At 36.3% G+C, this 57088-nt stretch carries 63 protein-coding genes; 28 read left to right on the top strand and 35 right to left on the bottom strand.

Annotation, left to right across the window (positions count from 1 at the left end; translation table 11 throughout):
* Positions 1 to 64: 64 nt before the first annotated feature.
* Both pcm and MNY28_RS07915 read left to right on the top strand, forming a co-directional pair.
* On the top strand, positions 65 to 694 hold the full coding sequence (gene pcm / locus MNY28_RS07920) for a protein-L-isoaspartate O-methyltransferase (protein ID WP_346389460.1): 630 nt from the start codon (positions 65 to 67) through the stop codon (positions 692 to 694).
* A gap of 51 nt (positions 695 to 745) precedes the next feature.
* The gene (locus MNY28_RS07915; RefSeq protein ID WP_346389459.1) at positions 746 to 2455 is read left to right on the top strand and encodes a DNA polymerase III subunit gamma/tau; all 1710 of its coding nucleotides are present in this window, start codon (positions 746 to 748) and stop codon (positions 2453 to 2455) included.
* Positions 2456 to 2479: 24 nt separating this feature from the next.
* Here MNY28_RS07915 and MNY28_RS07910 read toward each other — a convergent pair whose 3' ends face one another.
* From MNY28_RS07910 to MNY28_RS07865, 10 genes are all read right to left on the bottom strand, one after another.
* Positions 2480 to 3682: a restriction endonuclease subunit S gene (locus MNY28_RS07910; RefSeq protein ID WP_346389458.1), complete on the bottom strand. Its 1203-nt coding sequence runs from the start codon at positions 3680 to 3682 to the stop codon at positions 2480 to 2482.
* A complete protein-coding gene (locus MNY28_RS07905) occupies positions 3675 to 4262 on the bottom strand; it encodes an Abi family protein (RefSeq protein WP_346389457.1) in 588 nt (195 codons plus the stop codon). Before MNY28_RS07905 ends, MNY28_RS07910 begins: the two co-directional genes overlap by 8 nt.
* 87 nt (positions 4263 to 4349) lie before the next feature.
* Positions 4350 to 5834, bottom strand: a complete 1485-nt coding sequence (locus MNY28_RS07900) for a class I SAM-dependent DNA methyltransferase (RefSeq protein ID WP_346389456.1) — start codon at positions 5832 to 5834, stop codon at positions 4350 to 4352.
* A 142-nt stretch (positions 5835 to 5976) separates the two neighbouring features.
* Entirely contained in the window at positions 5977 to 7035 is a 1059-nt protein-coding gene (locus MNY28_RS07895) for a Fic family protein (protein WP_346389455.1), read from the bottom strand.
* The gene (locus MNY28_RS07890; protein WP_346389454.1) at positions 7025 to 8851 is read right to left on the bottom strand and encodes an AAA family ATPase; all 1827 of its coding nucleotides are present in this window, start codon (positions 8849 to 8851) and stop codon (positions 7025 to 7027) included. Before MNY28_RS07890 ends, MNY28_RS07895 begins: the two co-directional genes overlap by 11 nt.
* Complete coding sequence (locus tag MNY28_RS07885) at positions 8844 to 9329, bottom strand: ABC-three component system middle component 2 (RefSeq protein WP_346389453.1); 486 nt, start codon at positions 9327 to 9329, stop codon at positions 8844 to 8846. Before MNY28_RS07885 ends, MNY28_RS07890 begins: the two co-directional genes overlap by 8 nt.
* A complete protein-coding gene (locus MNY28_RS07880; RefSeq protein ID WP_346389452.1) occupies positions 9322 to 10371 on the bottom strand; it encodes an ABC-three component system protein in 1050 nt (349 codons plus the stop codon). The genes MNY28_RS07885 and MNY28_RS07880 overlap by 8 nt, the downstream gene beginning before the upstream one ends.
* The gene (locus MNY28_RS07875; RefSeq protein WP_346389451.1) at positions 10368 to 12701 is read right to left on the bottom strand and encodes a DEAD/DEAH box helicase family protein; all 2334 of its coding nucleotides are present in this window, start codon (positions 12699 to 12701) and stop codon (positions 10368 to 10370) included. Before MNY28_RS07875 ends, MNY28_RS07880 begins: the two co-directional genes overlap by 4 nt.
* A 100-nt stretch (positions 12702 to 12801) precedes the next feature.
* Positions 12802 to 13038, bottom strand: a complete 237-nt coding sequence (locus MNY28_RS07870; protein ID WP_346389450.1) for a hypothetical protein — start codon at positions 13036 to 13038, stop codon at positions 12802 to 12804.
* Positions 13039 to 13102: 64 nt separating this feature from the next.
* Complete coding sequence (locus tag MNY28_RS07865; protein WP_346389449.1) at positions 13103 to 13777, bottom strand: response regulator transcription factor; 675 nt, start codon at positions 13775 to 13777, stop codon at positions 13103 to 13105.
* An 86-nt stretch (positions 13778 to 13863) separates the two neighbouring features.
* Between MNY28_RS07865 and MNY28_RS07860 the strand changes: the two genes are divergently transcribed.
* A complete protein-coding gene (locus MNY28_RS07860) occupies positions 13864 to 14313 on the top strand; it encodes a hypothetical protein (RefSeq protein WP_151900897.1) in 450 nt (149 codons plus the stop codon).
* Here MNY28_RS07860 and MNY28_RS07855 read toward each other — a convergent pair.
* Positions 14310 to 15116 carry a TIGR00282 family metallophosphoesterase gene (locus tag MNY28_RS07855; RefSeq protein WP_346389448.1) on the bottom strand — a complete coding sequence of 269 codons (807 nt, stop codon included), beginning with the start codon at positions 15114 to 15116 and terminating at the stop codon, positions 14310 to 14312. The two genes, MNY28_RS07860 and MNY28_RS07855, sit on opposite strands and share 4 nt — an antisense overlap.
* A gap of 82 nt (positions 15117 to 15198) precedes the next feature.
* Between MNY28_RS07855 and MNY28_RS07850 the strand changes: the two genes are divergently transcribed.
* Entirely contained in the window at positions 15199 to 16209 is a 1011-nt protein-coding gene (locus MNY28_RS07850; RefSeq protein ID WP_346389447.1) for an amidoligase family protein, read from the top strand.
* A complete protein-coding gene (locus MNY28_RS07845) occupies positions 16188 to 16862 on the top strand; it encodes a gamma-glutamyl-gamma-aminobutyrate hydrolase family protein (RefSeq protein ID WP_346389446.1) in 675 nt (224 codons plus the stop codon). Before MNY28_RS07850 ends, MNY28_RS07845 begins: the two co-directional genes overlap by 22 nt.
* On the opposite strand, the gene MNY28_RS07840 is transcribed toward MNY28_RS07845, so the two are convergent.
* The 12 genes from MNY28_RS07840 to yajC form a co-directional block, all read right to left on the bottom strand.
* Positions 16855 to 17265 (bottom strand): YqaA family protein, encoded by a 411-nt coding sequence (locus tag MNY28_RS07840; RefSeq protein ID WP_346389445.1) that lies wholly within the window; start codon positions 17263 to 17265, stop codon positions 16855 to 16857. The two genes, MNY28_RS07845 and MNY28_RS07840, sit on opposite strands and share 8 nt — an antisense overlap.
* A complete protein-coding gene (locus MNY28_RS07835) occupies positions 17266 to 20259 on the bottom strand; it encodes a DEAD/DEAH box helicase (protein ID WP_346389444.1) in 2994 nt (997 codons plus the stop codon).
* On the bottom strand, positions 20259 to 20630 hold the full coding sequence (locus tag MNY28_RS07830) for a polymer-forming cytoskeletal protein (RefSeq protein WP_346389443.1): 372 nt from the start codon (positions 20628 to 20630) through the stop codon (positions 20259 to 20261). The genes MNY28_RS07835 and MNY28_RS07830 overlap by 1 nt, the downstream gene beginning before the upstream one ends.
* Complete coding sequence (locus MNY28_RS07825; protein WP_230973255.1) at positions 20531 to 21490, bottom strand: peptidoglycan DD-metalloendopeptidase family protein; 960 nt, start codon at positions 21488 to 21490, stop codon at positions 20531 to 20533. Before MNY28_RS07825 ends, MNY28_RS07830 begins: the two co-directional genes overlap by 100 nt.
* A complete protein-coding gene (locus MNY28_RS07820) occupies positions 21480 to 22565 on the bottom strand; it encodes a bifunctional folylpolyglutamate synthase/dihydrofolate synthase (protein WP_346389442.1) in 1086 nt (361 codons plus the stop codon). The genes MNY28_RS07825 and MNY28_RS07820 overlap by 11 nt, the downstream gene beginning before the upstream one ends.
* A 62-nt stretch (positions 22566 to 22627) precedes the next feature.
* A complete protein-coding gene (locus tag MNY28_RS07815; protein ID WP_346389441.1) occupies positions 22628 to 24175 on the bottom strand; it encodes a diguanylate cyclase in 1548 nt (515 codons plus the stop codon).
* A gap of 16 nt (positions 24176 to 24191) precedes the next feature.
* Positions 24192 to 24710: an LPS assembly lipoprotein LptE gene (gene lptE / locus MNY28_RS07810; protein WP_188109978.1), complete on the bottom strand. Its 519-nt coding sequence runs from the start codon at positions 24708 to 24710 to the stop codon at positions 24192 to 24194.
* Positions 24711 to 24712: 2 nt separating this feature from the next.
* A complete protein-coding gene (gene leuS / locus MNY28_RS07805; protein WP_346389440.1) occupies positions 24713 to 27184 on the bottom strand; it encodes a leucine--tRNA ligase in 2472 nt (823 codons plus the stop codon).
* Between the two features lie 14 nt (positions 27185 to 27198).
* Entirely contained in the window at positions 27199 to 27537 is a 339-nt protein-coding gene (locus MNY28_RS07800; RefSeq protein WP_151900907.1) for a DUF6394 family protein, read from the bottom strand.
* Positions 27537 to 28508: a protein translocase subunit SecF gene (gene secF / locus MNY28_RS07795; protein ID WP_151900908.1), complete on the bottom strand. Its 972-nt coding sequence runs from the start codon at positions 28506 to 28508 to the stop codon at positions 27537 to 27539. The genes MNY28_RS07800 and secF overlap by 1 nt, the downstream gene beginning before the upstream one ends.
* Before the next feature lie 2 nt (positions 28509 to 28510).
* Positions 28511 to 30076 (bottom strand): protein translocase subunit SecD, encoded by a 1566-nt coding sequence (gene secD / locus MNY28_RS07790; protein WP_151900909.1) that lies wholly within the window; start codon positions 30074 to 30076, stop codon positions 28511 to 28513.
* Positions 30066 to 30332, bottom strand: a complete 267-nt coding sequence (yajC, locus tag MNY28_RS07785) for a preprotein translocase subunit YajC (RefSeq protein ID WP_151900910.1) — start codon at positions 30330 to 30332, stop codon at positions 30066 to 30068. The genes secD and yajC overlap by 11 nt, the downstream gene beginning before the upstream one ends.
* Before the next feature lie 107 nt (positions 30333 to 30439).
* Here yajC and MNY28_RS07780 point away from each other — a divergent pair, with 107 nt between their 5' ends.
* The 3 genes from MNY28_RS07780 to MNY28_RS07770 are packed head-to-tail and all read left to right on the top strand — an operon-like array spanning position 30440 to position 34344.
* Positions 30440 to 31648, top strand: a complete 1209-nt coding sequence (locus MNY28_RS07780; protein WP_346389439.1) for an apolipoprotein N-acyltransferase — start codon at positions 30440 to 30442, stop codon at positions 31646 to 31648.
* A gap of 19 nt (positions 31649 to 31667) precedes the next feature.
* On the top strand, positions 31668 to 33803 hold the full coding sequence (locus tag MNY28_RS07775) for an RNA degradosome polyphosphate kinase (RefSeq protein ID WP_346389575.1): 2136 nt from the start codon (positions 31668 to 31670) through the stop codon (positions 33801 to 33803).
* Between the two features lie 13 nt (positions 33804 to 33816).
* Positions 33817 to 34344, top strand: a complete 528-nt coding sequence (locus MNY28_RS07770) for a gamma carbonic anhydrase family protein (RefSeq protein ID WP_346389438.1) — start codon at positions 33817 to 33819, stop codon at positions 34342 to 34344.
* Here MNY28_RS07770 and argJ read toward each other — a convergent pair.
* Genes argJ through rpmB form a run of 3 tightly spaced genes read right to left on the bottom strand, consistent with a single transcriptional unit; the run spans position 34332 to position 36838 of the window.
* The gene (gene argJ / locus MNY28_RS07765) at positions 34332 to 35510 is read right to left on the bottom strand and encodes a bifunctional glutamate N-acetyltransferase/amino-acid acetyltransferase ArgJ (protein ID WP_346389437.1); all 1179 of its coding nucleotides are present in this window, start codon (positions 35508 to 35510) and stop codon (positions 34332 to 34334) included. The two genes, MNY28_RS07770 and argJ, sit on opposite strands and share 13 nt — an antisense overlap.
* Positions 35503 to 36633 carry a potassium channel protein gene (locus MNY28_RS07760; protein ID WP_188109979.1) on the bottom strand — a complete coding sequence of 377 codons (1131 nt, stop codon included), beginning with the start codon at positions 36631 to 36633 and terminating at the stop codon, positions 35503 to 35505. The genes argJ and MNY28_RS07760 overlap by 8 nt, the downstream gene beginning before the upstream one ends.
* 16 nt (positions 36634 to 36649) lie before the next feature.
* Positions 36650 to 36838, bottom strand: coding sequence for a 50S ribosomal protein L28 (gene rpmB, locus MNY28_RS07755; protein WP_013326380.1), 189 nt, complete (start codon positions 36836 to 36838; stop codon positions 36650 to 36652).
* A 166-nt stretch (positions 36839 to 37004) separates the two neighbouring features.
* On the opposite strand from rpmB, the gene MNY28_RS07750 reads away from it, so the two are divergent.
* From MNY28_RS07750 to MNY28_RS07730, 5 genes are read left to right on the top strand one after another with little or no spacing between them, the layout of a single operon-like run.
* Positions 37005 to 37802 carry an HDOD domain-containing protein gene (locus tag MNY28_RS07750; protein WP_346389436.1) on the top strand — a complete coding sequence of 266 codons (798 nt, stop codon included), beginning with the start codon at positions 37005 to 37007 and terminating at the stop codon, positions 37800 to 37802.
* Positions 37799 to 39193 (top strand): chemotaxis protein CheX, encoded by a 1395-nt coding sequence (locus tag MNY28_RS07745; protein ID WP_346389435.1) that lies wholly within the window; start codon positions 37799 to 37801, stop codon positions 39191 to 39193. The genes MNY28_RS07750 and MNY28_RS07745 overlap by 4 nt, the downstream gene beginning before the upstream one ends.
* A gap of 45 nt (positions 39194 to 39238) precedes the next feature.
* Positions 39239 to 39880 carry a ribulose-phosphate 3-epimerase gene (gene rpe, locus MNY28_RS07740; protein WP_346389434.1) on the top strand — a complete coding sequence of 214 codons (642 nt, stop codon included), beginning with the start codon at positions 39239 to 39241 and terminating at the stop codon, positions 39878 to 39880.
* Positions 39880 to 40464, top strand: a complete 585-nt coding sequence (locus MNY28_RS07735; protein WP_346389433.1) for a phosphoribosylanthranilate isomerase — start codon at positions 39880 to 39882, stop codon at positions 40462 to 40464. Before rpe ends, MNY28_RS07735 begins: the two co-directional genes overlap by 1 nt.
* Entirely contained in the window at positions 40454 to 41263 is an 810-nt protein-coding gene (locus MNY28_RS07730) for a 3'-5' exonuclease (protein WP_346389432.1), read from the top strand. The genes MNY28_RS07735 and MNY28_RS07730 overlap by 11 nt, the downstream gene beginning before the upstream one ends.
* A gap of 2 nt (positions 41264 to 41265) precedes the next feature.
* On the opposite strand, the gene accA is transcribed toward MNY28_RS07730, so the two are convergent.
* The 5 genes from accA to gpmI form a co-directional block, all read right to left on the bottom strand.
* Positions 41266 to 42201 carry an acetyl-CoA carboxylase carboxyl transferase subunit alpha gene (gene accA, locus MNY28_RS07725; RefSeq protein ID WP_346389431.1) on the bottom strand — a complete coding sequence of 312 codons (936 nt, stop codon included), beginning with the start codon at positions 42199 to 42201 and terminating at the stop codon, positions 41266 to 41268.
* A gap of 16 nt (positions 42202 to 42217) precedes the next feature.
* On the bottom strand, positions 42218 to 43435 hold the full coding sequence (locus tag MNY28_RS07720; RefSeq protein ID WP_346389430.1) for a beta-ketoacyl-ACP synthase II: 1218 nt from the start codon (positions 43433 to 43435) through the stop codon (positions 42218 to 42220).
* A 114-nt stretch (positions 43436 to 43549) separates the two neighbouring features.
* The gene (gene acpP / locus MNY28_RS07715; RefSeq protein ID WP_013326372.1) at positions 43550 to 43777 is read right to left on the bottom strand and encodes an acyl carrier protein; all 228 of its coding nucleotides are present in this window, start codon (positions 43775 to 43777) and stop codon (positions 43550 to 43552) included.
* Positions 43778 to 43840: 63 nt separating this feature from the next.
* Entirely contained in the window at positions 43841 to 44587 is a 747-nt protein-coding gene (gene fabG, locus MNY28_RS07710) for a 3-oxoacyl-ACP reductase FabG (RefSeq protein ID WP_346389429.1), read from the bottom strand.
* Between the two features lie 142 nt (positions 44588 to 44729).
* Positions 44730 to 46211, bottom strand: coding sequence for a 2,3-bisphosphoglycerate-independent phosphoglycerate mutase (gene gpmI / locus MNY28_RS07705; RefSeq protein ID WP_346389428.1), 1482 nt, complete (start codon positions 46209 to 46211; stop codon positions 44730 to 44732).
* Between the two features lie 299 nt (positions 46212 to 46510).
* Here gpmI and MNY28_RS07700 point away from each other — a divergent pair, with 299 nt between their 5' ends.
* From MNY28_RS07700 to MNY28_RS07640, 13 genes are all read left to right on the top strand, one after another.
* The gene (locus MNY28_RS07700) at positions 46511 to 47482 is read left to right on the top strand and encodes a transposase (RefSeq protein WP_346389427.1); all 972 of its coding nucleotides are present in this window, start codon (positions 46511 to 46513) and stop codon (positions 47480 to 47482) included.
* A complete protein-coding gene (locus tag MNY28_RS07695) occupies positions 47479 to 47649 on the top strand; it encodes a hypothetical protein (RefSeq protein ID WP_346389426.1) in 171 nt (56 codons plus the stop codon). Before MNY28_RS07700 ends, MNY28_RS07695 begins: the two co-directional genes overlap by 4 nt.
* A 46-nt stretch (positions 47650 to 47695) precedes the next feature.
* The gene (locus MNY28_RS07690) at positions 47696 to 48124 is read left to right on the top strand and encodes a hypothetical protein (protein ID WP_346389425.1); all 429 of its coding nucleotides are present in this window, start codon (positions 47696 to 47698) and stop codon (positions 48122 to 48124) included.
* Between the two features lie 106 nt (positions 48125 to 48230).
* On the top strand, positions 48231 to 49598 hold the full coding sequence (locus tag MNY28_RS07685; RefSeq protein ID WP_346389424.1) for a hypothetical protein: 1368 nt from the start codon (positions 48231 to 48233) through the stop codon (positions 49596 to 49598).
* The gene (locus MNY28_RS07680; RefSeq protein ID WP_346389423.1) at positions 49598 to 49978 is read left to right on the top strand and encodes a D-Ala-D-Ala carboxypeptidase family metallohydrolase; all 381 of its coding nucleotides are present in this window, start codon (positions 49598 to 49600) and stop codon (positions 49976 to 49978) included. The genes MNY28_RS07685 and MNY28_RS07680 overlap by 1 nt, the downstream gene beginning before the upstream one ends.
* A gap of 58 nt (positions 49979 to 50036) precedes the next feature.
* The gene (locus MNY28_RS07675) at positions 50037 to 50231 is read left to right on the top strand and encodes a hypothetical protein (RefSeq protein WP_346389422.1); all 195 of its coding nucleotides are present in this window, start codon (positions 50037 to 50039) and stop codon (positions 50229 to 50231) included.
* Complete coding sequence (locus MNY28_RS07670) at positions 50228 to 50596, top strand: hypothetical protein (RefSeq protein ID WP_346389421.1); 369 nt, start codon at positions 50228 to 50230, stop codon at positions 50594 to 50596. Before MNY28_RS07675 ends, MNY28_RS07670 begins: the two co-directional genes overlap by 4 nt.
* Before the next feature lie 2 nt (positions 50597 to 50598).
* Positions 50599 to 51405, top strand: a complete 807-nt coding sequence (locus tag MNY28_RS07665; RefSeq protein ID WP_346389420.1) for a hypothetical protein — start codon at positions 50599 to 50601, stop codon at positions 51403 to 51405.
* A gap of 1 nt (position 51406) precedes the next feature.
* Entirely contained in the window at positions 51407 to 52648 is a 1242-nt protein-coding gene (locus MNY28_RS07660; protein WP_346389419.1) for a hypothetical protein, read from the top strand.
* A gap of 264 nt (positions 52649 to 52912) precedes the next feature.
* Positions 52913 to 53443, top strand: a complete 531-nt coding sequence (locus MNY28_RS07655; RefSeq protein WP_346389418.1) for a hypothetical protein — start codon at positions 52913 to 52915, stop codon at positions 53441 to 53443.
* A 3-nt stretch (positions 53444 to 53446) separates the two neighbouring features.
* Positions 53447 to 53659 (top strand): hypothetical protein, encoded by a 213-nt coding sequence (locus MNY28_RS07650; RefSeq protein WP_346389417.1) that lies wholly within the window; start codon positions 53447 to 53449, stop codon positions 53657 to 53659.
* A complete protein-coding gene (locus tag MNY28_RS07645; protein ID WP_346389416.1) occupies positions 53646 to 54236 on the top strand; it encodes a hypothetical protein in 591 nt (196 codons plus the stop codon). Before MNY28_RS07650 ends, MNY28_RS07645 begins: the two co-directional genes overlap by 14 nt.
* A 155-nt stretch (positions 54237 to 54391) precedes the next feature.
* Positions 54392 to 54748 carry a hypothetical protein gene (locus tag MNY28_RS07640; RefSeq protein WP_346389415.1) on the top strand — a complete coding sequence of 119 codons (357 nt, stop codon included), beginning with the start codon at positions 54392 to 54394 and terminating at the stop codon, positions 54746 to 54748.
* Between the two features lie 19 nt (positions 54749 to 54767).
* On the opposite strand, the gene MNY28_RS07635 is transcribed toward MNY28_RS07640, so the two are convergent.
* From MNY28_RS07635 to MNY28_RS07625, 3 genes are read right to left on the bottom strand one after another with little or no spacing between them, the layout of a single operon-like run.
* Complete coding sequence (locus MNY28_RS07635) at positions 54768 to 54977, bottom strand: hypothetical protein (protein WP_346389414.1); 210 nt, start codon at positions 54975 to 54977, stop codon at positions 54768 to 54770.
* A gap of 27 nt (positions 54978 to 55004) precedes the next feature.
* Entirely contained in the window at positions 55005 to 55157 is a 153-nt protein-coding gene (locus tag MNY28_RS07630) for a hypothetical protein (protein WP_346389413.1), read from the bottom strand.
* Positions 55158 to 55174: 17 nt separating this feature from the next.
* Complete coding sequence (locus MNY28_RS07625; protein ID WP_346389412.1) at positions 55175 to 55438, bottom strand: hypothetical protein; 264 nt, start codon at positions 55436 to 55438, stop codon at positions 55175 to 55177.
* A 218-nt stretch (positions 55439 to 55656) separates the two neighbouring features.
* Between MNY28_RS07625 and MNY28_RS07620 the strand changes: the two genes are divergently transcribed.
* Positions 55657 to 55866 carry a helix-turn-helix domain-containing protein gene (locus tag MNY28_RS07620; protein WP_346389411.1) on the top strand — a complete coding sequence of 70 codons (210 nt, stop codon included), beginning with the start codon at positions 55657 to 55659 and terminating at the stop codon, positions 55864 to 55866.
* A 392-nt stretch (positions 55867 to 56258) separates the two neighbouring features.
* On the opposite strand, the gene MNY28_RS07615 is transcribed toward MNY28_RS07620, so the two are convergent.
* Complete coding sequence (locus tag MNY28_RS07615) at positions 56259 to 56522, bottom strand: hypothetical protein (protein WP_346389410.1); 264 nt, start codon at positions 56520 to 56522, stop codon at positions 56259 to 56261.
* A gap of 218 nt (positions 56523 to 56740) precedes the next feature.
* Between MNY28_RS07615 and MNY28_RS07610 the strand changes: the two genes are divergently transcribed.
* The gene (locus tag MNY28_RS07610; protein WP_346389409.1) at positions 56741 to 57088 is read left to right on the top strand and encodes a hypothetical protein; all 348 of its coding nucleotides are present in this window, start codon (positions 56741 to 56743) and stop codon (positions 57086 to 57088) included.

The raw sequence follows: 57088 nt of genomic DNA, 5'->3' as shown, positions 1-57088 counted from the left end.
GCTTTACATTATGATATGGAAAGAATACTTTATTGCAGATAAATTTCAGACAAAAGGAGCAAATATGAGTACAAACCGTGAACTCATTCAAAGCATGCAAAATTCTGGCGTTTTAAAAACACCACAAATCATAAAAGCTTTTGAAAAGATTGACAGAAAATATTTTGTGCCCGAAGGTTTTGAAGAAGCAATTTACAGAGATGCCCCCCTGCCCATCGGCGAAGGACAGACAATCTCTCAGCCTTCAACAGTTGCTTTTATGCTTGAACTGCTTCAACCGCGCCAAGGAGACTCTGTTTTGGATATAGGGTCAGGTTCCGCCTGGACTACATCACTCCTGTGCGCCATTGTAGGCCAAACCGGTCATGTTACGGGCATGGAACGTGTTGAGAGACTTGTCAGTATTGGACAAAAAAACCTTTCGCAGTTTGGTTTTGGGCAGTGTCATATCGAAAAAGCAGGCAAAGAGTTAGGAAAACCGGGAGAACAGTTTGACAAGATACTGGTCTCTGCCAGTGCACCGGAAATTCCTTTTTCACTTTTTGAACAACTCAAACCCAACGGTGTACTTGTCATACCGGTAGGCAATTCCATCTTTAAGTTTAAAAAACTTCAAGATGGCAGAATACAGCAAGAGGAATATGCAGGTTTTGTATTTGTACCTTTGATTTACCAGGAAAAACAGTTTCATTAAATCATCTTTTAATCCACTCTCTGCTAAAATCTATTTACCTGAATTTGGAGTATGAATTTGAAAGAAGCGCATGAAGTTTTAGCCAGAAAATATCGTCCGTCAAACTTTGATGAACTTATCGGTCAAGAGACGATAGCACAGACTCTCTCACTTGCACTTGATTCAAACAGACTCTCTCATGCCTATCTGTTTTCAGGGCTGCGCGGAAGCGGAAAAACTTCAACTGCCCGTATCTTTGCCAAAGCACTCATTTGCGAAGAAGGAATGAGCCATAAACCTTGTGACAAATGTTCCAACTGTGTAATGGCAAAAGAGAATCGTCATATGGACATCATAGAGATGGACGGGGCAAGCAGCCGTAAAATCGACGATATTCGTGACCTTATAGAACAGACAAAATACAAACCGGCCGTTGCCAGATATAAAATCTTCATTATTGATGAAGTACATATGCTCACAAAAGAGGCTTTTAATGCCCTGCTTAAAACACTTGAAGAACCGCCCCAATATGTCAAGTTCGTCCTTGCAACCACTGACCCGCTCAAACTTCCTGCAACAATTTTAAGCAGAACACAGCATTTTCGATTTAAAAGTATTGCCACAAACAAGGTCGTTGATCATCTTGCCCATATTTTGCAACTTGAGGGGATAGAGTATGAAACAGAGGCGCTTGAAATTCTCGCAAGAAGCGGGAGCGGAAGTCTTCGTGATACGCTGACATTGCTTGATCAGGCAATAATCTACTCAAAAAACCATGTTGATGTTCGTACCGTTACAGATATGCTCGGACTGGTTGACCCAAAATTTATCAGTAAACTTTTCGATACTGTTTTTGCAAAAGACTATGCACGGCTGGTAGAGTATACAAAAGAACTGGAAGATTACGAAAGTGAAATGGTTGTAGACGAACTCATCGCTTATCTCAAAGATAAAATGTATAATCAGGATGCTCTTTTTTCTACACTGGTACTTGACAGATTTTTTAGAATACTGAGTGAATCAAAATATCTTTTCAGCATTAATGCCGATGGTTCCTTTGTGCTTTCGATGATATTTTTTAAGATGATAGAAGCGCTTAAAATACGGGAAATTGATCAGATGATAGAATCTTTTGAAAAAGATGTGAAACGTCCTGAAATTATTGTATCACAGGAAGAGAAAAAGGAGGTGCAAAGCTCCTCTCCTGTAAAAATAAAAATGCAGGAAACTACCCCTGAGATGAACGGCAAAGTCGCAAAAGAAACCTCTGTAGAGAATACGCAGGAAATACCGACAAATGAGCATCTTCTCACTTTTCAAACGCTCATAGAAAGAATCACAGACAGAAACTATGCACTTGGTGAGTGTTTTACAAAAAACATTCGCTTTGTTTCCTATGAAAAAAACATACTTACGTGGGAGAGTTGTGCGGACGAAGAGTGTAAAAAAGTGCTCAAACACGGATATGCGGTCATTAAACAGCTTGTTCGTGAAACCTTTAATTTTGAGACAAAAATAAAAGGAGTTGCCTGCACGAAGATAGAAACAGAAGAGGAACCACAGACACAGGCATCACAACCCGTCGAACAACAGCCCGAAATGCAAAGCGGCTCTACCGTCGAGGACATTGAAGCAGGCGGTGCTGCAAGCTGTGTGACAAACTGTGACGAGCCTTCTGTGCAAGATGAAACAAACGGCACAGACATCACAAAAGAGCCGATGATCCAAAAGGCGATAGAGATGTTTGAGGCAAAAAAGGTCACTGTTCAGTCAAAAATCTAATCAAAAAACAGCATAATTTTGATTTTACAATTCCCCTCTAAATGCCTGGTCTAAGATGGAAGCCTTTAATGCCACCAGACTTTGCATTTTTTCTTTTTGCACTGCTTTTAGTTTTTCTATTTTTTGTGAGATTTTGTCTAGGTAGGCTACTGTTTTTTGTTGGATGTTTAAAGAAGGCACAGGAATATATGCTTCATTTGATTTGATAAACTTAGTGGTTAATCTAGGCATTCGTGCACCACTACAATTACTCATAACTTTTGCTAAATACTTTGGAGATAAAAAATAATGTTTTACATATTTCATGCTCAAGTTATTATCAATTGGCAAAAATGGTAAAATTTCTGTTGTAGCTATTCCATCAAAATCAGCAATCCATACTTTGTTTAAATATGGTCTTAATTTACCATAAAGAACCATTCCCTTTTTAAAATTAACTTTACTACTTTTTATATCTTTTCCAATAGAAGGTGCATAATTTACGAGTTTTCCACTATTGGACTCAATATTTTCTAAACCTATATAATTATACATTTTATCATCATCTGGAATCAGTGTCTGATTATTTATTTTCATTACAGATAAGATTTGTGTTTTACCATACTTCTCTTCCATCCCTCCAAAAACCTCATTCAAAACACTTCCCATTAAAACATCAGCTTCATCCATATTTTTTTGATGCAGGGCTATTGCTTTATCTATCTTTTCAAAAAGAGTATCTAGTTTTGCAACTATTCTTTTTTGTTCTTGGAGTGGAGGGAGAGGAATTTGAAACTTTTTTAAACTTGTTTTACTAACTTCTTTGAATGTTGTAGAATTTGATAATGAAGTAATTTCAGGTGTAAATCTACTTAAAATATATGCTAAATATCGATTATTTAAATTTTCATTGCATATAAAATTTGTAAAGCCTTGATTTGTAGATACTTCAATTGTGTTAATTGCTATTTTCCCAATAGTCGCTCTGCTACTGTAAAGGACAGTTCCGACTGGTAAAAGTTTTGCTGAACTTTTATCTAATCCTTGTTGAGTAATTTTATCTTTGGAATCAGAAATATAAATTATATCTCCTATTTTTCCCAAATCTGTTGGAGATAACCATACAATATTCCCATTATCCCAATATTCATTCATATTTCTTTTCGGTGTTCCACCACCAATTAATTTAGATATATCATCTAACTGTTTCCACTCCCAGCCCTCAGGAAGCTCATATAACTCACTCATTATTCACCCTCTTTGCAAATGCACACACTTCATCATCAAAATAGCTTAGTATCTCATATATCTCACTCTCTATGTTTACAAACTCATCTTTTATAATATTTTCATGATGAAAAACCCTATTTCTAAACTTTCTGATGTGGTTTAACTTTGCAGATATTTTTTTTCTATCTATTAACTCTCTGTTTTTTGGTGGTAAGTTTGGAAATATCTGTTTAAGATAGGCTGTTCTCATCTTATCGTTATAAGCAGATTGAAAAAGTGCAGTCCAAAAACCAAATGAAAGTTCAGATATTAATTTATCCTGAGTAATTTCTTCATGATTCTTTCTTATTTTATCTTTTGCAGATTCTATTTTTTCTATCTCTTTGTGTTTTAAGAATTGTGCTTCATTTACAATCCATCCAGCACCATAAAACCTTTCAAATAAGCTATTTATGCTATTTCGTAAACTAACCTCTAAAACAGAAAGGGGAATATATGATTGTTTTGCCTTTTTTAGATTACTATCATAAAGTTCTAAAGTATCATAAATGGCAAATCGTTTTGATGTAATATATTTATTTATTAGAATATCATTCATTTGACTTTAGACTCCATTTTTTGTATAATACAAACGAAATTCCCTCGTAAGCCTATATACTTAGAGATATAGCCGAGGGTATTGAACTTATTCAATATCTTTTCCCATTAAAATCGTTTCAATTTCATTCATTAAAGTGTTTATCTCTTCATTATTACTTTTTATATTTTCAACCAACTCTATCGGTGATTTATGCTCTATTACTTCAATGTTGTTAGGATTTTTAGCACTGATGTCAAACTCTTTAATGTCATTTATATTAACTATCCAAGAGTTATCTGTAAGAGTTCTGTCTTCCCACACCTCTAAAAATTCTTTGAAGTGTTCATACTGAATAGGTTTGTTTTTTGTAAGTTTATACGGCGGGTTAACTTCGTAGTAAAATATATCTGAGGTACTTCCGTTTCTGTCAAAGAAGAGTACATTTGTTTTCACACCACTGTAAGGCAAAAATATTCCTGCTGGAAGACTAAGGATAGTATGCACATTAAATCGTTCTAAAAGTTCTTTTTTGACTGCACCAAATGCCTTGTTTGTTTGAAACAGCACACCTTCAGGAATAACCACACCACACTTTCCACCAAGTTTTAAGTAGTTCATCATATGTTGTAAAAACAGCAACTCAGTAGCATTAGACTTTATAGGAAAATTTTGCTGGATGGAATCATTCTCTTTTCCGCCAAAAGGAGGATTTGCCAAAATACAGTCAAACCTGTCTTTTTCTTCCAGCCCTCTGATGTCTTTTGTAAGCGTGTTCGTTTTTGCAATGTTTGGAGATTCTATGCCGTGCAAAATCATATTCATCACACCCATTACATAAGAGAGTGGAGTTTTTTCATTTCCAAAAAATGTATCTTCATTTAAAAACTTTAACTGTTCGGTGGAGAGTTCTCTTTGTTCGTTTTTTGCAACATCGGTGTATCTCATGTGATTATATGCTTCTATGAGAAACCCGCATGAACCGACTGCCGGATCATACACAGTTTGCCCGACTTGTGGGTTAACAACATCAGCAATAACTTTAATAAGCGGACGAGGAGTATAAAACTCCCCACTGTTACCGCCATCACTTCCCATATCTTTAAGCAGTTTTTCATAAATAAGTGAGAGTTGAAACAAATCAGCCTGATTGTGAAAGTCCATAGCATCAATGATGTCTAAAACCTCACGAAGTGTATGCCCATTAGCGATGCGATTATCTAAAAATTCAAAGATAGCACCGATTTTGTATTTTATAGATTTTGGGTCTTGGGTAATAGATTTAAACCCTTTAAGGTAGACAAAAAGTTCCTTATTTACAAATTCTAAAAGGTCTTCCCCGCTTTTGGCATTGATAAGGTCAATCTTGCCATCTTTTTTAGGACAAGCCCAAGAACTCCACTTGTATTTATCATCAAGTATATAAGTATAATCCTGCCCGTTTAAAAGTGCTTCATCAGCCTTAGAATCTTCTAAATCATTTAAAAATTTTAAAAAAAGTATCCACGATATCTGTTCTGTGTACATCATAGCACCGCTGATTCCATCATCCCTGCGGAGTATGTCTGTTATTCTGTTTATTTTGTTTTCCAAATTTTACCTTTCTTTTAGCGCAAAGCTATGTTGTGATTTCTTAGTTTTTTCAACATAGTTTTAAAGCTATGTTAACTTTTTTTGATTTTTTTAACATAGGTCTTAAGCTATGTTAATATTTTTCACTTCTTTTAACATAGTGTTATATTCCTTTTTTCAACCTGTTAAACAGCTTATTGTTAATATAAAATTTACTATTTTGAATTTGTATATTTGTTACTATGCCTATCTCTTCTAAACGGATTAAATACTTAGATGCTGTTTGTCTTGTGATACCCAGACCATCTACCAAAAACTCTATTTTCGTGTAAGGATGCATAAATAAAATCTCAACCAAATCTTTAGAGTAGATTTTTGGCAACTCCTCACGGATTTTAATTTTACTCTCATTTATGAGTTTATCTATATCTTCTATGAGAATGATTGTGGCTTGTGAAGTCTTTTCTACTCCGTCCAACATGTAAAGTATCCATTCTTCCATCTTCTCCTCAGTTCTCACCTCTTGCAGTAGTCTATAGTAGTCTGCTTTATTTTGAATGATATAAGAACTCAAATACAAAATAGGCACATCAAGCAAGCCTTTGAGCATAAGATACAAGATATTTATAATCCTGCCAGTACGACCATTGCCATCATAAAAGGGATGGATACTCTCAAACTGATAATGAATAATCGCCATATTTACAAGTGGGTCAATCTCATTTTCTTCATTGATATACTTCTCAAGATTGTCTAAAAGTTTTTGTATAGTCTCATACTCTTGAGGTGGTTCAAACACCACCTCTCCGGTAGATTGGTTTTTCAGTACTGTTCCACTCTGTTTTCTAACCCCTGCATCATTTTGTTCTAAAATTCCTTGAATTTGCACTATATCACGTTTGAGCAGCAAACCACTCTCTTTTACAATCGCATACCCCTTTAAAAGTGCCTCTCTATAGTGTTGCACCTCTTTTGTAGCATGTGTAACCGACTCTACATCAAGCCCGGCACGAAACAACTCATCATGCGAGGTAATGATGTTTTCTATCTCCGAACTATCCTTAGCCTCTTGTAAAACCAAAGCATTTATAAGAATGTTTTGATTTGGAATGATTTTAGCCGTACCGTTTAGCTTTGCCAAAGCACGGTTAGCCGAAATGGCTTTTTTTAGGACTGTTTGGGTTTCTGGGTTGGTTTTTAGGGGTAGGTTTTTAATCATCATTTATACTTACCTTAGGTAAAAAACCATTCTCTTTAGTAAAGATTTTATAATTTACTTTATCTCTTATATCATTAGGTATTTGTGTGTTTTCTATAAGAATAACTTGCTCTTCAATAATATTATCAGCTAAATATCTGTAAAACTCCTCAGCTAAATTTATTGATACTTGTCCATTATCATCTTTATCATCTGGCTTATAAGGGTTTAATGGAGAATCAATAACGGTTAATCCAATTTGATAATCTTTAGTCCTTAAAAACTCTAATATAGAGATTATAAAAACAGCATATAATATAGCTTTATATCCTTTTCCATAATCTTTACGGTTTTTTTGACCTATAAAAATATCTAAATTTTCTTCTGAAAATCCAATATTAGCACTTTCAATATTTTCAAAATTAATACTTGTAAGAATAGTTTTAATATTTGTAATAATTGGGTCGAGTAAGGTTATAGTTAGTTTTTCATAATTTGTTTCTTTTTTAGTTTTTTTATTTGTATCAATCACAAGTTGAATTTTATCTCGTTCAAATACATAACTATCAAGATTATTTTTCAATAGTTTAATTTTAGAAAGTTCTTCCCTTTTATCTGTATATAGTTCTATTTTAGAGAGTATATCTTTTATTTCATTATTTACTTTTTCTTCCATAGTGAGAATAATTGCTTTTAGTTTAAACTCCGTATCTTTAATTTTACTCTCAATACTACTTTTATCTTTAATAAAAATAGATTCACTTTTTTCTACTTCTATTAAAAGTTTAGATGTTTTAGTGATTTCACTTTCAGTTGCCAATATCAATTTCTCAATATCAATATTTTCTGAAATGGAACTATCGCATACAGGACAAGAAGTCTTTTTTTCAGGAAATATAGTCCCTAATTCTATATTTGCCTTTAATCTAGCAATATCACTAGCATATTGCTTTTTCAAAATAGAACTACGCTTTAATATTTCATCAAAATTTATCCAAGACTTTTTATCTTCATCTATTTTCTTTGTAAGATTATTTTTTTCACTATTTAGCTGATTTAATTCCTCTGATAAATAAATTTCTTCCTTTTTAAAATTAGATATAGTCATATTTAATTTTTCTATTTGTTCATCAACTTTTTTATAATCTATATCTTTTAGTTGTGCATCAATTTGACTAATTAATTCATTATATACTTCTAATTTTCCAGTTTTATTTTGAACATCTTTTGGCTTTAAAGCAACAATAATATCACTATCATCTTGACCCGTCAATAAAAATTTAAACACATTTTCTTCAAACGTTTTTAAGCCATTGAAACCTCTTTCTGGTTTATCCGCTATTATAGATCTTTCTGTAATAATTTTCTCTTCATCTATTAGAAAATATTTAAGTAAATCTTGGAAATAAATAATCTGCTTTTTACCTTCTTTATTTTTGAGAACTTCCTTCTCATTAATATTGGACAATTTAAGTAAAAATTTTGAAATTGTTTCATCTGGACTCTGCTTATCATTTTTAGATTTCAAAATGATTTTATTATTTGTCTCATTCTCCAATAACTCAAAATCTCCTCCATTAAGTGCTCTTTCTAATCTATACGACTTATTTAAATACGTTTTTATATATATTCTTGCTTTCTTAAAATTTGAAGCCTCAGGGATTTTTTTGGGTTTTTTACTTGCTCCTAACATATAGGAGATACATTGAAATATAAAAGTCTTACCTGTATCTGAAGGACCATAAATAACATTCAAGCCTTTTTTAAACTCAATAGAAACTGTTTCTACACTATCCCCTAAAAGCTCTAACTTTTCTATAATAAAACCATATTTATTCATCTATTAATCCTATCGTACAATATGGGTTTTCTGTACCCCATTTATTCTTGTTGTCCATTACAAATTTATTTAAATCATCAAAGCTATATATCTTAAATTTATTATGTACCCAAGCTGCATTTTCTTTAAGTTTTTCAGTATATTCTTCTTCAAGGTTTACTAAAAAAGGGGAAGTTGTTTCACTGGCTTTATATTCTATTCCTCTCTGGGAATATTCAACATCAATCAGCCCTCTTGATAAAAGTAACTTTGTGGTATTTCTTATTAATTCTCTTTTTACTGATAGCTCACCATATCTATTTGGTACATCAGCATGTAGACTCTCATCTCCACCTATATCTTTTGTATGCAATATAAAATAATCATAATAATTTATCATTTCGATATCATAACTTTTTGGATAAACTATTTCTAAAATCACCAATATCCTAAGTCCCATTTCTAACTCATTGTTAAAAACTTTTATTACTTTACTCATCTTCTACCCATGTTAATTTTTCATCATTCACCAAATGATGACATAAACCTTTTTTATCAATAGTCTGACAAGCATCTTTTAGGGGATTTGATTCAATTGGTATTTTACCTGCTTCACTTTCAATAGCAAGTACTTTTTTATACCCATCATCAAATTCTTCTCTTGATTTACTTGAAACACCATCATAAATATTTTCTTTTAAATTTTCAAAGATACCATCAGGTAAACTATCCCTATTTAGCATTCTTAACTCTTCTGCTTTATAGAAGCTTTTTCGTGCATCTTCAAAATGCCCTTGATGTGATGCTGACGATATATCACCTACATTTAAAATTTCATCAGTTGAATTGGTATTGTAAGATTTTACAAGTTGGTCTATATATCTTAAATCTTCTATTTTGCTTGGAATATCTACAATAGGTCTTGGTGGCAAAGAACCTCCAAATCTAACTAAATATTTTTCATGATTTTTATATTCTGAAATAATAACTTTTGGAACAATACCATCAAAAATAGAAAAGTTAAATGATTCAAAATAATTTAATAACTCATCTCCTAGTAATACTTCTTCTGTATCCGTAATTTTTGTTTTGCAATATTTGTCCCAGTTTTTTTTCAGTTCATCTTTTAAATTAGATGGATCTTGTAATAATTTATTTAAACTAGTACCTATTCCTTGCGGGGCAATAAAATAATATTTTGCAGGAATTGGATATTTGGATTTAAATGTATAATAGATGATTTTTCCAAATTCCATCCAAATATCAGAAGGTCTTAGAGGATGGTCATAGTGCTTGCACTGATAACAATCCCATTGATAATTTTGCGGATTATTTCTTGGATCAGTAATATATGCAACTATATCTCTTCCCATATCCCCTGCACCAGCAAGCCGTTCTGTTTTTATATATGTACTTGTTTTTAAATCAAGCCATTCTTCTGTAAATATTTCCCAATCATCAGCAGATATGAGTTTAAGTCTATCAGTAGGACTAACATATGCACCTTGTAATATTTGTTGGGCTGTTATAACTTCATTCATCTATAAATCTCCCTCTGCAACTCAAAATACTCATCTCTCATCTCAGCAATTCCGCCAAAATTATTAGCAACTTCTCTCACACTCCCAAGCCCGCTTAAATCAACCAACTTTCCTAGTTTGTCTTCATCAAGCTCTTTTACGCCGTCTTTTTTGTATCTCTCAAGTATAAATTCCATGAACTCTTTGGCTTTTTCATTGTGATGTTTTTCTATAAACTCTGAGTGTTCTACTGCAAAGACTCTTTCACTTCTTGTCTTAATATTAAGATTAAAAGAGAGGTGGGCGAGTACGTCATATATGTCGCTATTTTCTGCATCAAAGATTATTTTGAGGTCATTTAACTGTGCTTCATCGATGTTCATCTCTTTTAGTTTATTGAGCAGGTCTTTTCTATTTGTTGGGTTACTCCAAATACTACGGAGTCCATCTTCATCATTGTAAAACTTGCCAAGGACTCCTATGAGAAGTTCTAAATAGTCCTCTGTTTTTAAAGGGATTCCGTCCATACCGACATAAGTGGTCTCTATGTTGATAACTTTGAGTTTTTTACCCTGTATATCTATGGTTACTTTTTCATTTTTTGGCGACTCACCTTCAGGTGGTTCTGTTGGTTGGGTGTCATCATTTTCACCGTTTTTCTTATCTTTTTGTGTTCTTGGCGTTCTTTCTTCTTGTACATTTTCTCCATCCCACGCAGGGTCATAAAAAAGATTGGTCGCTCCGACAAAATCCATAATGGTAAAAAAATCTTTGCCCTCATAAACTCTCGTTCCTCGACCTATTATCTGTTTAAATTCTGTCATTGATTTTATAGGAGCAGTTAAAACTACATTTCTCACATTTTTGGCATCCACACCTGTTGTAAGCATTTTTGAACTGGTGAGTAGTGTAGGTATATCTCTGTCGTTGTTTTGAAACATCTCTAAAAAGTTACGACCGATGTCACCCTCATCTGAGGTTACTCTCACGCAGTAGTTATTGTCTTTAACAGTTTTGAACTTGTCTATTGCAATTTTCATATCAAGCGCATGTTTTTGGTTCACACAAAAAATTATAGATTTATCCATAGGGTTCATATTTTGCAGGATGGTTTTTGCGATGAGTTCAGTCCGTTTTGGAATGACTACTTGTTTTTCAAACTGCTCTAGTTCTACTATCTGCTTCTCTAACTCACCTGTTATGATGTCATTAGGGTCAAATCTGTACTCGTCTATATTGGTTTGAATTCTCTTTACCTTGTAAGGTGTTAAAAAACCATCGTTTATGCCATCTTTGAGAGAATATTCATAGATAGGTTCTCCAAAATATTTGTAAGTATCTCCGTTATCATCTCTTTTTGGTGTCGCTGTTAAACCTAAGTGAACAGCACTGCCAAAATGATTGAGTATATCTCTCCAAGAACTTTCATCATTTGCACTGCCACGATGACACTCATCTATGATGATAAGGTCAAAAAAGTTAGCTGGATACTGTTTATAGTAGGCGTACACATCGTCCTCTTGCTCTTCCTCACTCATATCTGCAACTCTGTTTTTATTTTCTGCGATAGATTGATAGATGGCAAAAAATATGTTACCAGCGGTAGGCACTCTACCACCTCTTTTTTTAATAACTTTTCCGTTAATCTCAACACAATCTTTCTCAAGTGGATTGAATGTATTCATAGATTGGTCTTTGAGTACATTTCTATCGCTCAAGAAAAGTATCTTGGGCCTTCTATCGCTTCCGTCTTTATTCCACTTCGATTGAAATAATCTGTATGCTATTTGAAAAGCTATGTAAGTTTTGCCTGTTCCGGTTGCGAGAGTCAACAAAATTCTTCTCTTTTCATTGGCAATAGCTTCTATACTCTTTTGCACAGCAATTTGTTGATAAAAACGAGGTTTCATCGTCCCCTCAATGTAAAAAGGGTGAGTGATTACATCTTTTGCTTTAGCAGATTGTTTGCCATATTTTCTAAAAAAAAGTTCATCAGGAGTTGGATAGTTTTGTATAAACTTACCTTTTCCCTCTATAAGAGAATGTTCATAGATTTTATGTCCGTTTGTTGTATAGACAAAGTCTATCTTTAATCGCTGGGCATAATTTATAGATTGTTGCAATCCATCGAGTGGGTCTTTTGATTCGGCTTTTGCTTCGATGATGGCTAGGTTGGTATTTTTATATGTAAGCAGGTAATCAACAAAGTATCTTTTACCGCGTTTGCCGCCTATAAGCTTTCGCCCATCGGTAAAATAATATTCTCTTACTATATTTGATTCTAACCAACCACTTTCCTTGATGGAGGGGTCGATTAGTTTCGAGCGAGTATCTGATTCTGAGTATGCCATTAAACCCTACTAAAATTATTTAATCTATTTTAGCAAAAATTAACCGCTATGTAGATGAAAGTTTGATGATACTCTCTTTAAAAACTAAAAATAAGATATTTTAGAGAGGAAAAGAAGATATATTTGAATCAAAAAAAATTTCACTGCAGCACAAATCTTTTTGATGGCAATACTCTAATATCTCAACAAAAGGGGTAGAGTTCCGTTTTTTGATTGTTGCAAATTTTGATTGGGAAATATTTAGTAAATTTGCCACATCCTTATCATATACTTTCGTATTTGATCCATTCGCAATATGCTCTTTGAAAACTTCTATAATCGTTCGAAAATCTCTCATTCTTACTCCTAAGAGCAACAATATAACCAAGAAAAATCAAGAAAGCTAAAAATATGTCAATTTGTTAACATATTTTATACCCTACTCCGCGAACTGTTTGTATATAGTCTTTTGACTTGTCCGGGTCTATCTTCTCTTTGAGCCTGTTGATGGCAACATTGACAGTCTTGTACTGGTGGTTTTCACTGTCACCCCAAACATTTTCAAGCAGATAATCCCTGTCAAGTACACTGTTTTTATTTAAGATAAATTCACTTAAAAGGTCAAATTCAAGCTTTGTCACATCAACAGGTTTTCCGTTTACATGTAATGTTCTGCTGCTTTTGTCAAGCAGTAAATCTCTAAAAAGCAATTTTGAATTATTGTATTTTTTTGAAGTTCTTTTTAACACAGATCGGATGCGAAGGACCAATTCTTTCATATTAAACGGTTTCGTGATGTAATCATCTCCGCCTCGCAAAAAGCCACTCTCAATATCTTCATCTCTGTCTTTTGCACTTAAAAATATAACGGGTATATCAAGCCCCTCATCACGTAGTTTTGCAACAAACTCACTTCCTTCAACACCGGGAAGGTTCCTGTCCATTATAAGTAAATCTATATCTTCTTCATCTAAAATCTGCACAACTGTTTTTGTATTTAAAAAGCCTATTGTTTCAAATCCCTCTTTTTCCAGGGTGTATTCCAACAGTTCGAGCAAATCTTCCTCATCTTCAACTATTACTATATTTGCACTCATAAATATGCCTTAATATTTTTTATAATTATATCAAAGATTCTATGGTATAATAGACCAATTGCGGAAATTTTGAAGAGGGAAAAAAGATGTTTGTTTCATCATACAATACATATATACCAAACAAGCACACATCAAAAATAGATAAAAATACGCAAAATGAAAGAGACAATTTCTCTCAAGAGCAAGAAAAAGTATTCTCAAAAAGCCTTGAAAAAGTTGTTGCTTCTTCTGTAAAAATACCACTCAATTATATTTCAAACTATAAGTCATTACACAACCAGCAGTTACTGCAACAGCAAAATACACCCAAAAAAGAGTATGCCAAAACAAAATTTGAAAAAATAAAAAAAATCAGCAGTGCCCAGAATGCCTACAGTGAAAATTCTCACTATTTTTCTCTTGCGCAAAAACCCAAAACAGCGTTAACACAAGAGGTCAAACAGCCTGAAAACATACAACGCAACACTCTTTTAAAACAGAAATTTATCAATACCTATATTGCAAATGACAACTACTACAGAGTAACTGCCGCCTAATCCAGCCATGCCTCGGTTCTAATCACTCTGCTGTCATCAAAAATTTTCAGTTTATATGCTTCACTGCATTTGCCGTCGTTGATTTGCATGACAGCCATCTGCAGAATTTTTTTACACTTTTTTGGAATATCAAAATGCCCTTTTAGACCTGTCAAAAACTGTTTTACAGGAACATCCTTGTCCATGCCTATAATATTGTCACGGCACCCTGTAAGCCCTATATCACTCATATATGCCGTACCGTTTACAATTTGAAAATCATCAGTGCCTACATGAGTATGTGTCCCGATAATTCCGCTTACTTTTCCCTGAAGCATCATCATCAGTGCGCGTTTTTCACTTGTAGCCTCAGCATGAAAATCAACAAAAATATTTTTTATCTCCTGCGTGTGCAGCTCCTCAACCGTATTTTTTGCACAGCGAAAGGCATTGTCGGTATAGGGCATTGCATAGTGCCCCATTATATTAAGGACAGCAAGTTTTTCACCCTTTATATCATAAATACGCAAACCGGTTCCCGGTACTTCCTCAGGATAATTATGGGGCCGCAGCAGTTCATGCGTATCTAAAAGAGGAATAATCTCTTTTTTATCCCAGGTATGATTGCCTCCGCTCATAACATTGATGCCGTAGGAGAAGAGTTCATTTGCATTTTTGAGTGTCAACCCAAAACCGTGAGAAGCATTTTCATAATTTGCAATGACAAAATCTATTTTGTGTTCTTCTTTTATTTTCTTCAGATAATCCCGCAACATAATACGTCCGGGCTGACCTAGTATATCGCCTATAAATGCTATTTTCAATGTATAATTCTTTTCATTTGTTTTTTAGAATTATAGCCAAATCTTTTCCCTGTTTTTCTTTAAAAAACAGTATAATTGCAGTATGAATCATTTTATGCAACCACCTGTACGTATCAACGCTTCAAATGAGCTTCGAAAAGTCGGCTTTGAGCTTGAATACAGTGCCATAGAGTTACAAAAAAGTGCAGAATTACTTATTGAAACTCTAGAATCCGGCAGTATGGAAAAAATAAATCCTTATCATTACAAAATCAGAGATACCTGCTGTGGCGACTTTAATCTTATCCTTGATTTTCAGTTTCTTATTTCACAGGGTCTGCAAAAATGGCTGCAGAATATAGGACTTGACCAGTTTATCGAAACAGAAATCGCACTGGCTTTGGAAGAGTTCATAGCCACCCTTTCTCAAACTATCGTGCCTTATGAAATCACAACACCGCCGCTTCCTTTGGATAAAATTGCAATTATAGAGAAGATAAAAGAGACGTTTCGAATAAACGGAGCACTTGGAACTGATGCCAATCCTCTCTATGCCTTTGGCTTTCATATCAATCCGCAGGCCTTCTCTTTTGAAGTAACAGAAATTATTGATACACTCAGGGCCTTTTTCATTCTTTATGAGACGCTTGTGCTATGGCTGCAACCTGATATTATACGCAGAATCAGCCCCTATATCAAACCTTTTGAAGAGGAGTATATACAAAAAGTACTCAAAGCCTCTTACAAACCGGATATGAACCGGTTTATCTGTGACTATCTGCAATATAACCCTACCCGTAATCGCGCGCTGGACCTCTTGCCTCTGCTTGCCTGGATAGATTCCAATCAGGTTTTCAAGACACTTCCCGAAGAAAAAATTTCACCACGTCCTGCCTATCATTATCGCCTTCCAAACTCCAAGGTTGACAAAAAAGAGTGGCACACCTACGATGCCTGGAACAGCTGGGTCATCATTGAAAAACTCGCTCAAGACAAAGAGATGCTTGCACAACTTGCCGGCGAATACAGCAAATACCTCACTGACCCTTTTTCGTTTTTGAAAAAAGAGAAGTGGTTGCAGCAGGTAAATGTATGGCTGAAAAAACAAATATAATCATAACAGGCTCAAGCAAAGGAAGTCGCAGTGCCTGGGTGACAAGTCGTGCTTTGCTCACGCTTTTTGGTGTGAATGCAAGGTTTTTGCATCCTGATAATTGGGATAAGAACACCCAAATGGATGGGCTTTTGCTTACAGGAGGGGTGGATATTGATCCGCATACTTTTCATACATCCAGGCACCCCAGTGTAAAAAAAACCGAACCACTGCGTGATGCAATGGAACTCTTTTTACTTGAGCGCGCACTCACACAAAACATTCCCGTTATGGGAATATGCAGAGGCATGCAGCTTATCAATCTCTTTATGGGCGGATCACTTCACCCGCATATACCGGAAATGGATTTGGATTTTAGACATCCGCATTCTCTGCTGCCTCAAAACACCATCAAAATAGAACCAAAAAGCCATCTGCATAAAATTCTCAAAGCCGAAAAATTAAAAGTCAATGCCCTGCATCATCAAACAGTGAGAACACTTGGAAAAGGGCTGAAAGTTGCAGCAAAAGATACAAACGGCCTCATACAGGCCATTGAAACAGACAATGAAGACTTCATTCTGGGTCTGCAGTGGCACCCGGAGTTTATGCCCTATCACTGGAGTACCTACCGCATTTTTGAAGCTTTTTCCAAAGAGATAAAAATCAGATAAAAAAAAGTGCCAACAGTATATAACGAATACCTTTTGCAAACAGAACAAGCAAAAAAAATCTTTTAAAGTTATAATGCAGAGCACCGGCTACAAAAGTAATAGGGTCACCGATGATCGGAGCCCAGGAGAGCAGCAGCACGATGGCACCGTAACGATCAAACATTGATTCGGCTTTTTTATACGCTCTCATTTTTACATATTTTTTCCGTGCCAGATAATCAACCCCTTTTTTGCCCAAAAAGTAGTTCAAACAGGAACCAAGGGTATTGCCGAGTGTAGCAACACCCAGCAGAGCATAAATATTGTAACCGGCTGTAATATCATAAACCAATACAGCTTCACTCACTACCGGCAATAAAGTCGCAGCACCGAAAGCGCTTAAAAAAAGAGTAATATAGACCAACTAGAGCACTTTTGGTTTGCTGTTTCTTAAATAGTACAGTGTTGCTTTAATAATGTCATCATCATCTTTCGAATCTGATTTTATTGTCTCCTTGGACTCATTTAAATAGGTAAATGTGATATTTTGTCCATAGTTTGAAATCGTTTTGATTTTTTTCTCCAGGGACAAAAGTTTAATAACCATCAATTCAAAAAACTGTTTGGTAGGAATGTCCAATTCGCCAAAACGGTCAATTACCTCTTCTTCTATTTCATAGATCTCCACAGCACTTTCACACTGGGCAAGTCTTCTGTAGATATCTAAACGCAACCTGTCTTCTTGTACAATTTCATCACTGATAAAAGCGGATATGCTCAGTTTTACATCTACCTTTGCCCGCTCTCCCTCGGCTGTATTGCTCAACTCTTTTATAGCATCTTCAAGCATTCGAAGATACAGAGAGTAGCCGATATTTTTAATATGTCCGCTTTGTGCATCTCCTACAAGATTCCCGCCGCCGCGAATTTCCAAATCATGATGTGCCAGCACAGAACCCGAACCTAAAAAGGAGTTCGATTCTAATGCCAAAAGGCGTTTTTTGGCTTCATCTGTCAAATTTTCTTTGTTTTGTACAATAAAATAGGCAAAACCCTCATTGTGTCCACGACCTACACGCCCGCGAAGCTGATGCAAATCTGCTATACCAAATCTGTCTGCACCGTCTACAATGATGGTATTGACACGGGGCATATGAATACCGCTCTCAATAATGGAGGTGGCTATCATGACATCATATTCGCCTGCTTCAAATTTCAGCAGCTCTTTTTCTGTTTCCACTGCCGATATTTTAGAATGCAGCATCAGCATTCTCAAGTCAGGTAACAGGGCCTGCAGTTCTCCCAGTTTTATAGGCATATGGTCAATTGAATTGTGCACATAAAAAACCTGACCGCCACGACGAAGTTCTCTCAAAATAACCTCTTTTATCAGCTTTTCATCATACTCTTTTACAAAAGTCCTTACACCCTGGCGCTCACTCGGCGCTGTCAATAGCTGACTCATTGTTTTTATGGAACTGAGTGCCTGATTGAGTGATCGCGGAATCGGTGTTGCACTCATAGAGAGCAGATGCACATTATGGTAGAGCTCTTTGATTTTCTCTTTTTGCTTCACGCCAAACTTGTGTTCTTCATCTATAATAACGACGCCAAGTTTCTTAAATTCCAGTCCAAAAAGCGTATGCGTCCCGACAACACAATCTATTTCACCGCTTGCCAGCCCTTTAATAACTGCATTTTTCTCTTTTGTGGTGACAAATCTGTCAAGTTTTGCATAACGGATACCCAAATCTTTAAACCGCTCATCCAAAGAACGCCAGTGCTGTGCTGAAAGCAGTGTAGTTGGTACAATAAATGCCGACTGATAGCCTGACTTGTAGGCTGCATAAATAGTGTTGAGTGCGATTTCTGTTTTACCAAAACCGACATCTCCGCTTAAAAGTCGGTCCATTATATGCCCTGAACTCATTTGTGAGAGTATCTCCTCAACAGCCTGAGTCTGGTCATCTGTATATTCAAAGCCTGAAAGTGCCTGAAACTGCTCCAGCTCTTTTTTATCCAAAGAAATCTTTGGTGCTTTTATAAGCGCTCTTGCTGCTGCCGTGTTAACAATCTGTCCTGCAATTTCAAGCAGCCTTTTTTTTACCTTTGCCTTGAGTTTGCCAAAGCTTCCTTTTCCCAGCCTGTCCAGTACAGGTGTCGCACCGCTTCCTGCGATGTAACGGTCAATATAGTCGAGGTTTTCTACAGGCAGCAGTATTTTATCATCACCGACATATTTAATGACGATAAAGTCTTTGACTCCGCCGAGTATTTCGGTTTTTTCAATTTTTTCAAAGATACCAACACCATAATCTTCATGAACTACATAATCACCTGCTTTTAAATCATCCAAAAGAATAGAGGTTTTTCTTCTGCGGCGTTTTTTATCGGCTTTGTTCAGTGATATAACCAGCTCATCAGGTGTAATAATATTTAATATATAAGGAGCCTCTACAATGCTTAAACCTGTTGTATCATAAATACCGGCCTGTTTTATTGTCGCATTATTTGCAGCAATGAGCGTTACTTTCTTGTTTGGATGTACTTTTAAAAGCTGGGCGGCATTGACAACAACCAACTCTTTGACGGCATCGTTTTCTTCTAACAATTCAAGATCAAAAGCATCTCTTGGAAGCTGCGGATTGTTTATACCGTAGGCATCTTTGAGTATATTGTCTAAATTTCTGACAAGTTTGACATTTTTGCCTGCTAAAAAATTCTCTGCCAATTCATCAAGATGCCAAAAGCCCAAAGAGGCTACATCTTTGTTGAGTGCATCAAATTCACTCTTTTGTATTTTTTGATGCAAGGCATTGTAGGATGCTTCATCCAGAGCATAAAAAGCACTTCGTATTTCTACACTTTCCAAATCATCGCCGAGGGTTCTTTGTGTTTCAAGGGCAAAGGATTTTATTTGTTCTATTTCATTGTCAAAGAGGGAAATTCTTATCGGATTTTCGGAAGAAGGCACAAAAATATCTATAATATCCCCACGATGAGAAATTTCACCTGCAACCTGTACCATATCAACAAAAGTGTATCCCCAGTAAAGCATCTGCTCTTTAAACTCTTTGAGATTAATCTCTGAGCCAAATTCAAGCCTCATCTCACCGAGCAGCTCTTTTTTTGGCAAATGAAAGAGAAGTGTTTTTAAAGGAGATATTACAAGCGGTTTTTTCGCGCAAAAATGGTATGTTCTTAAAGCAAAACAGAGTTCGTGCAACTCTTCTTTGTAAGAACGCAAATCATCACCGTAACCTGGTCTGAAATCGGGAAAAACAACAACATCCCGTCCAAAAAACTTTGCTACATTTTCAAGTTCATATGCTTCTTTTGCATCTTCACATACCAAAACTTCAAGGGCATCTTTTTGTGCATTGTTTTTAAAATGATTAAATAAAATTGCCTGTGACATTACTTTCCTGTTTCTTTTACTATTGAGTTTCCCTGAAAAATACCTTTGGCCTCTATGACAAGTTCAAGCGAGGTAATTTCGCCATTTACATGTCCTGCCGCTTTTATTTCAACACGGTCTGCATGTATACTCCCCTCAACCAGGCCTTGAACCACGAGACGCTTTGTTGTAATATCGCCTTTTACATGTCCGTTTTTACCCACATTCACCTCTTTGGACGACTTTATAAACCCCTCTAACTCTCCGTCTATATAAAGATTGCATGTAAGTTCTATTTCGCCTTTGATTTTTGCTCCGGCTGTGACAATTGCTGTGTTTGCATCTGTTTTATCACTTTTATCCGCGATGTTGCCATTATTAAAGATTGCCATGGTATCTTTTTCTCCTTTTTAAAAATTTCATCATAATTTTGCTGTGTCCATTTTATAAAATAATACGGATTTAATGCACGGTGAATAAAGCGTATTTCATAATGCAAATGCGGTCCGTTACTGAGCCCGGAATTGCCTGTATAGGCAATTAAATCACCTTTTTTTACAAATTGTCCTGACTTTACCACAATTTTGTTTAAATGTCCAAAGTACGATTTAAAACCATACACATGTTCGAGTATGACAAGTTTTCCAAAACCGCTGCGCCTGTGCAGCCCTGCCCATTCAACAATACCGTCAGCCGTTGCATACACAGGAGTATTGAATTTCGCTTTCATGTCAGAACCACGATGAAACTCTTTTTTATGCAGTGTCGGGTGTATTCTGTAGCCGAATTTGCTTGTAATTCCATGGTATTTTACAGGGGATCCGCTTGGTATAAGTTCCAGCAGTGTTGCTCTGTGCGATGAACTGAGCATTGTCATATTTACTCTTTCGGCCAAAGATTCAGTCGCAAGAGGTTTGAGCCCTATGAGCGTTTCAATCTGAGACAAAGAATCTGAAAGTTCATCAAGCTCTTTTTCTTTTGCCAAAAGGGAATGTGTTGTACTCTTCATCTCTTTTTGCAAGGCTTGATTTTGACGCAGCATCTCTTTATATGCCTGTGCCACTTCATTTTTTTTACTCTGCAGTTTATCTACACTGGCATTTAAATACAAAATAGTTCCTGCGGCAATCAGTACAATACTCAGTAAAAAAAGTCCGGTGTACAAAAAAGCTTTTTTTATAAACTTGTGAACATTAAACTGCTTGACACCGTTGTCATCATGAATAGTAACCGTAAAATGATTATCCACCATGCACCTTCAAAAATGTTTCCACAACACTGAAGGAGCCAAAAACAAGATAATTTTTATTTGCATCTATCCCTTGAAAGCTTGTGTGTTTCATCTGCAAATCCTCTATTGCCTTTTTGAGTTTGCTCAATTCTTCTATTCTTTCATCTTCTACAGCTATAATTTCCACATGTTCAATTATCGGCTGTAAAACAGTAAGTATTTCACTGTAATTTTTATCTTTAAAACTATTATAAACCAATATATATTTATTCTCTTTTAAACTTTCATAAATTGAACGTGCCGCAAGCGTATTGTGTCCTACATCTATCAGTATGTTTGTCTCTAATTGAGAAAGTCTGCCAAATAATTTTGCATGCTTAAAATCTTCTGCTTCGTACGAAATGCCCAGACTCTTTAATGCCGCGATACTTACCATTAAATTTTCTTTTAAATAGCACGCCAACCTGTGATACCTGGCAATTTTTTCAATCTTCGCTTTGTCTTGTGCATCTAAAAGTTCACTGTAGTCTGCGACATGGATATTTTTTTCCTGTGCGATTTTTTTGGCAATCTGCATCACTTCTTTATGTGGCTGTTTGGACACAATTACTTTTTTTTGCATAGCATTGAGTTTTGTCGTGGCTATGGACAAAATATCCGAACCCAAAAAAGCTTCATGATCAAAACCAACCGGTGTCACAAGTGTTAAAATATTTTCAAATACCGCTGTTGCATCATGCTCTCCGCCAAGCCCTGCCTCAAGAACAATATAGTCACACTCCTGATACAAAAAAACTGCCAAAAGTGTTGTATATTCAAAGTAGCTTAATGAATCTGCATCCTGGGGGTCCAACAGCGATAAAAGCTTTTGATGTGCTTCGTTTAAGAGTATATCACTGACATTTTCTCCGTTGAACCAAATGCGTTCATTGAAAGTCAGTATATGCGGAGAGGTATAATGCCCCGTAGTAAACCCCAAAGAGTACAAGGCTGACGCCAAAAAACGTCCTGTTGTCCCTTTTCCGTTTGTTCCCACAAGATGAATAATTTTTGGCAATTTTAATGAAGCTTTGATTTTTGCGTATACTCTGGGCATACGGGTGTAGTCTATGGTGTCATAATATAATGGTTTGCTGCTAAGAAATTCCTCTAACACGTTTATTTTTTATACTCCGCTCTGTTTCTTCCCTCTTTTTTGGCTTTATACAGATACTCATCGGCAGAATTTATCGTCGCGTCAAGTGAAATATGATCACTTCGTTGCGCGACACCGGCACTCACAGTCACTTTAATACGCTTGCCTTTATATACAAAACGAGTCTTTTCGACATGCTTTCTCACCTTTTGGGCAAAAGTCACACCACCTTCCAAATCCGTCTCACTTAAAAGTGCCAAAAATTCTTCGCCTCCAAAACGCCCGACTATATCTACTGTTCTACTCTCTTTTTTGAGTATTTTGGCAAATGCCGCCAAAACCGCATCCCCGGCTTCATGTCCATAGGTATCATTTACTTTTTTAAAAAAGTCTATATCAAACATAACAATGACAAAATTATGTCCATAGCGTTTGTATTCTGCCTCTTTCATCGTTAAAAACTCATCAAGCGCGCGCTTGTTATACAACTTCGTTAAAAAATCTTCTTTTGATTCCTGTTTTGCTTCTTCAAGCTCTTTTTCAAGTGTACGGACTTTTTTGCTCAAAGCTTTGACTTCCTCACTGTGTCCCTGCAAATCTTTACTTAAAAGATGTGTATTTTTCTCTAAGGCAACAGCAATTGTAAAAAGTTTTTTATGTGCAAGTGCAAAGTTTACAGTTGATTCTTCCGTATAAGATTCCAACTCAAGTTTTATTTTTTGTATTTCGGCATTTGAGTTGTCAGAACTCTCTATCATGTCTATAAGACGCAGTGAAAGTTTATCGAGAACTCCGTCAATAGACTCTACCATTTCTTTGACAGTTTTTTTGTCAAGTGCTATGCGCAAAGATATGGCTGACCTGATTTCATTTTCAACACTTTCATGTTCAAGCAGTTCAGGATTTTTCTGGATTTTTTCACTCAAAGCTGCAATCGTATCATTCACACTTGAAGCAATGGAGGGAACAAAAGAAGCTATCAAAAGTTTTGATATTTTCTGTAAATCCACACTTTGGTTTTCTTGTGCACCAACACATTCCAAATGTAAATTTTCAATAGTTTTTTGTAAATCCCGCGTATCTACATCACCGTACTCTTTCAATTTTTGCAAAAAAGCATCATCATAAGTAGTTAAAAAATTGACCCATCGTTGTCGAAACTGGTCCAACTGTTCAGGCTGGGCACCATGTTCTATAAGTTCCAGAGTTTTTTGTGCAAGCTCACCCGCTTCTTTGTTGTGCAGTACAGTAATAACCTGCAGTACCCTTTTTGTCAGTAATGTTTGGGATTCAAGCAGGTTTGAACACTGCGTCGGGTTGGTTCTGTTGAGTTTTGAAATCAGCAAACGCACAAACTCATGCATCGTTTTTATATTGTATTTTTTGAGCTCTTTTTGTAAGTCTTTGTTGAGCATGGCATTGAACTTGTCAATATGTTGACAATCTTCAACCTGTATATTTGCTTTTTGCGCCTCTTTGCAAAATGCTTCTGCATAAAAGTCAGGAGTCAGTAATTTTCCTTCGAGTTTTAATCTTTTGACAGCTTTACTTATGATTGTTTGTATAGTCATGTAATCTTCTCCTGATTTATAGTTGTGATCCTTCTGCTGAGACCTGTGCAACAAAAGATGCTATAGCCTTGATGGCACTGAATTTTATCGCATCAAATCGTTCCTGATCTGTTATAACAGCATTTGGTACAACCGAAAAGTCATAGGTACCTCTTGCCGTATACGTTTTTTTAATATTTTTTGATTCTCTTGCAATCTTTAAAACAATTTTTGCCCGATATGCAATAATATACCCTTCTGCATTATACTGAATTGGCGAATAACTCGGTGGTGTCAGAGAAAAATTCAACGTTGTATCGGCATGGGATTTGTCTGTTAGAGAGGCATGAAAAATTTCCACAATGGCGCTGTCTACCGCATCTTTTATTAAAACAGTATTTTGGGGATCCAAAGCTGAAATGACAACATGTGTGTATATTTTTGAACCAATGACACTTCTGGCATACTTTGAACTTGGCTTATATCCGCATGCATTCATTGAAACAAGAAGAATCAAAAGAACAAATACCTTCAATGCATGTGAATATTTTCTCATTCTTAGCCCTTTACAACAATATTGACAAGCTTTTTAGGAACAAAAATCTCTTTGACAATCTCTTTGCCTTCAAGCCACTTGGCAATATTTTCTTTTGCTGCTGCAATAATTGTCTCTTTATCAGCATCAGCGGCAACTTCAATTTCCCCTCTTTTTTTCCCGTTGAGAGAAACACCCAAAGAGATGCTCTCTTCTACAAAAACTTCTTCTACTGTTTCTTGCGGAGCCAGGTTGTTCAGTTTGAAATATTGCTCACTGATTTCATGACAGGTATGAGGAATAACAGGTTCCATAATCGAGCTGAGTATCCAGTATCCTTCCGTCCATACATCTGCATTTTTTTGTGCATTGAGCGCATTCATCGCCTCCATGACACCGGCAATCATTGTATTAAATGTGTATCTTTCATTATAAACATCTTCGGCACGTTTGAGTGCTTCATAGACTTTTTTACGGGCAAATTTCTCTTCTTTACTCAAGTCTGCATGATTGATTTCAGGCTTCTCGTTACATGTAAAGACATTTGCACTTCGCTCAAAAAATCTTTTTATAAACTTATAGGCACCTTCAACAGCACTGTCATTCCATTCAAGTTCCTGTGTCGGCGGTGCGGCAAAAAGTATAAACAGACGTGCCGTATCTGCACCGTATTTCTCAATGATGGCATCAGGGTCAACCGTATTGCCCTTTGATTTGCTCATTTTGGCCCCGTCTTTAAGTACCATTCCCTGGGTTAAAAGTTTCTCAAAAGGTTCATCCAAATCAATATAACCCAAATCACGGAACACTTTTGTAAAAAAACGCGCATATAAAAGGTGTAAAATCGCATGTTCTATCCCACCGATGTAATGATCAACACCTTCATGCCCTTTTTGGTGCATCCAGTATTTTATCTGCTCAGGTGAAAATGCCTCTTTTTCCCAGTTTTTAGGCGATGCACAAAAACGCAGGAAATACCAGGAGGATTCTACAAAAGTATCCATCGTATCTGTTTCACGAACAGCATCTTTGCCACACTCCGGACATTTACAGTGTTTCCATGTCGGGTGTTTTTCCAAAGGATTTCCCTCTCCTGTAATCTCTACATCATCCGGCAGAGCCACAGGAAGATTCTCTTTTTTTTCCATAACAAGACCGCACGCCTCACAATGAATAAAAGGAATAGGTGCACCCCAGTATCTTTGACGACTCACACCCCAGTCTTTGAGTTTATAGTTTGTCGTCTTTTTGCCCAAACCTTTTTTTTCAAACACAGCTATAATTTTTCCCTGTGCCTCTTGAGAGTTCATTCCTGTAAATTCGCCGGAATTTATAAGCTCACCGACTTCCGTAAAAGCAGATTTTGAAAAGTCATGTTCTGTTTTAAAAGGCCTGATAACCGGTTTTACAGGCAGGTCATACTTTTTAGCAAAATCATAATCTCTCTCATCATGTGCAGGTACGGCCATAACCGCTCCGCTTCCATAATCCATCAACACAAAATTTGCCACCCAGACAGGAATTTTTTCTCCTGTGAGCGGATGCGTTACATGTAAACCAAGAGAAACACCCGATTTCTCTTTTTGCCGCTCGATTGAAGAGGTATTTTTCATAGTCTCAATTTTTGCGACAACATCCGCATCAAGCAGTTTGTTCTCAATCATATACGAAACAATTTCATGTTCAGGTGCCAAAGCCGTATAACTCACACCGTAAATAGTGTCAGGTCTTGTTGTAAAAACATCAAAACACTCAAATATATGCGAAAGTTTTGCTTGACTTGCTTCATCAAAGTGTAAATCAAAAGCAAGTCCGTTTGACTTGCCTATCCAGTTTTCCTGCATCGTCAGAACCTGTTTTGGCCAGCCACCTTCAAGTTTTTTCAAATCATTTAAAAGTTCGTCTGCATAAGCTGTAATTTTAAAATAGTACTGATTCATCTCTTTTTTGACAATCGGTGTGTCACATCGCCAGCAACATCCATCCACTACCTGCTCGTTTGCCAAAACAGTCTGATCATGCGGACACCAGTTAAGCATCCCTTTTTCACGGTACAGCAAACCTTTGTTATACATATCTATGATAAAGCCCTGTTCAAACTTCGTATAAAGCTCATCACTTGTTGCAAATTCACGTTTACGTGAGAAAGAGAAACCCAGAGAATAAAATTCGTTTTTCATATAGTCAATGTTGTCATAGGTCCAATTTTTAGGATGTGAACCGTTTTTTATAGCAGCATTTTCCGCAGGCATACCAAAGCTGTCAAAGCCAATCGGGTGTAAAACATTTTTGCCCTGCTGTCTGTGGTAACGCGCAAAAGCATCACTGATAGAGTAGTTTCTTACATGTCCCATATGCAGACGTCCGCTTGGAAAAGGAAACATTGAAAGAATGTATTTTTTCTCTTTGGTAAAATCTTCACTCGGCTCAAAACTTTCGTTTTGATTCCAGTATTCCTGCCATTTTTTTTCTATAGTTTTTGCGTTATATTCCAATTTTATTCTTCCTGTTAATATTCTTCGTGTGTTTTACTGCTCTCAATGTAGACAAGTCCCATTGAAAATACATTGGCAATCAATGCACCGATTGCCAGGGCAATTGCCCAGGAATCATTCTGCACAATAACCAAAAAGACAAATGCCGGAATCAGGTGCAGGTCTGCCACCAAAGAAGATGCCAACAGTTCGGCTGAAAGCAGATTACGCACACCGATTTTTAAAATTGTTGAAATCAGATTCACACTTGCGGCTATAAACAATGAAATAGCCGTATTTTCATATAAAAACCCTGCGATCGATGTAAGACTCATTAATGAAAAAAATACGTATACTACTTTACCCCAATCCATTACATAACTCCTGATTCAAACTGTTCGCGCATTCTGTTTTTTTCTGCTTCTCTTTTTGCTTTTTCTGCCAGTTTTGCATGATAGTTTTTCACATCAAAACCAAACAGTATCAACAACGGTGAAGCAACAAAGATGGACGAATATGTTCCTACGATTATACCTACCAAAAGCGTAAATGCAAAGGCATGAATAATCTCTCCGCCAAACATAAACAGTGTAAAAACCACAAAAAAGGTCGTTAAAGAGGTCAGTGTCGTACGGGCAAGCGTTCTTGTGATAGATTCATTGATAATCTCTGTCAAATTCGCTTTTTTGGATTTTGTAATCCCTTCGCGGATACGGTCAAAGACAATAATTGTATCGTTGAGCGAATATCCCAAAAGTGTCAGTATTGCAGCAAGTACATCAAGATTGACATCAATCTGAAAGAGAGCCACCGCACCCATTGCAATCGAGACATCATGCACTAACGCGGCTATAGAAGCCACGGCAAATCGCCATTCAAATCGAAATGCCACATAAACAAGAATCGCGGCTATAGAGAGAAAAAGTGCCATAAGCCCTTTCTCTTTTAACTCTGAACCTACTTTTGGACCTACAATATCAACACGGCGAATCGTAAAATTGCCTGTACCCTGCAGTGCTGCTCTTGCAACATCACCGATGTCTTTTGCTACACTCGCACTCGATGTTTTCATACGAATGACAACTTCATCCGGAGAACCGAACTCACTGATGGAAGCACCGTCAAAAAGTTTGTCTGCCTGCAGTTTTTCCCGCATCGCTTTGATAGGGGCTTTTGTGTCATACTTTACCTGAACAATCGTTCCTCCGGCAAAGTCGATCCCGTAATTGAGTCCTTTTGTCGCCAAAATCGCATATGAAGCCAAGATAAGAATAATTGAAACTGCCATCGCAATTTTTGATTTTCCCATAAAGTCAATGGGCTGTTTATACTTAAAAAATTCCATAATTATCCTTTAATCCCAAACCAGAAACGGTAATTTTTGCTTTTGCCCATTTTAGGTTCAAGCATCTGATAAATTCCGTGTGTTCCGAGAATTGCAGTGAGCATAGATGCCAAAATACCGATACTCATAGTAATGGCAAACCCTTTAATCGCTCCTGTTCCATATACATACAGCACAACAGAAGCAATCAGCGTCGTGATATTTGCATCCAAAATTGCCGTCATTGCGTTTGCGTAGCCTTCTTCTATGGCCTTGTGCATAGATTTTCCCTCATAAATGAGTTCACGGATTCTTTCGGTAATAATGACATTCGCATCCACCGCCATACCGACCGTCAGGACAATACCTGCCATACCCGGCAGCGTCAACGTCGCACCAAAAAGACTCATAACCGCCAAAAGAATCAACAGGTTTGCAATCAGGGCAATATTTGCAATTACCCCTGCCATACGATAATAAACCATCATAAAAACAATAACAAGAATAAAACCGCCTATCAGCGCTATCATAGATGCTTTGATACTGTCAGCACCCAGACTTGGGCCGACAGAACGTTTTTCCATCATATATATTGGCGCCAATAATGCACCCGAACGCAGCGCAATCGCCAAATCTTTTGCCTCAAGCACTGTATAGTTTCCGGAAATCTGTCCGCTGCCTCCGCCGATGCGTTCATTAATATTCGGTGCAGAGTAGACTTTTCCGTCAAGTACGACTGCCAGACGTTTGCCTACGTTTTTGCCGGTAAAATCACCGAAGATGTCAGCACCCTCTGCATTGAGTTTAAAATTAATCACCGGGCGGTTGTTTTGGTCAAAACCGACATTTGCACCGGTAAGCATCCCGCCGTCCAGAATAGGAATTTCATGCACAAGATATTTGATTTTAGGATTTTTCACATCTTCTAAAATCACATCACCGTATGCCGCCGCATCTGCATCGCTCATATTGTAAACCCGTGCATTTCTGGCTTCATCAACTGCCATCATTTCAAGTTTTGCCGCACGAGAAATCAACTCGCGTGCACGCTGTTCTTCCTGCGGTGTTTTAATCCCCGCAAGCTCTACAAGTATCTTGTCTTTTCCCTGACGTGCGACAACGGGCTCTGAGAGTCCGAACTGGTCAAGTCTGTTTCTGATCGTTTCAATTGCCTGCGAGACTGCCTGCTGTTTTGTTTTTTCTATCTCTTTAGGCGTCAGACTCAAGGTTATGACAGAACCTTTGTGTGTAACTTTCACACCTTCAAGTTTTGATAAAAAATCATCAAAGTTTTTAATCTCGTCACTATCAAGCACTTCAAAAGTTACACTTTTGCTGTCAAAGCTCAATCCGTCTATTAAAATATCATTACGTTCTGCAAAGTGTTTGATACTTGCCGCTATTGATTTAATACGTGATTTAGTCGCTTCCTCGGTTTTCACACCGAGCAGCATATGCAGTCCACCCTGTAAATCAAGGCCTAAGGTTATTTTTTTGCCGCTTTGGGTCTGTAAAAGGGATGGAAGAGAAAATACAATTCCAAACACTATTGCCAGAGCAAAGATGACTATGCGATAATTAAGCTTCATCCTCGAACTTCTTTGCAATGGAATCTTTTGTAATTTTTACGAGTGTATCATCATTGAGTTTTACTGTCAAAAAGTTCTCTTCAACTTTATGAACAACAACGATAAAACCGCCGTTAGTGATGACTTTGTCACCTTTTTTAAGAGATTCAATCATCTCTTTTTTGGCCTTGGCCTCTTTTTGCTGTGGGCGAATAATTACGAAATACATAATTGCAATTAAAAATACAAACGGTAGTAGTTGGGAGATAATTTCCATATCTTGTGCTTCCTTCATTAGGCTTTTTACTAAAAGTCTATTTATAAAATTTCAGCGATTATACAAAAAATATACTAATAAGCTCTTAAATTCAGTACAATTTCAAAATGAATTCCTTAACAAAAAATATTTTACTCGCAATTGGCACGGCTGCACTTTTCAGTGCTTTTATCTATTTGGAATATTTTGGCATTGAAAATAAATTTCTCAATACCCTTTTTGGACTTGGAGCAATAGCACTGCTTCTTAGCATTCCTAAAAAAGCGGTTCTTTTTAGCGGTTTTTTTATAGGACTCTTTTGGTTTTACTGGATCGGCTTTAGTTTTAAATACCAGGGTGTCGGTTATATGGAGCCTTTTGTTACTCTCGGCTTCGGCATTCTTTATCTTCTCTTTTTTGCACCGCTTGCCTTTACAGACAAGCCCTATATACGGGCCCTACTGCTTTTTGGGCTCAGCTTTTTTGAACCGCTTGGCTGGAACTGGATGAAAATTGAGCTCTTGTTTGTCAACAGTTATATAGGTGTTTACAAATATCAGTTGGCGGCTGTTTTGCTCGCCCTCTCCCTGCCTTCACTGATAAAAAACAAAAAATACAGATATTTGCCTCTTTTGCTTCTCGTTTTTGCCTATAACTACGGCTATCCCAAGCAGCATGATGCGCCCCTGAAAATAAAGCTGGTACAAACAGAAATCCCCCAAAGTGTCAAATGGGAGAGAAGCAGCCTCTACCCTACCGTTGCCATGATTTTTGAAAAAATCCGTCAGGCACAGGCAGAAGGCTATGATGTTGTCATATTCCCCGAATCTGTCTTCCCTCTTTTTATGAATGAAATGCCGAAACTGATGCAGGAACTTCGTAAGGCTTCTGAAAAAATCACTGTCATTGCCGGTGCACTGATGCGTGAAAACAATCTCAACTACAATGTCACCTATATGTTTGACAAAGGCAGATACAAGGTTGCCAAAAAACTCATTCTGGTACCCTTTGGCGAGTACATTCCTCTACCAAAATTTGCACAAAAATTCATCAACGATACTTTTTTTCAAGGATCAAGTGATTTTGTTACGGCAAAAAAACCGACAGACTTTGTCATAAAAGGTATCAGGTTCAGAAATGCCGTCTGTTATGAGGCTACATGTAAAGAGCTCTACAATGGCAATGTAAAATATATGATTGCCATAAGCAACAATGCATGGTTTACCCCTTCTATTGAGCCGACGCTGCAGAAGTTGCTTTTAGAGTACTATGCCCGAAAAAACGGTGTGACAATTTACCACGCAGCCAACATGAGCGGCACAGGTGTAATCAAATAGTAATAATTTCTTTGCTATAATAAAGAAAAAACTTACCAAAGAAAGTGAAAATTTTATGATAAACCTTAAAAATCCCAATCTTTATTTAAACCGTGAGCTTTCATGGTTACAGTTTAACACAAGAGTCCTCAAACAGGCACAGGATGAGTCTTTGCCGCTGCTTGAACGTCTCAAATTTCTTGCCATTTACGGGACAAATCTGGATGAGTTCTATATGATTCGCGTGGCAGGACTTAAAAAGCTTTTTGCCGCGGGTATTATCGTTTCAGGGGCCGACAGGCTGACACCTCTGCAGCAGCTTCGTGAAATCAGAAACTATCTGCATCAGGAACAGCAGGTTGTCGAGCACTGCAGAAGTGAAATATTTAAAAAACTTGAGCCTCATGGTATCAGTGTAAAGACATATGATGAAGTGAACAATCAGGACAAACATAAACTCAACCAGTATTTCAATGAAAACATCTATCCGGTAATTATTCCCATTGCCATAGATGCCACACATCCTTTTCCACACCTTAACAACCTGAGTTTCGGACTTATCGTAAAACTTCGCGATATGGACAACGAAAACATAGAACGCTTTGGAATTATACGTGTTCCCCGTGTTTTAAACAGATTTGTAGAGCTTGGAAACGGAACCTATGTACCGATAGAAAGTGTTGTGGAAAAGCATGTTGATGAACTTTTTCCGGGCTATGAGCTTATCAAATATGCCCCTTTTCGCGTGACAAGAAATGCTGATATTGCCATAGAAGAAGAGGAAGCTGATGACTTTATGGAGATTCTTGAAGAGGGGCTCAAACTCCGCCGTAAAGGAGAAATGGTCCGGCTTGAGGTCGGTTCAAATGCTGATGATGAAATCATTAACTTTTTTAACCGTCATGCACATATATACAAAGATGACATCTACAGATACCATACCTTTTTAAATCTCTCAAGTCTTTGGCAGATAGTATCGAACAAAAACTTTGCACATCTTTTGGCACCGGCATTTCAACCAAAAAATCTGCCGCCTTTTGAAAACAATGAAGATATTTTCTCTATCCTGGAAAAGCAGGATGTCTTGATGTACCATCCTTATCAGAGTTTTGACCCTGTGGTAAATCTCATTCAACATGCGGCAAAAGACCCTGATGTTGTCTCTATAAAAATGACACTCTACCGTTCAGGGACAAAGTCGCCTATCGTCAAATCTTTGATGGATGCCAGTGAATCGGGAAAACAGGTTACCGTTATGGTTGAGCTAAAAGCACGCTTTGACGAGGAGAACAATCTCATTTGGGCAAAAGCGCTTGAAAAATCAGGAGCCCATGTTATTTACGGAATTCAAGGGTTTAAAGTCCATGCAAAAGCGGCTTTGATCACAAGAAGAAAAAACGGAAAACTCAAGCAGTATGCCCATTTAGGCACAGGAAACTATAACCCTTCCACTGCAAAAATATATACTGACATGAGTTATATGACGAGCAAGGACACCATTACCAATGACTTAACACGCTTTTTTCACTTTTTGACAGGCTTTAGCAAAAAAGGAAAACTCAATGAGTTATATATGTCTCCTTCACAAATCAAGCCTAAAGTCCTTTCTCTCATTCACAATGAAACAAGACAGGGAAAAAACGGACATATCATTGCAAAGGTAAACTCACTTGTTGACGATGATGTCATCAGAGCACTCTACAAAGCCTCTATAGCCGGTGTAAAAGTTGAGCTTATTGTACGTGGTATCTGCTGTTTGAAGCCCGGTATCAAAGATGTCAGCGAAAATATAAGAGTTGTTTCCATTTTGGGAAAATACCTCGAGCATGCCCGTACTTTTTATTTTAAAAATGATGCATCAAAAGTCTATATCTCAAGTGCAGACTGGATGCCCCGAAATCTTGTGCGGCGTATAGAGCTTTTAACTGCCATCAAAGATGAAGATGCCAAAAAGAAAATTATACAGATTCTCAAACTGCAATGCTCCGACAATGCCCTTGCACATGAACTGCAAAGTGACGGATCCTATATAAAAATCAAACCAAAAGAGGGGCAAAAGGTTATCAACAACCACAAACTTCTTGAAGACTATGTCAATCGCATTGCAAAAGCAACCAAAAAAGAGACCTCTACCTATGTGCAGCAACTGGTTAACCGTCTCTTCATAGAAAGTTAAAGGAGCACGCCTTATGTTACATGTATACAAAAATATAACCCCGACTGTAGGTAGCAGAAGCTGGATAGCGCCTTCAGCGGATGTTATCGGAGATGTTACCTGTGGAGAAGACTGTTCCATCTGGTTTGGCTGTGTCGTTCGCGGTGATGTGCATTATATAAAAATCGGCAATCGTGTCAATATTCAGGATTTGAGTATGATACATGTAACGCATTACAAAAAAGAGGACAAAAGTGACGGAAATCCGACAATCATCGAAGATGATGTGACCATAGGACATCGCGTCATGCTGCACGGATGTACCATAGAAAAAGCCTGTCTTATCGGCATGAGCGCTACTATACTGGACGGTGCGGTTATAGGCAAAGAGAGCATAGTCGGAGCAGGTTCGCTTGTGACAAAAAACAAAGTTTTTCCGCCACGCTCACTCATCATGGGAAGCCCTGCAAAAGTTGTCAGAGAATTGAGCGAGGAGGAGATAAAAGAACTTTATGCCTCTGCCTCACGCTATGTGGCGTTTAAAGAGGATTATGTTCTGTAATCTGCATTTATTTTGACATATTCATACCCGAGATCGCAGCCAAAAGCTGTGAACTTTCCGTCTCCTATCCCCAAATCGCAATAAATGGTAAATGCTTCTCTTTTCATTATCTCACCGGCTTTTTGCTCCATCACTGCATCGAAATACAGTGTTCCCCTGTCATAGACACAGACATCTTCAAAGGCAATACGCAGTTTTTCTTCATCCGCATCAGCGCCGCTTGCACCGACTGTTGAAGCGATTCTTCCCCAGTTTGGGTCTTCTCCGTAGAGTGCCGTTTTGACAAGTAAAGAATTGGTCAGCGCTTTGGCCACAATCTCTGCCTCCGCATCATCTTTTGCCCCACTCACTTCATAGGTAACAAGTTTTGTCGCGCCCTCTCCGTCTCTTACCATTTCACGGGCCAAAAAACGCATAATTTTATAAAGAGCTTCTGTGAATGCTCTCCTGTGGTAGACTTTACTTTTTGCATTGCTGAGCAACATGACTGTGTCATTGGTCGAGGTATCTCCGTCAACACTTGCGGCATTAAAAGTTGTTTTTACATTTTCAGTTAAAATATTTTGCATTTCATCTTTGTCAATTTTGGCATCAGTTGTGATAAAACAGAGCATTGTAGCCATAGCGGGATTAATCATACCCGCGCCTTTTGCCATTGCACCAATGTGAAAACTGCTGCCGTCTTCAAGCTCAACTCTGTAGGCAATCTGTTTTGAAAAAGTATCGGTTGTCATAATCGCTGCCGCCGCCGAACTGCCGTCTCGTTTTTTCAAATCAAAAAGTCTGGCACCGGCTATAATCTTCTCTTTTGGCAGTCGTACACCGATAACACCTGTTGAGCTCATTACAGGATTGTGCACTTCCTCCGGCAAGGTGGCTAAAATTTCTTCTATATCTTCAATACCTGCTTTTCCGGTCATAGCATTGGCATTTTTAGAATTAATAAGTACAAAATTTGTTTGAAACTCACCTTTTGCTTTAAAGTGGCGTATAGGTGCTGCCGTCATTTTGTTTGTTGTAAATGCTGTTGCTATTTCACACAAGGTATCACTGTAAACAAAAGCCATATCTTTTGCTTTGTTCGGTTTTAATCCTGCACTGATACCATCCGCATAAAAACCTTCTGCCGTACAAACCCCACCATCAACTTTTATCAACTTATACAAACTTCAACTCCTTAGGTTTGACTCTTTTTGAAATCAGATCTTTTGTTATTTTAATCCCTTCCTGTGTGCCTATCACTAGAAGTTTCGATTCACTTGTCACCAAGGTATCTCCCTTTGGCATTCCAATAAGCTTTCCGTCTTTTCTGGTAATTCCCACAACTGATGTGTTTGCAATTTCCCGGATATGTGTCTCTTTCAATTTTTTGAGAACTGCCCAACTGTAACGCGGCACTATGATCTCTTGCATATCCAAAGGATTGTCACTTTTATATAAAAATTCTTCAAGCAGATTTTCCATATCGGGACGTGCCGCCATTGCAGAGACTCTCTGCGCTGTGAGTTTTGTCGGAGAAACGACAGTGTCTGCTCCAAGTTTTTTCAGCTTTTCCACATCACTCATTGTCTCTGCTGAGGATATCACATAATAGGGACGAGGCAAAAAATGTTCTTTTTCAAAAAGCCGCACCGAAGCAATCAGCGCAATATTGTCAGCAATAGAACTCGACAAAGTAATCAAACCTTTTGCAGAAGAAAGATGTGCTTTGAGCATTGAAAGCTCAGCATGAGGCTGTGCCTGCAAAAAATGCGGATATTTATGCTCTATTGCCCATTCGTGGATTTCAGCTCTTGGATCAATCACAATAAAAGGAATATGGTTTTTTCGCAACTGTTTTGTTACTTCTATTGTATAGTCATTATGATAGCACACAACAAAATGCTTTTTAAGTCTTGCTATTTTGTACAGCATTCTTCTCTCCTTCATTATGGCAACAATATGCCCCTTGTTCAGTTCTGAAACCAAAATACCTATAGCACTTGAAAATACTGCAAACCCTGCAATAATTAAATTGATAGTAAAAATTCTTCCTGCGTTTGATATTGGAGCAATTTCACCAAACCCAACAGTAGTAAAAGTAATGGCCGTTTGATAAATTGCATCCATTATTGTAAAATTATCTATAAGAACATATCCGGATGTTCCTATTAACATTACAAATACTGTTAAAATTAAAGGGAGACGAAAAGCTTTAAGGTGGGAATAAACTTCAGGAAGAAGCTTGGGATCAGGTTTGGGAGGGCTCTCCCAATTTAGGAACTTGCGAATCCTTGGTAAAAGATTCAAAACTGATTCCTATAGTCTACGAATTTTTCTTAAGTGTGCGTAATTCTCTTGCAGAAATCTTAATCTTCTTCGTTGTACCGTCTTCTAATGTAATACGAACTGTTCTTAGGTTTAATAAAAAACGACGCTTTGTTCTGTTTTTTGCATGAGAAACATTGTTCCCACTCATCGGGCCTTTGCCGCTGATAGCACATCTTCTTGCCATTTGAGTATCCTTGAATGATATTTTAAAGTTGCGAATTATAGCAAACAAAAGCAAAACTGCAACTTAAGCCTGTTTTGTTTTTTTTGAGAATATACTTTCTATACTTTATTTGAATTTTATCTTAATCTCGTTAGAATATATAATATCCAACATAAAGTAGTAAAATTTGATTACATTACAACAGATAGACGCATTTATAGAAAAAATACCGCCATCACCAAAGATTTTAAAACAGACGCTCGCTTTGCTTGATCAGGGTGATCTGGTTCAAGCAGCAAAAGTGGCACAGAATGACCCTGCACTCAATGCCTATTTGAAAGAGTTGGTGAACAAACCTTTGTACGGGTTTAAAAATGAAGTCACAAATGTTTCTCAGATTTTTGGCATACTTGGTGTCTCAAGATCACAGCAGGCGGCTTACAACTATATGATCTCTTTGCTTTCTCCCGCAAAATGGAAACTCTTCAAACTGAACAAATCTTCTTTTTATGATTTACAGGCCGGACTCTCTGTTGACTGGCACAAAATTACCGCTTATTTGCAGATAGAAGATAAAGACCTTCAGAGTGCTGTTGCTCTGCTCCCTGCAAGTATCATAGTATCCGAAGCACTCTTTTGTGAAAAAATTGAAGATGTAAAGCTTCTTAGAAGTGTAGATGAGATTGATCTCAACACCATATTGCAGAGACTCTGCAATATGGACCTGTTTGATATATGCGAAAGAATTTCCCAAAAATGGGAAATGCCCAAAAATATTGCCGATATCATTCAGGCATCTTCCGGCATTAAACCGTCTCAGGATGAAACAAACAACAAACTTGGAAAATGGATGCATCTGCTACTCTTTTACACCCTGTCAAAACCTGTTTTTATTGAAGCCGGATTGAATGATTTTATTGACTTTCAAATTGATTTTGTCAGCGACATCTATAATGACTTTTCAAAACTGATGGAGATTTCATGAGAGCGGTAATTAGAGAAGGAATCGGCGTATTTCACCCTCAGGGATTCCTTGACGGTTCGTCAGGAAGTTCCTTTCTGAGCATAGAAGATATAGATGCCACACTCAAAAGCAATGCTTCGATGATTCTTGTTTCACTAAAAAAAGTTATTTTCTTCAACAGAAACGGTTTGGATACTTTTGTAAAAATGTTTCAAAAAGTCAGAAGCAAAAACCATATAATCGTCGGTTTTTGTGATTATGACAAAAAGAAATATGATGCTTTTAAAAAATTTTATGATGGCGATTTAAGTTTTTCACTCTTTAAAACTCAGCAAATCGCTTCTCTGTTTGCAGACGGGTTCAAAGAAAAAAATAAAAATATACTGCTTTACAGTGAAGACAAGTCACAAAGAGCCGCTCTGGCAATAGAGTTGCACAACAATGGCCACAACCCGATAGTTGCACAGACAAAAGAAGAGTTTTTACAAAAAGCAAAAGTAGAAAATGCCTATGATGTCATCATAGAAGACACATATCTCGGGCAAATGGGACAAAAAGTTGCAACAAGAGTCACAGGCAATGCCATCATATACACTGTCTCTTCATTTTTGGATGCGGAAATAGGCAATACTTTTAATATAGCCTATCACAACAATTCATTACATGTAGGTTTTAGACTTTTTATCTTTGATGCCTACAAAGTTGTCAGTATGAACATTCATGCTCTTAATTTTTTCTCAAAGCTTGCATCATCTTCTGCCGAATACAATGCCACCATATGTTTTGTAGGCATGTCTTTTGACAAAACACCTCTTTCTTTCAAAGAGACACTTGAAGATGCCGGCATCATGTTTTTTGAACAGATGGATGATATTTTGCAAAACAAAGAACTTTTGGACGAACTTGGTGCCAGCAGTGCAGCTGCGACAAAGAACAAACGTGCACTTAACAAAGTACTGGTAACAGAACTGCCAAGATTTATTGATGCGACTGTAGCCACTATAGAGATGATGACAAATTCAAAAGCAGTAAAAGATGCGGCAAAAGTAGACAAAATTGAAATTACTGACAAAGATGGAAAAATAGCGAGCTCTATCGGTTTTTACGGAGACATTGACGGCATGGTTATGCTTGTTTTTCCGCTGGGCATTGCGAAAAAAGCCTGCGAACTGCTTATTGGGGAGAGTACTGACGACAAAGAGATGATACTTGATACTCTGGCTGAACTTGTCAACATTGTCGGAGGAAAAGTAAAAACACTTTTGGCAGACGAACACATCAGTGTGGATATTACCCTTCCTAGAACCTACCATAATGTTGAAGGACTGCTAGAAGTTGCCAAAGGAAAAAAAGGTGTTCAGGTTGATTTATCCTTTGATAATGACAAGTTTTTGTTTTTCTTAACAAGGTAAAAGCTATTATAGTTTATAATTCCACAATAATTTAAAAGGAAGAATATGCAAGTAGCCCCTAGCGTTCTCTCGGCAGACTTTGGAAATTTGGCACGGGATGTACAGGAAATATGTGAAGCGGAATGTGATCTGGTACATGTAGATGTCATGGACGGGCATTTTGTACCCAATCTGACGATAGGGCCGGTTGTGGTTTCGGCTATAGCCAAAGCTGCCACAAAACCCCTGGATATTCATCTTATGGTCGAGAACAACACCTTTTTTGTAGAGCTTTTCGCACCTCTGCAGCCAAAATATATCTCTTTTCATATAGAAGAAGAGAAACACCCGCACAGGCTCATACAAAAAATCCGCTCTCTTGGCATCAAACCCTCTATAGTGCTCAATCCCAACACAATTCCCGAAGAATTGGAATACCTTCTTGCAGATTTGGATATGGTTTTGCTTATGAGTGTGAATCCTGGTTTTGGAGGGCAATCTTTCATAGATTCCGTACTTCCAAAAGCAAAAAAACTTGATGCTATGAGAAAAAGACTCAATCCCGAATGTCTTATCCAGGTAGACGGCGGGGTAAGTGACAAGAATATCCATGCACTCAAAGAAGCCGGCGTTGATGTTGTTGTTGCCGGCAGCTATGTTTTCAAGCACGAAGACAGAGCCAAAGCGATAAAGAGCTTACAAATATAATGCGTACAAAAATCTGCGGTATTACCTCTTATGAGGATGCTATGACGGCAATAGATGCCGGAGCTGATGCACTTGGATTTGTATTTTATGAAAAATCTCCACGCTGCTTAACACCTGCTGAGGCAAAAAAAATTATTCAAAAACTTCCTCCTTTTGTTGAGAAAGTAGCCCTCTTTGTCAACGTCGATGCACAGACAGTCAATGCTACATGTAAAGAGGTTGGTGCGACACTTGCCCAGATTCATTTTGAAGCAGACGAGGCATTTTATGAAGCACTGAAAATCCCTCATATCAAAGTTATAAGAGCACAAAAAAAAGAAGATGTCCTCCAATATGCTGATGAGTACAGACTTGTTGATGCCTACTGTGAAGCATATGGCGGTGCAGGAAAACAACTTAATGCAGAATGGTTTGAGGGCGTTGAGTGTTCCAAAATAATTCTTGCCGGCGGCTTAACTCCCGACAACATTCAGGCTCTGAAAAAGTACGGTTTTTATGCTTTTGATGTCAGCAGCGGTGTAGAAATATCACACGGGAAAAAAGATGCAGCTAAAGTAAGAGAGTTTATACACAATGCTCACTAATAATTTCAATCTTGATGCCAAAAGCATTTCACGACTCTCTTCACGCGGACTCTCTTTAAAAACACTCAAAGAGCAACTGAGCGAAGAGCTTGAACTTTCTATAGAACTCTGGAAAGCACAGGGTTTACATGTAATCAGACACCAGGGATATTACTATTTCGATACAAAATTTATTCCTATCCATCAGGCAGAATTCTGTATCGTTGATATCGAAACAAACGGTTCAAAAATAGAAAAACACCAGATCATTGAAATTGCTGCTGTAAAAGTAAAAAATGGAATAATCATAGACAGATTTGAATCTTTGGTCCATACCAAAGAAATTAATCCTCATATCACGGAGATTACAGGCATAACTGTCGATGATACAACAAATGCGCCTCAACTCAAAGATGTTCTGCAACGATTTAAACTCTTCTTGGGTAATGCCGTGTTTGTTGCCCATGATGTCAAATTTGATTACAGCTTTATATCCAAAAGCCTGCAAAAAATCGGCTTGGAACCCCTGCTAAACAGGAGTCTCTGTTCTCTTGCCTTAGCTGAAAGAACTATTGTCTCTTACAGATATGCACTTTCCTATCTGAATGAAACACTGCGATTAAATCCGGAAGCCAGGCATCACAGAGCCATGAGCGATGTCATTACAACCTATGGACTGTTTTTGTTAAGTCTGGAGAATTTGGATGAAGATATAAAAACGGTAGAAGATTTAATTAAGTTTTCAAAAGAGGCGCCAAGGCTGAAACGCCCAAAATTTGATCCTCTTTTAGAGATAAAAAAAGAGGAAAAAGAGCAGTAGAGTTACTCCTTGAAAGCACCCGGTTTTGTGAGTTTTGCATAGCGTGCATTCATTCTCTCTTCTTCACTCATAGCTTTTAATTCTTCCACTTTTTGTAAAAAATACTCCTTAAGAACCTGTGCTGCTTTTTCTTTTTCTCTGTGTGCTCCGATTAAAGGCTCATCAATGATATCATCAATCAAATCAAGCTCTTTTAAATCTGCACTGGTGATTTTAAGTGCGTTTGTAGCAGTTTCTACTTTTTTAGGATCATTCCAAAGAATTGCAGCACATCCCTCAGGCGAGATAACACTGAAGATAGAATAACGCATCATTGCAAATTTATCGGCAACGCCGATGGCAAGAGCACCGCCGGAACCGCCCTCTCCTATAACAATAGAAACCGTAGGAATTTTCAGTTCTGCCAGTTCGAGCAGATTTCTCGCAATTGCCTCGCTCTGGTTTCTCTCTTCTGCCCCTATACCAGGATAGGCACCCGGTGTGTCTACAAGCATAAGAAGCGGAATATTGAATTTTTCTGCTAATTTAGCGGCACGGAGTGCTTTTCTGTAGCCTTCAGGATGCGGCATACCAAAATTTCGCTTCAACTTGTTTTTTGTTCCACGCCCTTTTTGCTCGCCGATAACCATAACTTTTTGATTGTCAATATACCCAATATAACAAAGAATAGCGGCATCATCACGGAAATGTCTGTCTCCGTGTATTTCATACTTGTCTCTCATTATAAGATTAATATAATCCAGTGCATAAGGACGATCAAGATGGCGTGCCAGTTGAAGCTTTTGAAAGTCAGAAAGATTTTTATAAATCTTTGTAACTTCCTTATCTAATTTCTTTTTCAACTCTTCAACTGCGCCTTGATCATGGCGAACCTGTGCAGAGATTATATCTTCTTGAATAGCTTTTATTTTATATTCAAAGTCTAAGTATGTAGCCAAATTAAATCCTTGTCAATTAGATTTTTTTGAATATAAGAACGCCGTTTGTTCCGCCAAAACCAAATGAGTTACTCATAACAATGTTTAGATCTGCTTTTCTCGCACCTTCAGTAACATAATCCAAGTCACAGTTTTCATCAGGTGTTTCATAGTTGATTGTCGGAGGAATGATACCGTCCCGCATCGCCATCAAACATGTAACAGCCTCTATACCGCCTGCTGCACCGAGACAGTGACCGATCTGTCCTTTGATAGAGCTCATCGGAGGACAGTTGTCTTTTCCGCCCAAAAGATCTTTCAGCGCTGCTGTTTCATTTTTATCATTTACCGGTGTACTGGTTCCATGTGCGTTGACATAGTCAAGTTTCGGTTCACCTGCCATTTTATAGGCAGCTTTCATCGCACGGGCAGGACCGTCCAATGATGGTGTTGTAATATGATTCGCATCACCGCTTTCACCAAAACCGATAATTTCACCGTATATTTTTGCACCACGCGCAACTGCATCTTCGTATGTTTCCAAAACAAGAGCCGCAGCCCCCTCTCCCATAACAAAACCGTCACGATTTGCATCAAAAGGACGAGAGGCATGCTTGGGATCATCATTTCTTGTAGAGAGTGCTTTCATCGCGGCAAATCCGCCGACTCCCACACCTGTTATAGCAGACTCTGCCGAAACAACCAGCATTTTATCGGCTCCGCCGCATATAATGGTTTTTACCGCTTCACTGATTGCATGTGTTCCTGCGGCACAGGCTGTTACACTTGAAAGGTTTGGTCCTTTTGTTCCGTGTTCTATAGAAACGAATCCTCCCAGCATATTTACAAGAGCACCCGGAATAAAAAACGGAGAAATTCTTCTTGGTCCGCGCGTCTCTAAAATAACAGAACTTTTCTCAATGGAAGGGAGTCCGCCGATTCCTGAACCTGCACTGATTCCGAATCGCTCCATATCTGTATCTTCAGGAAGTGCCGCATCTTCCATCGCTTCTTTGGCAGCTTTGAGTCCAAGGTGGATAAATCTGTCTGCTTTTTTTACTTCTTTGGGAGGCATAACCGTAGCAGGATCAAAGTCTTTGACTTCTCCGGCTATTTTTACACTGAATTTTTCAGGGTCAAATATAGTGATGATGTCTATTCCGCATTCACCGTCACATATAGCTTTAAAAGAACTCTCTTTATCGTGACCTACTGAATTTATCATTCCCAGACCTGTAACTACCACTCTTTTCATTGAATATTCTCCATAAAATAATAAAATACTTTTAAAAATCAATACAAAAATTAACTATTAAAAATATTTGCTTTCAAAGAGATGACTAACCTCTTTGAAAAATTAAAAAACTGACTACTTGTTTTCGATATAGTTTACAACATCTTGAACAGTTTGAATTTTTTCAGCTTCATCATCAGGAATTTCGATGTCGAATTTTTCTTCAAGAGCCATTACCAGTTCTACAACATCAAGACTGTCTGCACCTAAATCTTCTACGAATTTTGAATCCGGTTTTACTTCATCTGGGTTAACGCTTAACTGCTCAACTACTACTTCTTTAATATCATCTAAAAGTGCCATTATAGCTCCTGTTTTTTTAAGTTTAAAATCCTGTAATTATAGCATAAATATCTTAGAGGACATTTATGCCATGTTCATTCCGCCGTTAACTTTTAAAGTTTCTCCCGTAATGTAACTTGCATAGTCCGAAAGTAAAAAAGCTGTTGCGTTTGCCACCTCTTTTGCATCACCGAAACGGTTCATAGGAATCTTGTCTGTAAAACTTTTTTTCACCTCATCACTCAGCACTTCTGTCATTTCAGTTGCAATAAATCCCGGTGTGATAGTGTTGTATCGTATACCGCTTGTCGCAGCTTCAATTGCAAAGCTTTTTGTCATTGCGATAACCCCGCCTTTGCTCGCTGCATAGTTTGTCTGTCCGCCGTTTCCTGTTTCGCCTACAATCGAAGCAATATTGACAACCGAACCGAATTTTTTCTTTCGCATAACTTTCATAGATTCGCGACATCCGATAAAAGCAGAGGTAAGATTAGCGTTAATAACAGCCATAAAATCTTCTGTTTTCATACGCAATGCCAGCTTGTCTTTTGTAATGCCTGCATTGTTTACAAGATAGGAAAGCTCACCGTCCGCATCCACTATTGTCTTTATCCCGTCAATAAAAGCTGCCTCATCGGTTACATCAAACCCGATAACCGCCGCACTGCCTCCCTCTGCTTCGATTGCCTCTTTTACCGCATCCGCTTTTTTTGCGCCGCTTCTGTAGTTTATCCACACCTTCAGACCAAATCCCGCCAAAGTTTTGGCGATTTCTGCACCTATTCCACGGCTTGCGCCTGTTACTAAAACATTTTTTCCGCTAAATTTCATTATACCTTCCTTTAATTTTTTTGTAAAATACCCAGGCCTGCACTGAAGTACGGGTTCCTGAAAAATTATACATTTTCGGAATCGGCACTTTTTATGCTAAAGCATGAGTTGTGAGAAAACTGAATTTTTTCTGTAGTGTCAGCTATACTTCTACCAAAGCTCCATCCATCTCTTTTGGAATCGGAAGTTCCATCAGCTTTAAAACCGTCGGGGCTATGTTGTTGAGCCCGCCCGGTTTTACTTTTTCAACACCTTGTGCATCCACAAAGCACCATACTTTGCCGACCGTATGGTTTGTCAGTACATTGCCGTTTTCGTCCCGCATCTCTTCACAGTTTCCATGATCGCTTGTCAACACAAATGCATACTCTTTTTCTTTTGCTTTGGCATATATTTTTCCCAACTCTTCGTCAACAGCCTCAACAGCTTTCTTTGCCGCTTCAAAATCACCGGTATGTCCGACCATATCTCCGTTGGCAAAATTTACCACTATGAAGTCATACTCCGCATCCATTGCCTTACGAACAGCCTCACCAACCTCTTTTGCACTCATTTCCGGTTTCATATCATATGTTTTCACATTTGGCGAGGGAATCAAAACCCGTGTTTCATTTTCATACGGTTCATCAATTCCGCCGTTAAAGAAAAAGGTCACATGTGCGTATTTTTCCGTCTCTGCGGTATGTAACTGACGAAGCCCTGCGCTGGCAATCACTTCAGCCAAAGTATTTTTTGGCACATCTTTTCTAAACATCACAGGATAGGGGAAATTTTTGTCATATTCGGTAATTGTTGCAAGGTTTACATGCTGTACTTTTCTTTCAAATTTTGTAAAATTTTCATCAGCCAGTGCCGTCACCATTTCTCGCATTCTGTCACTTCTGAAATTTACAGTAAGGACACTGTCTCCCTCTTTCATCCCCTCATATCCTGCAAATGCAGTCGGCTCGACAAACTCATCGGTTTCGCCAAGTGAATAAGAGTGCCCTATATAGGCTTCAGGCGTCATGTCTGTTTGCGGTTGTGCAGATACAATAGCATCATAGGCACGCTTGATCCGTTCCCAGCGGTTATCTCTGTCCATTGCATAAAAACGCCCGGATATGGAAGCAATTGTTACATTTTCATTCAAATGCTTTTTTACTTCTTCTAAATATTTTTGTGCCGATGTTGGAGAGACATCTCTTCCGTCTGTAATAAGATGCAAAAAGACTTTTTTACCGTTTTTTGCCGCAATATCAGCTATACCCATAAAATGATCTATATGCGAGTGCACTCCGCCGTCACTCATCAATCCAATCAAATGCAGCCTGTCCGATTTTTGAAAAAGCTCTTGCAAAACTTCATTTTGCTCCAAAGAACCGTCTTTAAGCGCCAATGATATTTTGACCAGATCCTGATACAGAACACGTCCGCTGCCTATACTCATATGCCCAACTTCAGAGTTGCCCATCTGACCCTCGGGAAGTCCGACACTCAAACCAAAGGTTTCTATAAGAGCGTGCGGCACTTCATTAAAAAATTTGTCATACGCAGGTTTATTTGCATTATAAAATGCATTATGCTCTGTTTTTTCACAGTAGCCAATACCGTCTGTTATGACTAAAATTGCTTTTTTACTCAATTTTATTCCTATTAATAATTTTCTTGCGTGATTATACTCATATAATGCTTTATACTTCTTTTTAGATGTTTCCCTAAAAGACATTAAAGCTTTTATAAACATCAGTTAGAATCCCGTTGCCTCTTTTGTATAGGTTGTGATTATACTGAATTATTTTTTTAAATAGATTGAATTATAGTTGAACCACAAGAGGCTAACGGTAGATAATTCTGTATATAAACTGAAGTAATCAAATTTTGATTAGCTTGTATATGAGTTGAGAGTGTCTACCATTTATTAAAAAATCAAAGGTTTTACAAATGGAAAATATATATATTGGATGTGACGTTTCTAAATCAAAAATAGATTATTGTATCTTGTCAAGCGATAAAGATAAAAATTCTTCTTTTTATGGTCAATTCAAAAATTCATTAGATGGTTATGAAAAATTCCTTAAAACAATAGCTATAAATTATCCTTTTAAGAACCCGCTTATAGGCTTTGAATCTACAGGTGCCTACACTTCTCAATTTCAAAAGTATCTTAGTGACAATGGTATTTTACATAAAATGTTTAATGCAAAAAAAGTATCTAAGTATCTTAAATCAATGGATATTCAAGGAAAAACAGACAAAAGTGACAGTTACGGTATTGCTCATTTTTGTGCTCATCAAGATTTAAAAGTTTTTAGTTCCTCTTATTCTGTTAATAAAGAGAAATACACGCAATTTACCACTTCTCTTAGATTATTGATGAAAATAAGAGTACAGATTAACAACTCTATTAAATCTTTAAAAAATGGCAATGAAAATTTCTTTTTAATTGAACAACTTGAAAAATCAAAAATTGATATAAAAAACCGTGAAAAAAATATAAAAGAAGATGCTATTTCATCTCTAAAAATTGATTATCCTATATGTGATTTTTTGGTTAATAAATATTCTGGTCTCGGTTATTCTCTTTTACTTCTTTTGGTTCCTAAAATTTATGACAATATTGAAGATTTTAATGTGAATCAAACTGTAGCATTTTTAGGACTCAATCCTGTTAGTTTTCAATCTGGTCAAATGAAATATGCTGATAAATTGAATATATTTGGCGATAAAGAATTAAAACGTCTCTTATATATGGCTTCTCTTACTTCTGTTCAATTTAATCCTATTTTAAAAAAGAAATATGAAAGATATGTTGCAAATGGTAAAACTAAAAAACACGCCCTTACAATAATTTCTCGTAAACTTATTTCTCTTATTGTGAAAGATATAAAAAAATATAAGGCACAAAATAAATGACAGATACAGAAAAGTTAATTTTATTTACAACATTGGCAATTTTTGCTGATGGTAAAAAAGTATCAATTAAGGCAATAGCTACTCGTAGCGGTATTTCAAGACAAAATATTTATTACTATATTAACAAACATAGGAATAAGTCTATTAAAGAACTCATTGAAAAATAGTTCTTTGATGGGTTTATCCCATAAATTTTATTCAAAGGTTGCACAAATGGCAAACAGTAAAGAAACACCGGAACAAGTTGTTACACATGAACAAATGACTAAGGATATCAATCCTCAGATTTTAAAGGCTATTCAAGAGCTTGATTCTTTAAAAGGCACAAATGTGATTCAACGTGCTTTCAAAGTGAAATCCAAAGAGATTAAGAAAGGGAATCAAAAGATGGATGAAAATAAAAATCCTCTTTTTAATCAAGATGGTTCTCCGCAAATGTGGGCTGATAGATATACACTTCAAACCACTTCAGAAGATGGAAAAATTGATATTAAGGTTACTGAAGAACAGTTTGCACAAATTGATGTTGGTCAATGGTATATGGGTGTTGGTCACGTTGAAATATATACTCCTTATGAGGGTATGCCAAAAGAGATTATCAAGTATGATGATTTTCAAAAACTTTTCGGGGTTCAAGCATAATGCTTGGCTCTGTTGTGGCTCTTTTTAAACAGAAACGTTTTGTTTCCCGTTCCTGTTTAACAAGGGGTATAACCGTGACACCTCTTTATTTCTTAAAAGGTCAAATATGAAGTTTCAATTCGATAAACCAAAGATATTATCGCAACACGTTGATACGCTTGTCGCTACTTTCAAAAGTGTTGATGAGCATGAGTACAACAAATATATAATAAAAACTCTTTCTATGCTTGAAGATTTTAAAATTGATGCTCAGAATGTTGAGGGTTTTAGTAATAAATCACGTTTTTGCAAATGTGAGCCTTTTGATGGGTTTGGTACTTTTAAAGTTTTTGCTCAGGGTATGGGTGCATATAGGTATATTCTTGAAAATCAGGATGTTATGATTTTTTTATCAAATGCAAAATTTGGTACTGATATGCCACAAATTAAAGTTGAATTTAGGGCTCATTATTTATTTGCTGTTGGTCAAAATAAGGCTTATGAATATGTTTTAAAACTTATTGATGTTTTACTTGGTTGCAAATACGAAAGTTCTATTCAACGTCTTGATTTAGCTACTGATATATGGGGTGTTAAGTTGGAATATCTTGATGCTATGCGTTTTCAAAATTCTTTTAAAAATTCAAATTATCGTCAAGGAAGTAAACAAACCGGTATTAGCTTCGGCGGTGGTTCTTTTATGTTCCGTATTTATGACAAATTGATTGAAATTAAGAATAGTCATTCGAAACATTATGTTAAAACCAAATGGATTGTAAACGGTTATGATGAGGCATTGAATTACAACGTTACACGTTTTGAGGCTCAGTTTCGCCGTACTGAATTAAAAAAATATATTCCACAACATACTTCAAATGAGATAGCTTATGTTTTTAATCATTTAGGTAATTTTTGGATTAAGGCACTTCAAAAAATTAAGTATGCTCCGCTTACTAATGATGAGTGTTTGCGTATTGCTGATGGTACTTTAAAAGCTGACAGTAAACGACAAATTTTTAACCGTGCTAGAAAAAATGAGGATAGATTTCAATTTCAAAAATTTTTATATCATTGGGATAATTCTATTTCTGATTTTCCTATTGAATATAAGACTATTCAGGCTCCTAAAATTGAGGTTGCCAAACGTATGTTAAAAGGTTTTATTGCTACTGCTTACAAGGCTGTTGATGGTAATCCACGTGCTTTAACTGATGTTCTTATTGGTATGCAAACTGATATGTATAAGTTTGAACAAAAAACTTTGCATGATTACGGTTTATCTAAGATTATTGATAGCTTTATCAAACAGGAAAAAATGAAAAATAAAGTTGGTGTTCAAGTTGATTTTGATTATAGCTTGATAGCTCATGATGCTTATTTTAAGTTGGCTGAATCTTTAGGTTCTATTGATGCTATTAACAAATTTATTCCTTCAATAAATCAGAGTGAATCAATTGAAGACTATTTCCCAAAAACTTATGAAAAGGTTTCTTGATGCGTATTATGAAAAAAATTAAATATTTTACATCTGATGAAATATCTTGTCCTTGTTGTGGTTTTATGAATATTAATACAACTTCTTTATATAAGCTTGATTTGCTTCGTGAATCATTGGGGTTGCCTTTGATTGTAAATTCGGCTTGTCGTTGTAAGTTTCATAATGAAAAAGTTGGTGGTTCTTCAAACAGTTCTCATTTATGCAGTATGGATAGAGAATCTTTTGCTTTTGATATAAAGGTTACTGATGATTCTATGCGTTTTCAGTTTTTAAGAAAAGCTATTGATTTGGGTTTTCATAGAATAGGTATTTATTCAAATTTTATACATCTGGATGATGATATGCGTAAGCGTCCTTGTGTTTGGTATGGTAAATAATTTTTGGTCTTGCACTTCTGTTGTATGTAAATCCAAAATATTTAAATAAGGTGGTTATATGAATTTTTTTACAATGTTGTTTCCATTGGCTGTAAATATTTTTGAACTTTATATAAAAAATAGTAGTTCTAAGAAAGATGATGCAGTTCTGGAAGTTGTTAAAATGGGTGCTAGTTATCTGGCAAATAAAGATAATAATACGATCACAAAAGATGATTGTATTAAATTAAATGAGAAAAAGGTGTTATTATGATTATTGTTACTGTTGATTATGTTTTTTATGGTGCAAACAGTCCTTATGCTATTGATTCAGGTTTGATGGTTTCTTCAAATTCTGTTGTTGTTATTGGTATGGATACTGCTGACGGTTCTGTTTCTTTGTTGGGTAGTCAAATTTTATCTTCTGATTTGGCTGATACTAATTTTTCTATATCTGTTGATGACTTTAACGGTTCGGGCAATACTCTTGTTGTTGCTTTTGATGGTTCTTCTTTGTCTGTTTCAACGTCCGGTTCTTCAAATTCTTCTGTAAGCATTGGCGAAAATTTGGCTCTTTTGCTGTCTGGTTTTAGAGATTTTGATTCTTTGGTTTCTAATAATACAAGTGGAGGTAAATAGTTATGAGGTTGGTTTTTGATTATTTTAAGTTTAATACTTCGGCTCCTGTTGATTTTACTCTTTTTGATGATATGAGTTATCTTGTTTATATGGTTGAGGATGACGGTACTTACACTTTTATTGCAACTGATTATGCTGATAAAACTTCTCAACTTAATATGACTTTTTCAGTACCTAATGATACGAACACATATTTAATATCTGATTCTGGTGGATATGTCTCATTATTTTGTTCTGATTCTAATGGTGCTCCTGCTTCATTTCCTTATGATTTTTCAATTGGTTCATCTTTTTTTGAGTTTTATTATAGTGAGCCTGTTTTTGATGTGTCTAGTTCTATTAGTGATGCTGTTACTACTTTGAGCGATTTGGTTACTACTAGAGCAAATGGTGTTCTTTCTACAATTCAGACATCAGAATCTAATATTTTAAATAACGTTGGCTCTCGTTTTGATTCAGTTGATATCTCGTTATCTGGTTTATCTACTTCTTTTTCTGATTTTCAAAATTCTTTAGTTTCTTTGTCAGATTCTGTTTCTGGTGTTCAAAGTTCTGTTGATGCTATACCTGGTTCAATTTCTACTGTTGATTTTAATAGTTTTTCTTTTTCATCATTAAATGGTGCTAGTGGTTCTTTTAAGGATGGTCAAGCTGTTACTATTGATGGTGTTGATGGTATTTATACTGTTGAGTCTTCTCAAATGCTTAAGAATGACGCAAATGTTTATTTGATTATCTATAAAGTTGTTCGTGATGGTATGTCGGGTGTTTTCCCATCTAATATGGTTCATTTAAGTACGGGGGTTTAATATGGGTGCCGTTCCTCTTGGTAGTTCTTCATCTAGCTCCGGTAACTATGTAACGGGCTCATTCGGTTCTTCTACAAGTTATGGTTCGGCTGTTAATAATGTTAATTATAGAAATACGGCTGTTCGTAAAAGTTTATTTGAGGGTGCAAAAGCTGTTTTTAAGACCGGTGCTAAGTCTCTTGTCCGGTTTAATCCTTATTTAGCCGGTGCTATGTTGCTTTATGAGGGGTATGACCTTTATAAAGCCTATAATGCCTCTCCTACATCATCTTCATCTTTGGATGTTGCTGTGCCTATTGGTTCAAGCTCTGATAACACTTCTACTGCTCCTAGTTTTAATGTTCCGCCTTTTGATAGTTCTGGTACATTGCTTACTGATGTTGTAAATTATAACAATAATAGGGGTGTTGATTTTGTTGGTGGTGTTGTTCAAAATTCTTCTAAGATAAATGATTCTGTTTCACGTCTTCTTGATATCTCATCTTCTTATGAGGGTTCTAATTTACTTGAAGTTCTTATTTCAAATAATGAAAAAACAAATAAAATACTTATGGCATTGGTTTCCGCTGTAAATAATTTTGCTGTTTCTAGTTCTGTGAGTTCTTCTTCTATTTCAACAAATTTAGGTTTTATTGGCTCTGTTCTTTCTACTCAGGCACAACAAGATGCTATGTATTATAATTTGGGTTCTTTAGATGATTATGCAAAATCTTCTTTAACGCCTCCTGATGTTAATGATAGTTTGAATAATTCTTCTTTGCCTGATGATTCGTACACTCCTCCTACATTTGATAATTCTAATCCTTTTAATATACAATATACTTATGAGCAACAAGTATTGTCTCCTGAGGAATATCGTAGGTTTTTAGGTTTAGATTCTGGTGCTGATTTATCTGAGTTTGAATATGAAACTCCCGCACTTGGTGGTATAGATATTGCTCCTTTAGTTTCGGCAATTAATCCTGCTTCACGTGAAGAATTTTTTGAAAAATCAAATCAGATATCTGATTATAAAATGACTCCTGTTCCTGCTGTTGATTTGGATGGTAACACTATTGCTGATGCTACCTTGTCTCCTTTGGAAGTTGAGCGTATTAAAAATGCTTCTACTGCTCGTAAGCATACAGATGAAAATAATTTTGAACTTGATGAAGATGATTTTGATATGTGGTCATTGCCAAATATGGATTTTCTTGATGATATTAAATATTCAAATATTTATTCTGATGTTGCTAATTCTTAGTTTTTTTTTATGTTATAATTGCTTATGAAAAAACGTATTGATGATGAAAAATATTCTTTTTTAGATTATTTTTTTTATTTTATATATATATTTGTTATTTTTGCTTTTTTTTATTATTTCTTTTTTAGTAGTGATTCTTTATTGTATGATTATGATTATTCACATATATATAAAGAAGTTGCTGATTATAATAAATCTAAGTAATTTTTAAAACCTTTTTCCCCTTTAGGTTTTATTCAGATAGCTTTATTAAAAGGTTATCTTATGGCTTTATCAAGTATTGGCTCTAATGCTACTGAGGAATTTTTTGAAACTATTTTATATGGTACCGCTTATGCTGAGGCTCAAGATGCTTTACGTGGTGCAACTGAAGATGTTGAGAATGATTTGTTACAGGACGCTATAACAAGCGCCTCGTCTATTATGATTGCCGGTGCTATGTCTGTTCTTATTCGTAAACAAGAAGATTTGATATCTGGTATTTTTGAAAAAACCGGTGCATATATTGGTGCCATTCTCAGTTCTGAGCTTTTAGGTCGTGTTAAAAATAAGCTTCGTGGTTTGCGTGGTATGAAACTTTTTCGCAAATTGGGTTTTGCTCAAACTACTTTTAGTGACAAAGTTGCTTTGGCTCAACTTGCTAGTAATTATAATATGAATCATGTTGGTTCTATTCGTGCTAAAACAGGTGTTGTTAATCCTTACTCTGATTTACAGTCAAAAAAAGATTATATTTTAAATAAAGAAAACCATAATTTTCAAATTGGTACTGAAAAAGCAAAATCTTATCAATAAACATTGCTTTTTAAAGTTCTTACAAAAAATTTTACTGCTAACGATAAACAAATTATCAAAAAAATATTAGGTAATAGCCAGGCTGATATGACGGACATTGATAATCTTAACCAGGTGGCTGATTTTATGTTTGTGAAGGATTCAAATGGGGATATAACCGGTCTTTCTGAACAAATGTTTCAACTTTTAAATGGTCTTGGCTATGTCCATAAATAACAAATATATATTGTCGAATGGTAAGGATGTTTATATATCTAAATATAAATTTTATCCTACTCATATTGATTGTTCAATTTTTGTTCCTGAGTTTGGTAAAACTCTTTCTGTCGATATGACTTATCAATACCTTTCTCATGTTGAAAGAGAAAATTATCCTTGTCCTGATGGTTCTCGTTGTACTGATGCTGATATTGTTTATGGTTATGTGGGCAGTATTATTACAGGCGTTGAAAGAACTCCTACAAATTTTCCTGATAAAGAGACTATTATTTCTCATATTCTTGATAGAATAAGTGATAACTATTATAATATTTTTCATTATTATAGTTGTTTGGATAATAATTATTTTATTGTTTATTCTTCTTTAGATTTTGGTATTGATTATTCTGTTTTTGTTAAGGTTTGTTACTTAAATGCTAACTATCGTGTTGATGGTGTTAATTATTGCACTACTGATTATATTTATCCAAATTCTAAGTTTCTTTTACGTGGTTTTACTATTGTTTGCTGTTGTCTTCCTGATTTTTTGGATACTAAACTTTCTGATATTTATTCTATTTTAGGTGGTAATTAATATGTCTAATGATTCTATTGTTTTAACTTTGCTTTCTATTTGTGATATTTTAGGTGTCTATTATGACCTTTCTTATCTTTCCAGTTTGGTTGATGAATGTTTACAGGTTAAATATTTGTTAAAACAAATTTATATTTTTTTAGGAGGTTCTGAGGATGCCTAAGTATAGAGTTCAATTAAAACAGGGAAAAAGAACAATAGTTGAGCACATTGAAGCTAAAAGTGTTGAATCTGTTATTTCTCTTTACAATACTTTGACCACCATGAAACTTACTGAGGTTTTAAAGATTGAATTTCAGGATAAAGGCACTCCGCCTATTGATGATTATGTTTATCAATCGCTTTTTAAGGGTTTTATTAAGAATAAAGATAGTAGGAAAGTCAAGCAAATTATTTTTCATAATTTGAAGCCTGGTGTTACTGAGCTTGATGTTTATAATCAAGCTATGGCACATTTGGAGATTGACGGTTTAAGTGTTGATGGTGTTACAGCTACTTTGTTTAAAGATTGATTTTTTATATTAGGCGTGTTTATATTTCGCCTAATATTAGTTTTCTGACTATGTTGTGTAATTTTTGGGATTCTCTTTCTGTTATTGTGTCGTTAAAATAGAGGATTGTATTCATTCCGGATAGTCTTCCTACGTTGTAACCTCTTTTATCTACTTTTTGTTTTTTTGCCTCTTTGATGAGAAAAATTATTTCATCTAATGCAATTTTTCTTAGTTCTTTCTTTTTCATTTTTTTTTCCTTTGTTTAAGTGAGCTTTTAAAGCCCACTTCTTATTTTTTTAGTTTTTAGATTGCTTAATTTTATGCACGTTTCTATATCTTTTATAAAATGTGCTACCTCTTTTGCTGTTGCGTTTGGTTTTGATTCTAGGAACATATCTCTTAATATATTTATTTTTTTGATACTCATTTTAACACCCTCTTTTTTTATATATTTTCTGAGCCTAAGGCTATCCAAAAGTCCGCCGTAAAATGTCCGTAGTACAATTCTTTTAGTTCGCATCCGTATTCCTCCGCTTTTTCTTCCAGGTATCTTAATAATTCTCTGGAAGTGATGTTCAATTCTCTCATCTCTTTTACACCTGTTGTAAAGTTTCCATTCATAAAGGTATTGCACAAATCATCTCCTATTGTGTATATTCCCTCGTCTTCGTTGATTTCTTCAAGCTCTGTATATAAATCTTTTAACATGATAGATTTCCTTTATTGTTAGCATTATGCTATAATGCTCCCACACGATTAAAAGTGTCGGGGTTGAGAGTTCCTGCTCTCGCCTCTTTCTTCCTATTACTCTATAATTATACCGAATTTCGTTATAATTTTATATTAAATATTCCGATTACCGTTATTTTTTTAACTTTTATTAAGTTTTTTTTATTATTATTTTATAAAAATTAAAAGGTTTTAATATGTCAAAAAAAAATGATTTGCTTTCTGATTCTGATATAACCAGGCTTCTCGGGGTTCCTCGTTCTACGATTCAAGATTGGAAAAAATCCCCTAACGACACCTGGCGAAAAAAGTTATATATCTTTTTAAAATCTCACTCTTATTCTGAGTTAGCTCTCCGTGTTGATATGATAAAACCGTTTTTAAGTAATTCTCTCGAATCAGATTAATTTTTCTTTGTTTGTGTGGGTGTTTTTTTTCTGTGCAGGTGTTGGGCTTTGAAAAAAAATCATCTCCCCCAAACCTTCGTTCGCTTATGTGTCCGGTGCTATTTTTAGCTTAGTAGTAGCTTACCTGAGCCTTTGGCTCATGTCAGCTACTTCTAGGCTAACAAATGGCTAAAATCTATTTAAGCGTACGAATGTTTGGGGGTGTTGATTTTTTTAGCTCATCATCTCTTTCAATTCCTGAGTGAAGCTTGAAGTTACAACTTTTTAAAAGTCTTTTATCGTCTTTTTTGTTCTTTTGTCTTTCTTTTCAGTTTATTCTTTCTTTTCAGTTTCCATTTTTTTATTAAATACATTAAGATAATCATTTTAAGTGCCTTTATTCGACTTTTTTCTTATAATCCTATGTCACACTTTGTTTCTATTGCACACTTCGTTATTCCGTCTCTCATAATGGTATATTCAAGGAGATATTTATACATTTGCCATTTATGCCCATTGTTGCATCTTATTCGCCATTTACTGCTTTTTTTTAATAGTTGTGCTTTTTCCCCACACTCAAAGCATCTTAATTCACTTTCTCCATTGTTGTTGTCTTTGTATCTTTTTTGATATCCTTTTGTCATTAATTCTTTAAATTGATTTGATGATAATCCCATTGTTTCCTCTTTTTTTTTGTTTTATTTCTATTTAAAATAGATAAAACATTGTAATCATTTTCTTTTTTTTTGAGTAGTGTAAAATATCTTCCTGAATCATATCCTTTTAATCCCCTTGAAATGGGCTTTTTATAATTTTGAAATTTACACTTTTTTTATTTTTTCAAATCTTCTATACTTTCATTGCGTCTGAATAAAGTTAAGGGGGAAAATTAACTATGTCGTATATAAAACAAGTTGTAAAAGGTCGTACTGTCAAAACTCTTGATGTTACTGCAAGTGCCGGTGATTTAACTGCACTTACTGACCTTATGGATGGTGAGGTTCATGTATTTGATGAAAAATCTACCGGCGGAACTGCTGTTGCTACACCTGCCGAATTGAATCGTAAACGTTTTAGTTGTGGGGATAGAGATGCAAATCTTTCTACTTCATTCACTGTACCGCATGTAAAAGCCGGTGCTACTAAATCAGATTTTAAATCTGTTGTTGTTGGTGCGTTTGACGCTCATCCTGCTAGTGCAATTAAAGCAACATATTTAAATTTGCTTTATGATAGAAATTAA

Source organism: Sulfurimonas sp. NWX367 (assembly GCF_039667065.1).
In the GTDB taxonomy this organism is placed as follows: Bacteria; Campylobacterota; Campylobacteria; order Campylobacterales; family Sulfurimonadaceae; genus Sulfurimonas; species Sulfurimonas hydrogeniphila.
Note: the sequence above shows the minus strand (reverse complement) of the source record. Positions and strands in the feature narration are given on the sequence as shown.

Coding starts and splice junctions, on each gene's coding strand:
- pcm (WP_346389460.1), top strand. CDS start 65: ATGAGTACAAACCGTGAACTCATTCAAAGCATGCAAAATTCTGGCGTT.
- MNY28_RS07915 (WP_346389459.1), top strand. CDS start 746: ATGAATTTGAAAGAAGCGCATGAAGTTTTAGCCAGAAAATATCGTCCG.
- MNY28_RS07910 (WP_346389458.1), bottom strand. CDS start 3,682: ATGAGTGAGTTATATGAGCTTCCTGAGGGCTGGGAGTGGAAACAGTTA.
- MNY28_RS07905 (WP_346389457.1), bottom strand. CDS start 4,262: ATGAATGATATTCTAATAAATAAATATATTACATCAAAACGATTTGCC.
- MNY28_RS07895 (WP_346389455.1), bottom strand. CDS start 7,035: ATGATGATTAAAAACCTACCCCTAAAAACCAACCCAGAAACCCAAACA.
- MNY28_RS07890 (WP_346389454.1), bottom strand. CDS start 8,851: ATGAATAAATATGGTTTTATTATAGAAAAGTTAGAGCTTTTAGGGGAT.
- MNY28_RS07885 (WP_346389453.1), bottom strand. CDS start 9,329: ATGAGTAAAGTAATAAAAGTTTTTAACAATGAGTTAGAAATGGGACTT.
- MNY28_RS07880 (WP_346389452.1), bottom strand. CDS start 10,371: ATGAATGAAGTTATAACAGCCCAACAAATATTACAAGGTGCATATGTT.
- MNY28_RS07875 (WP_346389451.1), bottom strand. CDS start 12,701: ATGGCATACTCAGAATCAGATACTCGCTCGAAACTAATCGACCCCTCC.
- MNY28_RS07870 (WP_346389450.1), bottom strand. CDS start 13,038: ATGAGAGATTTTCGAACGATTATAGAAGTTTTCAAAGAGCATATTGCG.
- MNY28_RS07865 (WP_346389449.1), bottom strand. CDS start 13,777: ATGAGTGCAAATATAGTAATAGTTGAAGATGAGGAAGATTTGCTCGAA.
- MNY28_RS07860 (WP_151900897.1), top strand. CDS start 13,864: ATGTTTGTTTCATCATACAATACATATATACCAAACAAGCACACATCA.
- MNY28_RS07850 (WP_346389447.1), top strand. CDS start 15,199: ATGAATCATTTTATGCAACCACCTGTACGTATCAACGCTTCAAATGAG.
- MNY28_RS07845 (WP_346389446.1), top strand. CDS start 16,188: ATGGCTGAAAAAACAAATATAATCATAACAGGCTCAAGCAAAGGAAGT.
- MNY28_RS07835 (WP_346389444.1), bottom strand. CDS start 20,259: ATGTCACAGGCAATTTTATTTAATCATTTTAAAAACAATGCACAAAAA.
- MNY28_RS07830 (WP_346389443.1), bottom strand. CDS start 20,630: ATGGCAATCTTTAATAATGGCAACATCGCGGATAAAAGTGATAAAACA.
- MNY28_RS07825 (WP_230973255.1), bottom strand. CDS start 21,490: ATGGTGGATAATCATTTTACGGTTACTATTCATGATGACAACGGTGTC.
- MNY28_RS07820 (WP_346389442.1), bottom strand. CDS start 22,565: ATGCCCAGAGTATACGCAAAAATCAAAGCTTCATTAAAATTGCCAAAA.
- MNY28_RS07815 (WP_346389441.1), bottom strand. CDS start 24,175: ATGACTATACAAACAATCATAAGTAAAGCTGTCAAAAGATTAAAACTC.
- lptE (WP_188109978.1), bottom strand. CDS start 24,710: ATGAGAAAATATTCACATGCATTGAAGGTATTTGTTCTTTTGATTCTT.
- MNY28_RS07800 (WP_151900907.1), bottom strand. CDS start 27,537: ATGGATTGGGGTAAAGTAGTATACGTATTTTTTTCATTAATGAGTCTT.
- secF (WP_151900908.1), bottom strand. CDS start 28,508: ATGGAATTTTTTAAGTATAAACAGCCCATTGACTTTATGGGAAAATCA.
- secD (WP_151900909.1), bottom strand. CDS start 30,076: ATGAAGCTTAATTATCGCATAGTCATCTTTGCTCTGGCAATAGTGTTT.
- yajC (WP_151900910.1), bottom strand. CDS start 30,332: ATGGAAATTATCTCCCAACTACTACCGTTTGTATTTTTAATTGCAATT.
- MNY28_RS07780 (WP_346389439.1), top strand. CDS start 30,440: ATGAATTCCTTAACAAAAAATATTTTACTCGCAATTGGCACGGCTGCA.
- MNY28_RS07770 (WP_346389438.1), top strand. CDS start 33,817: ATGTTACATGTATACAAAAATATAACCCCGACTGTAGGTAGCAGAAGC.
- rpmB (WP_013326380.1), bottom strand. CDS start 36,838: ATGGCAAGAAGATGTGCTATCAGCGGCAAAGGCCCGATGAGTGGGAAC.
- MNY28_RS07745 (WP_346389435.1), top strand. CDS start 37,799: ATGAGAGCGGTAATTAGAGAAGGAATCGGCGTATTTCACCCTCAGGGA.
- rpe (WP_346389434.1), top strand. CDS start 39,239: ATGCAAGTAGCCCCTAGCGTTCTCTCGGCAGACTTTGGAAATTTGGCA.
- MNY28_RS07735 (WP_346389433.1), top strand. CDS start 39,880: ATGCGTACAAAAATCTGCGGTATTACCTCTTATGAGGATGCTATGACG.
- MNY28_RS07730 (WP_346389432.1), top strand. CDS start 40,454: ATGCTCACTAATAATTTCAATCTTGATGCCAAAAGCATTTCACGACTC.
- MNY28_RS07720 (WP_346389430.1), bottom strand. CDS start 43,435: ATGAAAAGAGTGGTAGTTACAGGTCTGGGAATGATAAATTCAGTAGGT.
- acpP (WP_013326372.1), bottom strand. CDS start 43,777: ATGGCACTTTTAGATGATATTAAAGAAGTAGTAGTTGAGCAGTTAAGC.
- fabG (WP_346389429.1), bottom strand. CDS start 44,587: ATGAAATTTAGCGGAAAAAATGTTTTAGTAACAGGCGCAAGCCGTGGA.
- MNY28_RS07700 (WP_346389427.1), top strand. CDS start 46,511: ATGGAAAATATATATATTGGATGTGACGTTTCTAAATCAAAAATAGAT.
- MNY28_RS07695 (WP_346389426.1), top strand. CDS start 47,479: ATGACAGATACAGAAAAGTTAATTTTATTTACAACATTGGCAATTTTT.
- MNY28_RS07690 (WP_346389425.1), top strand. CDS start 47,696: ATGGCAAACAGTAAAGAAACACCGGAACAAGTTGTTACACATGAACAA.
- MNY28_RS07685 (WP_346389424.1), top strand. CDS start 48,231: ATGAAGTTTCAATTCGATAAACCAAAGATATTATCGCAACACGTTGAT.
- MNY28_RS07680 (WP_346389423.1), top strand. CDS start 49,598: ATGCGTATTATGAAAAAAATTAAATATTTTACATCTGATGAAATATCT.
- MNY28_RS07675 (WP_346389422.1), top strand. CDS start 50,037: ATGAATTTTTTTACAATGTTGTTTCCATTGGCTGTAAATATTTTTGAA.
- MNY28_RS07670 (WP_346389421.1), top strand. CDS start 50,228: ATGATTATTGTTACTGTTGATTATGTTTTTTATGGTGCAAACAGTCCT.
- MNY28_RS07665 (WP_346389420.1), top strand. CDS start 50,599: ATGAGGTTGGTTTTTGATTATTTTAAGTTTAATACTTCGGCTCCTGTT.
- MNY28_RS07660 (WP_346389419.1), top strand. CDS start 51,407: ATGGGTGCCGTTCCTCTTGGTAGTTCTTCATCTAGCTCCGGTAACTAT.
- MNY28_RS07655 (WP_346389418.1), top strand. CDS start 52,913: ATGGCTTTATCAAGTATTGGCTCTAATGCTACTGAGGAATTTTTTGAA.
- MNY28_RS07645 (WP_346389416.1), top strand. CDS start 53,646: ATGTCCATAAATAACAAATATATATTGTCGAATGGTAAGGATGTTTAT.
- MNY28_RS07640 (WP_346389415.1), top strand. CDS start 54,392: ATGCCTAAGTATAGAGTTCAATTAAAACAGGGAAAAAGAACAATAGTT.
- MNY28_RS07635 (WP_346389414.1), bottom strand. CDS start 54,977: ATGAAAAAGAAAGAACTAAGAAAAATTGCATTAGATGAAATAATTTTT.
- MNY28_RS07630 (WP_346389413.1), bottom strand. CDS start 55,157: ATGAGTATCAAAAAAATAAATATATTAAGAGATATGTTCCTAGAATCA.
- MNY28_RS07625 (WP_346389412.1), bottom strand. CDS start 55,438: ATGTTAAAAGATTTATATACAGAGCTTGAAGAAATCAACGAAGACGAG.
- MNY28_RS07620 (WP_346389411.1), top strand. CDS start 55,657: ATGTCAAAAAAAAATGATTTGCTTTCTGATTCTGATATAACCAGGCTT.
- MNY28_RS07615 (WP_346389410.1), bottom strand. CDS start 56,522: ATGGGATTATCATCAAATCAATTTAAAGAATTAATGACAAAAGGATAT.
- MNY28_RS07610 (WP_346389409.1), top strand. CDS start 56,741: ATGTCGTATATAAAACAAGTTGTAAAAGGTCGTACTGTCAAAACTCTT.